General features: G+C 62.1%; 38 protein-coding genes and 2 pseudogenes (1 of these 40 only partly in view). 18 read left to right on the top strand and 22 right to left on the bottom strand.

The genetic code is table 11. The features are described 5' to 3' along the window. Positions 1 to 119: 119 nt before the first annotated feature. The 7 genes from LJ738_RS15005 (at position 120) to LJ738_RS14975 (ending at position 7,596) form a co-directional block, all read left to right on the top strand. Positions 120 to 374, top strand: a complete 255-nt coding sequence (locus LJ738_RS15005) for a hypothetical protein (RefSeq protein ID WP_227787207.1) — start codon at positions 120 to 122, stop codon at positions 372 to 374. A gap of 1,149 nt (positions 375 to 1,523) precedes the next feature. Next, the gene (locus LJ738_RS15000; protein WP_227787210.1) at positions 1,524 to 2,558 is read left to right on the top strand and encodes a quinone-dependent dihydroorotate dehydrogenase; all 1,035 of its coding nucleotides are present in this window, start codon (positions 1,524 to 1,526) and stop codon (positions 2,556 to 2,558) included. A gap of 556 nt (positions 2,559 to 3,114) precedes the next feature. Next, positions 3,115 to 3,321, top strand: coding sequence for a hypothetical protein (locus LJ738_RS14995; RefSeq protein ID WP_227787206.1), 207 nt, complete (start codon positions 3,115 to 3,117; stop codon positions 3,319 to 3,321). Positions 3,322 to 3,376: 55 nt separating this feature from the next. Further along, positions 3,377 to 4,357 carry an aspartate carbamoyltransferase catalytic subunit gene (locus LJ738_RS14990; protein ID WP_227787205.1) on the top strand — a complete coding sequence of 327 codons (981 nt, stop codon included), beginning with the start codon at positions 3,377 to 3,379 and terminating at the stop codon, positions 4,355 to 4,357. Positions 4,358 to 4,452: 95 nt separating this feature from the next. After that, positions 4,453 to 5,730 (top strand): dihydroorotase, encoded by a 1,278-nt coding sequence (locus tag LJ738_RS14985; protein WP_227787204.1) that lies wholly within the window; start codon positions 4,453 to 4,455, stop codon positions 5,728 to 5,730. Between the two features lie 85 nt (positions 5,731 to 5,815). After that, on the top strand, positions 5,816 to 6,349 hold the full coding sequence (gene purE / locus LJ738_RS14980; protein ID WP_227787203.1) for a 5-(carboxyamino)imidazole ribonucleotide mutase: 534 nt from the start codon (positions 5,816 to 5,818) through the stop codon (positions 6,347 to 6,349). Between the two features lie 23 nt (positions 6,350 to 6,372). Further along, positions 6,373 to 7,596: a 5-(carboxyamino)imidazole ribonucleotide synthase gene (locus LJ738_RS14975; RefSeq protein WP_227787202.1), complete on the top strand. Its 1,224-nt coding sequence runs from the start codon at positions 6,373 to 6,375 to the stop codon at positions 7,594 to 7,596. Between the two features lie 160 nt (positions 7,597 to 7,756). On the opposite strand, the gene LJ738_RS14970 is transcribed toward LJ738_RS14975, so the two are convergent. The 3 genes and pseudogenes from LJ738_RS14970 to LJ738_RS14960 all read right to left on the bottom strand — a co-directional run bounded on the left by LJ738_RS14970 (position 7,757) and on the right by LJ738_RS14960 (position 9,499). Continuing rightward, positions 7,757 to 8,257 (bottom strand): Fic family protein, encoded by a 501-nt coding sequence (locus LJ738_RS14970; RefSeq protein WP_227787201.1) that lies wholly within the window; start codon positions 8,255 to 8,257, stop codon positions 7,757 to 7,759. After that, a complete protein-coding gene (locus tag LJ738_RS14965; protein ID WP_227787200.1) occupies positions 8,254 to 8,865 on the bottom strand; it encodes a Fic family protein in 612 nt (203 codons plus the stop codon). The genes LJ738_RS14970 and LJ738_RS14965 overlap by 4 nt, the downstream gene beginning before the upstream one ends. Before the next feature lie 157 nt (positions 8,866 to 9,022). Then, positions 9,023 to 9,499, bottom strand: a pseudogene (locus LJ738_RS14960) (recombinase family protein). Positions 9,500 to 9,703: 204 nt separating this feature from the next. Here LJ738_RS14960 and LJ738_RS21625 point away from each other — a divergent pair. The 3 genes and pseudogenes from LJ738_RS21625 to LJ738_RS14945 form a co-directional block, all read left to right on the top strand. Further along, positions 9,704 to 9,976 (top strand): annotated as a pseudogene (locus LJ738_RS21625) (transposase); the annotation flags it as partial. A gap of 110 nt (positions 9,977 to 10,086) precedes the next feature. Further along, positions 10,087 to 11,163 carry a transposase gene (locus tag LJ738_RS21315; RefSeq protein ID WP_227787209.1) on the top strand — a complete coding sequence of 359 codons (1,077 nt, stop codon included), beginning with the start codon at positions 10,087 to 10,089 and terminating at the stop codon, positions 11,161 to 11,163. A gap of 719 nt (positions 11,164 to 11,882) precedes the next feature. Beyond that, positions 11,883 to 12,503, top strand: a complete 621-nt coding sequence (locus LJ738_RS14945) for a TMEM175 family protein (protein WP_227787199.1) — start codon at positions 11,883 to 11,885, stop codon at positions 12,501 to 12,503. 378 nt (positions 12,504 to 12,881) lie between these two features. On the opposite strand, the gene LJ738_RS14940 is transcribed toward LJ738_RS14945, so the two are convergent. From LJ738_RS14940 to LJ738_RS14930, 3 genes are read right to left on the bottom strand one after another with little or no spacing between them, the layout of a single operon-like run. Continuing rightward, complete coding sequence (locus tag LJ738_RS14940; protein WP_227787198.1) at positions 12,882 to 13,580, bottom strand: ABC transporter ATP-binding protein; 699 nt, start codon at positions 13,578 to 13,580, stop codon at positions 12,882 to 12,884. Position 13,581: 1 nt separating this feature from the next. Continuing rightward, positions 13,582 to 14,838 (bottom strand): ABC transporter permease, encoded by a 1,257-nt coding sequence (locus LJ738_RS14935; protein ID WP_227787197.1) that lies wholly within the window; start codon positions 14,836 to 14,838, stop codon positions 13,582 to 13,584. Next, positions 14,835 to 15,935, bottom strand: coding sequence for an efflux RND transporter periplasmic adaptor subunit (locus LJ738_RS14930; protein WP_227787196.1), 1,101 nt, complete (start codon positions 15,933 to 15,935; stop codon positions 14,835 to 14,837). The genes LJ738_RS14935 and LJ738_RS14930 overlap by 4 nt, the downstream gene beginning before the upstream one ends. A gap of 446 nt (positions 15,936 to 16,381) precedes the next feature. Here LJ738_RS14930 and LJ738_RS14925 point away from each other — a divergent pair, with 446 nt between their 5' ends. Both LJ738_RS14925 and LJ738_RS14920 read left to right on the top strand, forming a co-directional pair. Continuing rightward, on the top strand, positions 16,382 to 17,152 hold the full coding sequence (locus LJ738_RS14925) for an MlaE family ABC transporter permease (RefSeq protein ID WP_227787195.1): 771 nt from the start codon (positions 16,382 to 16,384) through the stop codon (positions 17,150 to 17,152). A gap of 41 nt (positions 17,153 to 17,193) precedes the next feature. Beyond that, the gene (locus LJ738_RS14920; protein WP_227787194.1) at positions 17,194 to 17,913 is read left to right on the top strand and encodes a phosphatase PAP2 family protein; all 720 of its coding nucleotides are present in this window, start codon (positions 17,194 to 17,196) and stop codon (positions 17,911 to 17,913) included. Positions 17,914 to 17,992: 79 nt separating this feature from the next. On the opposite strand, the gene LJ738_RS14915 is transcribed toward LJ738_RS14920, so the two are convergent. The 9 genes from LJ738_RS14915 to LJ738_RS14875 all read right to left on the bottom strand — a co-directional run bounded on the left by LJ738_RS14915 (position 17,993) and on the right by LJ738_RS14875 (position 34,438). Continuing rightward, entirely contained in the window at positions 17,993 to 20,617 is a 2,625-nt protein-coding gene (locus LJ738_RS14915) for an outer membrane beta-barrel protein (protein WP_227787193.1), read from the bottom strand. Positions 20,618 to 21,003: 386 nt separating this feature from the next. After that, a complete protein-coding gene (gene bglX / locus LJ738_RS14910) occupies positions 21,004 to 23,313 on the bottom strand; it encodes a beta-glucosidase BglX (protein ID WP_227787192.1) in 2,310 nt (769 codons plus the stop codon). A gap of 164 nt (positions 23,314 to 23,477) precedes the next feature. After that, positions 23,478 to 25,241, bottom strand: coding sequence for a family 43 glycosylhydrolase (locus LJ738_RS14905; protein WP_227787191.1), 1,764 nt, complete (start codon positions 25,239 to 25,241; stop codon positions 23,478 to 23,480). Between the two features lie 166 nt (positions 25,242 to 25,407). Further along, positions 25,408 to 26,769, bottom strand: coding sequence for a glucoamylase family protein (locus LJ738_RS14900; RefSeq protein WP_227787190.1), 1,362 nt, complete (start codon positions 26,767 to 26,769; stop codon positions 25,408 to 25,410). A gap of 219 nt (positions 26,770 to 26,988) precedes the next feature. After that, positions 26,989 to 28,542 (bottom strand): RagB/SusD family nutrient uptake outer membrane protein, encoded by a 1,554-nt coding sequence (locus LJ738_RS14895; RefSeq protein WP_227787189.1) that lies wholly within the window; start codon positions 28,540 to 28,542, stop codon positions 26,989 to 26,991. A gap of 9 nt (positions 28,543 to 28,551) precedes the next feature. Then, positions 28,552 to 31,860 carry a TonB-dependent receptor gene (locus tag LJ738_RS14890; protein ID WP_227787188.1) on the bottom strand — a complete coding sequence of 1,103 codons (3,309 nt, stop codon included), beginning with the start codon at positions 31,858 to 31,860 and terminating at the stop codon, positions 28,552 to 28,554. A gap of 153 nt (positions 31,861 to 32,013) precedes the next feature. Continuing rightward, entirely contained in the window at positions 32,014 to 33,060 is a 1,047-nt protein-coding gene (locus LJ738_RS14885) for a FecR family protein (protein ID WP_227787187.1), read from the bottom strand. A gap of 136 nt (positions 33,061 to 33,196) precedes the next feature. Further along, positions 33,197 to 33,811 carry an RNA polymerase sigma factor gene (locus LJ738_RS14880; protein WP_227787186.1) on the bottom strand — a complete coding sequence of 205 codons (615 nt, stop codon included), beginning with the start codon at positions 33,809 to 33,811 and terminating at the stop codon, positions 33,197 to 33,199. A gap of 150 nt (positions 33,812 to 33,961) precedes the next feature. Continuing rightward, a complete protein-coding gene (locus LJ738_RS14875; protein ID WP_227787185.1) occupies positions 33,962 to 34,438 on the bottom strand; it encodes a carboxypeptidase-like regulatory domain-containing protein in 477 nt (158 codons plus the stop codon). A 238-nt stretch (positions 34,439 to 34,676) separates the two neighbouring features. Here LJ738_RS14875 and LJ738_RS14870 point away from each other — a divergent pair, with 238 nt between their 5' ends. Together LJ738_RS14870 and LJ738_RS14865 are read left to right on the top strand one after the other, a co-directional pair. Further along, positions 34,677 to 36,194, top strand: coding sequence for a pectate lyase family protein (locus tag LJ738_RS14870; protein WP_227787184.1), 1,518 nt, complete (start codon positions 34,677 to 34,679; stop codon positions 36,192 to 36,194). 354 nt (positions 36,195 to 36,548) lie between these two features. After that, complete coding sequence (locus LJ738_RS14865; RefSeq protein ID WP_227787183.1) at positions 36,549 to 38,045, top strand: amidase; 1,497 nt, start codon at positions 36,549 to 36,551, stop codon at positions 38,043 to 38,045. 121 nt (positions 38,046 to 38,166) lie between these two features. On the opposite strand, the gene LJ738_RS14860 is transcribed toward LJ738_RS14865, so the two are convergent. From LJ738_RS14860 to LJ738_RS14840, 5 genes are all read right to left on the bottom strand, one after another. After that, positions 38,167 to 41,001 carry a M36 family metallopeptidase gene (locus LJ738_RS14860; RefSeq protein ID WP_227787182.1) on the bottom strand — a complete coding sequence of 945 codons (2,835 nt, stop codon included), beginning with the start codon at positions 40,999 to 41,001 and terminating at the stop codon, positions 38,167 to 38,169. A 317-nt stretch (positions 41,002 to 41,318) separates the two neighbouring features. Next, positions 41,319 to 44,066 carry a T9SS type A sorting domain-containing protein gene (locus LJ738_RS14855; protein ID WP_227787181.1) on the bottom strand — a complete coding sequence of 916 codons (2,748 nt, stop codon included), beginning with the start codon at positions 44,064 to 44,066 and terminating at the stop codon, positions 41,319 to 41,321. Between the two features lie 552 nt (positions 44,067 to 44,618). Beyond that, on the bottom strand, positions 44,619 to 45,125 hold the full coding sequence (locus LJ738_RS14850) for a DUF421 domain-containing protein (protein ID WP_227787180.1): 507 nt from the start codon (positions 45,123 to 45,125) through the stop codon (positions 44,619 to 44,621). 9 nt (positions 45,126 to 45,134) lie between these two features. After that, complete coding sequence (locus LJ738_RS14845) at positions 45,135 to 45,662, bottom strand: inorganic diphosphatase (RefSeq protein WP_227787179.1); 528 nt, start codon at positions 45,660 to 45,662, stop codon at positions 45,135 to 45,137. Between the two features lie 180 nt (positions 45,663 to 45,842). Then, a complete protein-coding gene (locus LJ738_RS14840; protein WP_227787178.1) occupies positions 45,843 to 46,634 on the bottom strand; it encodes a S1/P1 nuclease in 792 nt (263 codons plus the stop codon). A 218-nt stretch (positions 46,635 to 46,852) separates the two neighbouring features. On the opposite strand from LJ738_RS14840, the gene LJ738_RS14835 reads away from it, so the two are divergent. The 3 genes from LJ738_RS14835 (at position 46,853) to LJ738_RS14825 (ending at position 50,566) form a co-directional block, all read left to right on the top strand. Continuing rightward, entirely contained in the window at positions 46,853 to 47,266 is a 414-nt protein-coding gene (locus tag LJ738_RS14835; RefSeq protein WP_227787177.1) for a hypothetical protein, read from the top strand. Positions 47,267 to 47,312: 46 nt separating this feature from the next. After that, the gene (locus LJ738_RS14830; protein WP_227787176.1) at positions 47,313 to 48,290 is read left to right on the top strand and encodes a glycoside hydrolase family 43 protein; all 978 of its coding nucleotides are present in this window, start codon (positions 47,313 to 47,315) and stop codon (positions 48,288 to 48,290) included. A 164-nt stretch (positions 48,291 to 48,454) separates the two neighbouring features. Then, positions 48,455 to 50,566, top strand: coding sequence for a T9SS type A sorting domain-containing protein (locus LJ738_RS14825; RefSeq protein ID WP_227787175.1), 2,112 nt, complete (start codon positions 48,455 to 48,457; stop codon positions 50,564 to 50,566). A 31-nt stretch (positions 50,567 to 50,597) separates the two neighbouring features. Here the strand turns inward: LJ738_RS14825 and LJ738_RS14820 are convergent, their stop codons facing one another. Next, positions 50,598 to 51,125 (bottom strand): GNAT family N-acetyltransferase, encoded by a 528-nt coding sequence (locus LJ738_RS14820; RefSeq protein WP_227787174.1) that lies wholly within the window; start codon positions 51,123 to 51,125, stop codon positions 50,598 to 50,600. 163 nt (positions 51,126 to 51,288) lie between these two features. Beyond that, positions 51,289 to 51,519: a hypothetical protein gene (locus tag LJ738_RS14815; RefSeq protein ID WP_227787173.1), complete on the bottom strand. Its 231-nt coding sequence runs from the start codon at positions 51,517 to 51,519 to the stop codon at positions 51,289 to 51,291. A gap of 220 nt (positions 51,520 to 51,739) precedes the next feature. On the opposite strand from LJ738_RS14815, the gene LJ738_RS14810 reads away from it, so the two are divergent. Then, positions 51,740 to 52,116, top strand: partial view of a glycosyltransferase family 2 protein gene (locus tag LJ738_RS14810; RefSeq protein ID WP_227787172.1) — the 5' portion only. Its footprint extends 388 nt past the window's final position; the window shows 377 of its 765 coding nt (coding positions 1-377); it begins with the start codon at positions 51,740 to 51,742; its stop codon lies beyond the right edge, outside the window.

Below are 52,116 nucleotides of genomic sequence, written 5' to 3'. Positions count from 1 at the left end.
CTACTGCTCACCCAACCACTTCGAAACCCATCTTCAAACAACGTCCCAATTGTGTCCGGCTTAGCTAGACCACCTCATAACCATAAAAGAGCCCTAAAGAACTACCGTATTCTTGAACCATGGAAATGCTTTATACCAGTAGGCTTTTTGCCGCTGAACTGCTCGTGGAGGTAGAACGCGGACTTGCGCAACTTGACGCGGCTTTTGACCCGGCTCGGCTTGGTCATTGGGCTACGAGTAAGTACCTGGCTCACGTGGGAAAGATGGAGGAAGGGTTGGCGGATAGGATGCAGACTATTCAACTGCTCGAGGATGGGCCGGAGTTTGAAATGAGCATCGACCAAGTTAGCGCATTTGCCAAGGCCATGCTGTAAGCGATTCCGCTCCTTTTGGCAGAATCACCGTTTACTTGAACAGTAGAGGGGTTTACCCACAATCGGGAAAAGGCGGTAGCTTTCCCGCCCGTTATGCTTCTGCAACACGCCCCCACTTACCCCCCGATAAAATGCACCGCTGGCTTCGGGTGACCGGCCTGCTGGGCTTGCTGGGTGCACCGTTCCCCGGCCGGGCGCAAGCCCCAACGCCCTTGCACGCCTTCTTGCAGCAGCATTACGACAGCACCGTCGTCTACCACCGCGGGTCCTCGTGGAATAACTCGCCGAACTACATCATTGGGGCCAAGCACCGGGGCGGCGGGGACGCCTTCACCTACGCCAGCCCCTACCGCGACGGGCTCGGCCACTACCACCCGGCCAGCTCACCGGCTACTTTAGCCAAGAACACGCCCGTTTTCTCTCGACGCGGCCCGATACGAACCGCTACCTGGTGCCCCGCGCCGGGGTCCCGGCGGCGCTGCGGCGCATCTGGCAGCAGCTGCACCCCGCGCGGTTTTGGGCCGTGGTCGGCGACGGCAACCGGCCCGATGGGCCGGAGGGCTGCACCCTCGACGACGGGGACGAGCACGTCTTTTACCTCATTGACCAACAGGCCATCCGGGTCGTACGTTTTTACGCCCCAGCGGCGCAAGAAGCCTGTGGGGCATCACGTGAACCGGGCGAAGGCCCTAGCCGCGAGCCAAGTGTTGTGGGCGTTGATTCGGGGTGCACGATAAAAGCTCCTTTAACTGAACGCCTGGCAACTGGCCGGTACCAGGTGCCAGCAGGCCGCTGTAGCACGGGGCGAGTTCAAGAAACCCGTGTACGATTCTTCGTTCACGAAACGTGCCGAGGGGATGAGTTTCGTAAACTCGAAACCAAGCGCTTCATAGCGGAGCAATCTGACACGACTATGCCATATTTGCTCCCGGTTGGCGGATTGATCATCGCCGGCATGCTGGCATCCTGCGTTTGCCGGCTTCATCGCCCGCCATGCCTGTTTGGCTTCCTGCTCCAATGATGTCATTCCTGGTTCCCGCAGTGCTCGGGCAAGACTTTGGCAAATGTCACCAGCCATTATTTCGGACCTACGACTGGTTTTAGAGGACTTATTCACCGAACTTAACCGCCAATTTGGACCTGCTGCCCGTGTATAAACCCCTCGTCAAACCCCTGCTCTTCACCCTCGACGCAGAGCGCGCCCACCACCTGGTTTTCGACAACCTGCGCCGGGCGGCGCGGGTGCCGGGCGCTAAGGCCCTGCTTCGGGCTCTGTACAACTACCAGCACCCCAGCCTGGGGCGGGAGGTATTTGGGCTGAAATTCCCGAATCCCGTGGGCTTGGCGGCGGGGTTTGACAAGAATGCCGCGCTGACCGATGAACTGGCCACGTTGGGCTTTGGCTTTGTGGAGATTGGGACGGTGACGCCGCGTCCGCAGCCCGGCAACCCACTGCCCCGCCTGTTCCGGCTGCCGCAGGACGAAGCGCTGGTGAACCGCATGGGCTTCAACAACGACGGGGCGGCCGTGGTGGCCGCGCGGCTGGCGCGGCGCCAGAACCGGCAGCTCATTATCGGCGGCAACATCGGCAAGAACAAGGACACGCCCAACGAGCAAGCGGCCGCCGACTACGTGGCCTGCTTTGAGGCGCTGGCCGAGGTAGTCGATTACTTTGTGGTCAACGTGTCGTCGCCCAACACGCCCCACCTGCGCCAGCTCCAGGAGAAAAAGCCGCTCATTGAGCTGCTGCAGCAGGTGCAGGCCCGCAACCTGGCTCGGCCCACGCCCCGCCCGCTGCTGCTAAAAATCGCCCCCGACCTGACGGATTCGCAGCTCGACGACATTCTGGAAATAGCCCGTGAAACGCGGCTAAGTGGCCTTGTCGCCACCAATACCACCATCAGCCGCGATAATCTGGGCACCGAGCCGGGCTACGTGGCCTCGCTGGGCGCGGGCGGTCTGAGCGGCCGGCCGCTACGGGCCCGGGCCACCGAAGTCATCCGCTACCTGCACCAGAAATCCGACGGCGGGCTGCCGATTATTGGCGCGGGCGGCATTCATTCGGCGGCCGATGCGCAGGAGAAGCTGGCCGCCGGCGCGTCGCTGATTCAGCTTTATACCGGCTTTATCTACGAAGGGCCGGCGCTGGTGAGCCGAATAAACCGGAGCCTGGTGCGGGGCTAAGGCGCGGTGCCCGCCCGCGCTGGTGCCAATAGCGGGTAAGCGCCATGCTTAGAACCGTAGGCCACCCCCAGCGCCGGTACGCTGCCCCGGCATTGCGCGCAGCCGGGGCCACAAAAAAGCCCGTGAAGCCGGCCACGATGTGCGGGCAGCGGTTGAGGGCCAAGAAGGTATCCGTGGCGACGGACGCTGCTAGGGTGGAACCGTAAGCGAAAGAGGACCGCCCGCCCGGGTTCGACCAATCCAGGACACCTCGATACTCATTGTGCCGGCCGAAAATGAAGCAGCCCCTGAACTACTCGGTAGTTCAGGGGCTGCTTGCCGCCGGAGAATGGCGGCCCACCAGCGGAGGCGGCGGAATAAAGAGCTAAAGTTAAGGGGGATGGTGCTTGCCAAGCAATCGGTTACGCGGGCCATAATTTTTTTTGACGGCGAAAAAAGAATAAAAAGCGCGTCGTTTAGCCCGTTGGGTCGAAAATAAAATTTGAGAAGAGCGGCGTGAAATAAAGTTAACATGGCCGATGAATTGCCGGGGCTAACAAAGCCGTAATTTTGCATCATGCTTCAACCAAAACACTTGTTGATGAAGCGCGGGACCCTGCTCGGCTGGGACCCGCGAATGGACCGGAAGGTCTTCGCCACCATCGGTTCTCCCGATTTTGCCTTTGGCATTTCCGTTCTTTTTTCTGCGTGTTGCCCCGCCACCGTTTCGGATTCCGAAACGGTTTTTTTATGTCCAATGAGTTGGGCGTTGTTAAACAAATAAGGTAAAACCTCTGACTCGCAAGTACTGACCACGTACATGTTTTTCCAACTCCGGTATGGCACGTAAAGACCTGCTCGACATCGCATCCCTTCACCGCGAGGAAATCGAGTTTTTGCTCGACCAATCCACGTCCTTTAAAAAACTGTTCACCCGCTCGGTGAAAAAAATCCCCGCCCTCGAAGGGAAGTCCGTGCTCATGCTGTTCTACGAGGCCAGCACCCGGACGCACTCCTCCTTTGAGGTTGCCGCCAAACGCCTCTCGGCGGAGGTGACGAACTTCGACGTCGCCCACTCCTCCATCACCAAGGGCGAGTCGGTGCGCGAGACGATTGAGACGCTGCAGGCCATGCGCACCGACTACATCGTCGTCCGCCATGGTCACCCCGGCCTGCCCGCCATGATAGCCCGCCAAACCACGGCGTCGGTCATCAATGCCGGCGACGGGGCGCACGAGCACCCCACCCAGGCCCTGCTGGACGCCTTCACCATCAAGGAGAAATTCCCCGACCCCCGGGGTAAAAAAGTCCTCATCATCGGCGATATTCTCCACTCCCGCGTCGCGCGCTCTACCAGCACCCTGCTGCAAAAGCTGGGCGTCGAGGTCGCTTACCTGGGCCCGGGGTCGCTGGTGCCCAAGTACGGCCCGGCCACCATCCCCCGCTTCACCGACTATGAAGCGGCCATGGCTTGGGCGCCCGATGTGGTGTACCTGCTCCGCGTGCAGCTGGAGCGCCAGGACGTGCAGTTTTTCCCCAGCGTGCGCGAATACCACCGGGTCTATGGCATCACCACCGCCCGGCTGGCGGAAATCCGCGACCGCGGCCTCTACATCATGCACCCCGGCCCCGTAAACCGGGGGGTTGAGCTGTGCGACGCCGTCATGGACTACGAGCGCAGTCTTATCACCAACCAGGTCGAAAACGGCATCTCCGTTCGCATGGCCGTGCTCGACTGGCTCACGCCGGGCGGAGACTTCCCGAAGCAGGAAGCGTATGCCGCACAGCCGCGCGCCGGCTCGACGGTCATTCTGCCCTAAATGCCGGACGCGGCGGCTTGTCCCGCCCGTGTATTTTCTCCTTAAACAGCCCGAATACCCCCAATCACTTGCCGGTTTACAGCACGCCTCCATCCATGCTCTTCCTTCAAAACGCCCGCATCGCCACCGAAAATTCACCCGTGCTTGTCGAGGGCGATGTCCTGATTGTCGAAGGAGTAATCCAGCAAATCGGCAAAAGCCTCGCCGTTCCCGAGGGCGCCCGGGTCATCGACGCGCGGGGCCGGGTTCTGATGCCGGGCATGTTTGATGCCCACGTCCATTTCCGCGCCCCCGGGTCTGAGAACAAGGAAACCATCACCACGGGGAGTGAAGCGGCCATTAACGGCGGCGTTACCGGCGTGGTCATGATGCCCAACACCCGCCCGGCCCTCGACTCGGCGACCGCGGTGGCCACCGTGCTGGAAAATGCCAAGGAACGGGCCCGCATTCCGGTGTACACCTCCGGCTGCGTCACCAAGAACCGCGAGGGCAAGGAGCTGGCGGAAATCGAGGGCATGCGTGAGCTTGGGGTGAAAATGCTCACCGACGACGGGGACACCACCCACGACCCGGCGGTGCTGCTGCGGGCGATGCAGTACGCCACCGAGTTTGGGATGTTTTTCGCCAGCCACTGCGAGGTGCCGGAGCTGGCCGGGCCGCGCGCCCTGAACGAAGGGGTGATGAGCTACCGGCTCGGCATCAAGGGCTCGCCGGCGTGCGCGGAGGAAATCATCATCGACCGCGACATCCGCCTGGCCCACGCGGCGGGTGCGCACGTCCACATCCAGCACGTGTCCAGCAAGCTCGGCATGGAGACCATCCGCTGGTGGAAATCCCGCGGCGATGTGAAAGTGACGGCGGAAGTAACCCCGCATCATCTGATGTTCACCGACGAGCACATCGGCGACTACGACACGAACTATAAAATGAACCCGCCGCTGCGAACGCAGGCGGATTGCGATGCGCTGCTCGAAGGGCTCAAAGAAGGCGTATTCGACCTGATTGCCACGGACCATGCGCCGCACACGCCGTTCGAAAAAGCCCAGGATTTCATCAGCGCGCCCAATGGCATCACCGGCCTGGATACGGCCCTGGTGTCGCTCTATCACCACTTCGTCGAGCCCGGAAAATTCGGGTGGGACGTGGTCGTGAAGCGCTATTCGGCGGAGCCCCGTCGCCTGATGGGCCTGCCGGTCGCCGCCCTTGAAGTCGGCAAACCAGCCAACTGCGTTTTGTTTGATACCGAAGCGGAAACCACCTTCACGCGGGAATTCATGAAATCCAAATCCCAGAACACGCCCTTTCTCGACCAGACGCTGAAAGGCCGGGTAGACCTGGTGATTTTAGGTCCGGAAGTCCTGCTGGAGCGCTGATTTAGTTGAGCTCGGGCCTGCAAGTTTCAGGATTTACCTCGAATTTCGGGCTGCCGCATTTACAATAGAACTTGATTTGTTTCCCATGAGTACCCTTCTCCCATCCGAGACCCCCAGCCTCAGCACCGTCCCGGGCAAGCCGCTGGTCGGCGTGGTCATGGGCTCCAGCAGCGACTGGGAAACCATGCAGCATGCCGTGCAGATGCTCGCGCACTTTGGCGTGGCCCACGAAGCGCGGGTGGTGTCGGCCCACCGCATGCCCGACGACTTGTTTGCCTACGCCGAACAAGCCAGCCCGCGCGGCTTGCAGGCCATCATCGCCGGCGCGGGCGGGGCCGCCCACCTGCCGGGCATGATGGCCGCCAAAACCACGGTGCCCGTGCTGGGGGTGCCAGTGGCCAGTCGCCATTTACAGGGCGTCGACTCGCTGCACAGCATCGTGCAAATGCCCAAGGGCGTGCCCGTGGCCACGTTTGCGATTGGCACTGCCGGGGCGGCCAATGCCGCGCTGTTCGCAGTCAGCATGCTGGCCCTGCATGACACCGGCCTGGCAACCAAGCTGCAGGCGTTTCGCGCCGAACAAACCGAAGCCGCTCGCGCCATGACGCTACCGGTATGAGCGCCGATATTCACGTTGCAGCCATGACCCCTGTTTTCCCTGGCAGTGTAGACGCCGCTGGCCAGCTCGCGACCCTGGGCATCATGGGGGGTGGCCAGCTGGGCCGGATGTTTGTGCATGCCGCCCAGCGCCTGGGGTACTTCACCGCCGTGCTGGAGCCCGACGCGCAAAGCCCGGCCGGGCAGGTGAGTCACTACCACATCCAGACCGACTACAACGACCCGGCCGGGCTGGCGCAATTAGCCCAGCTGTGCCAGGCCATCACCACCGAATTTGAAAACGTGCCAGCCCAGGCCCTGCAAACGCTGGCGCTGACCCGGCCCGTGGCGCCGGGCGCGGCCGTGGTGGGCATCGCCCAAAACCGCATCGAGGAAAAAGCCCATTTCACGGCCTGCGCCGACGTGTCGGGGGTGAGCTGCGCTCCCTATGCGGTGATTGAAACGCTGGCCCACCTGCAGGCCGTCCAGGACGAGAGGGCGGATTTGCTGCCCGGCATCCTGAAAACTGCGCGCATGGGCTACGACGGCAAGGGCCAGGTCCGCGTCAAGACCGCCGTTGAGCTGGCCGCCGCCTGGGCGGAGTTGGGCAGCGTCGCCTGCGTGTTGGAAAAGATGCTGCCGCTAACGGCTGAGTGTTCGGTGCTGGTGGCGCGCGGCTGGGACGGACGAGTTGTTAGCTTCGCCCCGCAGCGCAACGTGCATGTCGATGGCATTTTGGCCGTGACCCACGCGTACGAAGGAAATATGCTGTCAGCCCTGGCAAATAGCGCCCGCGACGCGGCCGTTTCCATCGCGCATCATCTCGGCTATGTCGGGGTGCTGTGCGTCGAGTTTTTTGTGGTGGACGACGGCAGCGAGCACGGCGGCCTGGTGGTCAATGAGATGGCGCCACGCCCGCACAACAGCGGCCACTACACCCTGGACGCCTGTGACGTGTCGCAGTTTGACCTGCAGGTGCATGCCATGGCGGGCTTGCCCTTGCCGCCGCCGCGCCAGCATTCCCCGGCCATCATGCTCAACCTGCTGGGTGAGGTCTGGTTTGACGCCGACGGTCAACTGCAGGAACCGGACTGGTACTCCGTGTTGAGCCTGCCGGAAACCCACCTGCATCTGTACGGCAAGCTGCGCGCGCGCCCAGGCCGTAAGATGGGCCACCTGACCATCACCGGCCCGGATATCGCCAGTGTCAAAACCGTGGCGCGGCGCGCCGCTGGTTTGCTCGGCTTGCCGGGGCTGGAGGCCATCTAGATGCTGTTGTTCTGCTCCTGAACAAGCGCGTTTAGATTCGGACCGTGGCTGGTGCAGAAGCCTTGGGTAGGTCCCCAAAAACCATCTGCGTCGGTGCGCCGCCCTGAAAAATACTCCTTTTGCCAGACATGCACCTGATAAGGCAACCACAGGTGGCTGGTTATTCTGGAGCGAGCCGGTAGCTGATACTGCGCCCGCCGGTGCCTTCGTGCACCAACACCCCTTTTGCCACCAAGGCAGCGCTGTCGCGCCCGGCCGTGTCCTGCGAGCAGTGGGCCAGGCGCGCCCGCTTGGACGTGGTGAACTTGCCCGCGAAGCCGTCCAGCCGCCGCGTGAGCTGCTGCTGCTGTTGCCGCTCGGTAAACGGCGTCTGGCGGTGGCGCTCCCAAAAGCGCGCCTTCGCCAGCACCTGCGCCAGGGTCTGTTCGGCCGCCTGCAGGGCCCGTCCGAGGCAATGCAGGAACCAATCCAGCCACGGCGTGACGTCCAACGTGCCACGTTGGCTGGCCTCGAGCGTGTCGTAGTACGGCTTGCGCTCGGCTTGGATCTGGGCCGACATGCTGTAGCAGCGCTTGCCGCTGCCGTCGGCCCGGGCCAACTGCAAATCGGCGATGGCTCGGGCGATGCGCCCGTTGCCATCGCCGAAGGGGTGAATCGTCACAAACCAGAAATGGGCCAGCCCGGCCTTGAGCTCGGGTCCAGGCCCTGGTCGGCGTTCAACCAGGCCAGGAATTGCTGCATCTGCGCGTCCAGTCCCTCGGCCGGCGGGGCCTCGTAGTGCACCCGTTCGCGGCCCAATGGCCCCGAGAGGACTTGCATGGGTCCCGTACGCCAGGTGCCGACTTGTAGGGGGTACAAGCCGCTGTAGCCGGTGGGAAACAACGCCCGGTGCCAGCCAAACAGGCGCTCCGCGGTCAGCGGCTCCTCTGCCTGCTGGGTGGCGTCGAGCAGCATGGCCACGACGCCTTCCACCCGGAGGTTGGCCGCGGGCAGCGCAGCCCGGTCCAGGCCCAGTCGCCAGGTAATGGAGGAGCGCACCGAGGCCGGGGGCAGCAGCTCGCCTTCGATTTCACTGGATTTGAGCACGTCCAGCGTGAGCGTGCTCAGGGTCGCCTCGGCCCGCAGGTCCACGCCGAGCGCCTCGAGTTGCCCCAGCCGGCGCCCCTGCCGGTGGCGCACGGCGCCCAGCAGGGCTTCCAACGCCGCGTGGTCCCACGCAAAGGCCGGCCAGTCCGGGCGTTGATGGATGTAAGCTCCTATTCTCCGCATGAAGTGGCCCCGGCTGGTTTCAGGTAGCCGGTGCGGCAAGGGGACTGGGCAAAGGCTGGGCGTACAAGGCCACGCCGCGGTGGTGCAGGTACTTGTAGAAGGTGGCCTTGCAGATACGCAGGCTGCGGGCCATATCGTCGACGCTTAACTGACGGGCCTAGTAGAGCAGTTCGGCGGCCCGGGCCGTGCGCTGGGCTTCTGCGGACAAGCCCGGCTTGCGCCCGCCGATGCGGCCCCGGGCGCGGGTGGCGGACAGACCGGCCAGGGTACGTTCGCGGATAAGTTCGCGCTCGAACACCGCGAGCGAGGCAAACAAATTCAGCACGAGCCGCCCTTGTGCGGAGGCGGTGTTAATGGCGTCGGTCAGCGAGATCAGGTGCACGCCCCAGCGCTGCAGGTCGGCCACTAGGTCGAGCAGGTGCTTGAGGGAACGTCCCAGCCGGTCGAGCTTGTAGATGTAGACCGTGTCGCCCGGACGCAGCTGCAGGAGCAGCTTGTCGAGCTCGACCCGGGCGGCCAGGGCGCCGCAGGCTTTTTCCTAGTAAATCAGCTCGCACCCGGCCCGGGCAAGGGCGTCGAATTGCAGCTCGAGGTTCTGGTCGCGGGTCGAGACGCGGGCGTAGCCAATCTTCATGAGGCGGAGTTTAAGAAACTCATCTCCTAACGAGGTTTCGTAAACTTTGATTAGTAGACGGGTTTCTTAAACTCGGCAAAAACAGTGACTGCCTGTTCGGGTCGCTTGTGGAGCCTGCAAGCTGCCTAGATTAGAAGTTCAGGCAAAGGAGCGTGGCTGTTGCAGAATTGGTGACCGGTTAGGCTACCGGTTTGTAGAGCAAGGATGCAAGGCAAGAAGCAATACCTCGATAAAGAGGTGGTCCGCTTTCGGCTCTCCGAGCGGGTTCCGCCCCATAATCTGTACCGGCGGCTGGCCGAGCTGGTGGACTGGACCTTTCTCCACGACGAGACCCGGGGCCTGTACAGCCACACCGGGCAGCCCTCGCTCGACCCGGTGGTCTTTTTCAAGCTCGTGCTGGTGGGCCGGCTGGAAAACCTGGTCAGCGACCGCCGGCTCGTCGAGCACTGCGCCCTGCGCCTGGACATCCTCTACTTTCTCGGCTACGAGGTGGACGAGGAATTGCCCTGGCACTCGACCATCAGCCGCACCCGCCAGCTCTTCCCGGCCGCCGTGTTCGAGCGCCTGTTTGACCACGTCTTCGCCCAGTGCGTGGCCCGGGGCCTGGTGGCCGGCGATACCCAAGCCGTGGACTCGGCGCCCGTCAAAGCCAACGCCTCGCTCGACCGCTTGGGCGAAAAGCAGGCGCAGGAGGCCCGGGCGCCGCACCTTTCCGACGAAGACCCACCGCGCCGGGCGACGTCCGCGCCGCCGCTTATCACGGCGCCCGCGCATCACCTGCGCCGCGAAGCCGCCCGGCAGGCCAAGCGACGTGCCGAGCCCGGGCCCGTGGGCGCGCAGCACGAAAAAGCACGTTTGCTCAGCAACAAGACGCTTTACAGCCCCACCGACCCGGACGCGCGCATTTCCATCAAGCCCGGCAAGGCCCGCGCGCTCAACCACCTCTGCAGCCTGGCCGTGGACACGGCCCGCGGTGTCATCAGCCACGTGCAGGCCGACTTCGCCGACTCGCGCGACAGCTTGCATTTCCCCGCCTGCTCACCGGCCTGCAGCAACGCTTGCGCGTCCACGAGCTGCGCTTACGCGACCTCTTGGCCGACGCGGGCTACGCCAACGGCTCGAACTACGCCCTGCTCGAAGCGCAAGAGGTCACGGCCTGGATACCGGTCTTTGGCCAGTACAAAGCCGAAATCGAGGGCTTTACCTACGACGCTCCGCAGGATGTCTACCACTGCCGGGCGGGCAAAGTGCTACCGTTTCGCAAGTACGACACCACGACCGACGGCCACTGGAGCAAAATCTACTGGGCCACCTGCCAGGACTGCCAGCAGTGCCCCTTGAAGCCCACGTGCGTGCCCGGTGCCAAGCGCAAGCAGCTAACCCGCACCATTTACGACGCCCTGTACCGCCGGGCGTGGCTGCGCCAGCACACCCGGCGCGGCCAGCGCATGCGACGGCTCTGCCAGGGCACGGCCGAGCCCGTGTTTGGGAACCTGATTCACCTCTACGGCCTGCGCCGGATGAACGTGCGCGGCCACGCCGGGGCCCACAAAACCATGCTGCTTACGGCCATCGCTTACAACCTCAAAAAGCTGCTCAAGTACCGCCCCCAAGCGCCAGGCAAGCCTGGCTATGGCCCTGCCAAGGCCTGTTTTAGCCGCTAGCACGCCCTGTCGGCGGCGTAATTGCCGGACTGTTGGGCAAGCGTGTGCCCGTGTGCCGCGCCGCTTCGCCAGGGCAACTACCTGGGCCAACTTCTGCAACAGCCACGCTCGTTTTTCTGAACAACACTGCCGCTAAGCCAAAGCCCCGCTGGCGTAAACCAGAAGGGCTTTTTGATTTACCCAAACGAATGTTCAGCTTACCGGACAAGACAAGTCCGTGTAGCCCCGAGCGAGGCGATAGCCGGGCGGCAGGCAGTGCGGCCTCTTCCGCGCGGTTCGCCGGCCGCGGTAGCCCAGCGCGTAGGCGACGACCTCACGGGTGCGTCAACGGGCCTTGGCGGGGCCAGCGTCTGGCTCCGTGGCGGCTCTTACCGGGCTTTTTTACCCACGCCGCGCCCGTCCGGTGCTTGGGCGCACGAAGATGCGCGTCAGCCCACGCGGGAGGGCGACGACCAGAGGCGCCAGATTTCTGCTTCCGCAGGGCATGCTTGTCGAGCGAGGCACGAGGGGAAACCTATGCCGCAACGATTACGGGTTTGTCCCGGCGAATATCCGTATTAAACCGCTGGCCCATGATGGAAAGGGGGCGTAAAACTGACAGTTGAGAATAGGGTTGCCGAAAGCGTCAACCCCAACGTGGGCGCCGGCTGCACCACGTTGGGGTTGACGCTTTATGGGCGGCTTCTAGGTTTCAGGGCATTTAATGTTGAACAGCTCGTATGCACAACCATCGACCAACGGATCGGCTCGAATATTTCAGCGACGCTGTGTTGGCCATCGCGGCAACCTTGCTGGCTACCGAACTCCCTAAGCCCGAAACGGAAACGGGCTTGCTACAGGAGATGGTGAAACTCTGGCCTCATTATGCGGCCTTCGCGGCGTCTTTCCTGTTCATCTGCATTGCCTGGTCCAACCACCACAACATGTTTAGTTACATCAAGCAGACGGATCAGTACCTGCTTCTCCTGAATATTTTGTTTTTGATGTTTGTTACCCTGCAATCCTTTACCACCGGGCTATTAGCCCGTCAGGTCGGCAAACCAGACGAACGTACGGCAGCCCTGATCTACCACGGGACGTTGGTGTTGATGACCTTGTTCTATAATTGTACCTGGTGGTACGCCATTAGCAGGGATGAACTGTTGGAAGACGGGACAGATAAGCGGCTCATTCGTCTGCTGACAAAAGAATATGTCATGGCCCCTGCGCTGCACCTGGCGGCCTTAATCATTTGTTGGTGGAGCGTACCTTTTAGCATCATCCCCGTTGTGCTGTTATATGTCTATTTTGCCTTTCCCCGGCTGAGTGAACTAAAGGTAAACGAGCGGAATCATGCCTGATGCCTGCCAGCGCCGGCGCTTCAGCTGGGACGTTCGGGGCGCGGGCATACTAGTGACCGGATTTCTAAGAGAGTGGCAGAATCTGGCAGAGAAAAGAAATCACTTGAGCCCAGGAGGGAGCGCTAAAACTGAAAAATCCCCATGTAAACCAAGTGTTTACATGGGGCTTTTTCTTGGTGCTTACCCGAGCAGTATGAAGCCGGCGCTCAGCAGCTCGGTGGCGGCTAGCAGTAGCGCATCGCCATTGTTCGGCTCTCCCTCAACGAGCCCATCGGCACCCTGGACGTTTTTCAAAAAAGCTGTACGCTACGCCTGGGGTCACCCCCACAGACTCTCCAGGATTGAGGACGCAGCCCGCTGATACGTGCTGGAGCAGGGCTACGTATCCTGTTTTACCGGCTTATTGATGATGCGGCCGTCCTCCATTTCGATGATGCGGTGGGTGTTGGCGGCAAACTCGGTGTCGTGCGTCACGATGAGCAAGGCTTGATGGTAGGTTTCGGCCAGCTCCTTGAAAATGTCGAACACGATTTCGCCGTTTTTCTTGTCGAGGTTGCCGGTGGGCTCGTCGCCCATGATGATGAGTGGGTCGTTAATCAGGGCCCGGGCGATGGCCACGCGCTGCTTCTGGCCGCCCGAAAGCTGGTTGGGGCTCTTGAGTGCCTCGCTTTCGATGCCCAGAATCTTAAGCTTTTCGTAGGCCCGGTGCTCAATTTCCTGACTCGATAATTTGCCCAGCTTTTCGGCAGGAAGCATTACGTTGCGCAGCACCGAAAACTCGTTGAGCAGGTAGTGAAATTGGAACACGAAGCCGATGTGCTCGTTGCGCACCTGGGCCAGATCGGCTTCGTTTTTGTCCCGCATGGGCACACCGTCAATCAGCAGCTCGCCCCCGTAGGCTGTGTCCATCGTGGAGAGGATGTAGAGCAGGGTTGATTTGCCGCAGCCCGACTTGCCCACCACGGCCGCAAACTCGCCCCGGGCCAGGGCAAACGTGAGGCCGTGCAGCACCTGCACCCGCACGGGGTCGTCGAAGTACTTGGTAATCTGGCGGGCTTCGAGCGCGGGCGTGTTCATTTTACTTGCCTCGGATAATGACGACTGGGTCAATATGGCTGGCCTTGCGGGCCGGGAAAAACCCCGCCAGGTACGTGGTAACAAGCGAGAACACTGCCCCGATGCCGTAGAATAAAGGGTTGAAGTTGACGGGGTAGGTGTGCACCGTGGGCAGCGAGGCCGGGTGAAACGGCACCCGCGCAATAAGGGCGGAGAGCCCGAACCCGCACAGCAGCCCCACCCCGCTGCCCGACAGCCCAATAGCCAGTGCCACCACCACAAACAGCCTCCGCACATCGGCCCCGGCAAACCCGATGGCTTTGAGGATGGCAATGGTGTCCATCTTCTCATAAATCATCATGTTCAGAATGTTGAAAATGCCGAAGCCTGCCACCGTCAGCAGTGTGATGCCCACGGCGTACGAGATGAGCGTGCGGATGAAAGTGCCGGTGGCAAACTCCGAATTGGCCGTCTGAATGTCAATGGTCTGCACCTCGTACAGTTTCGCGTATTCTTTCGCCAGCCGAGGCGCGAGCGTGAAATCGTGCAGTTTCACCTGAATGTCGGTGATGTAGTTGTTGGCTTCGCCGAGCAGTTTTTGGGCCGTGGCCAGGGAGGTGTAGCTCTGCACTTTATCGATGTCTAACAGTCCCGACTGGAACAGGCCGACGACCTTGAGCTGGACATGGTTGCCCTTCACGGTGGTGATTTGGACCACGTCGCCCACGCCCACCAGCATCAGGTCGGCGGCGGCTTTGCCGAGGATGATGCTGTTGGCCACGGTTTTGAGGCTGAGCGGCTTGCCCGCCACCACGTAGTCGCCGAAGGCAAAGAGCCGGTCTTCCTGCTCCACCTCTATGCCGCTGATGGTGCCGGTGAGGTTGACGGTGCCCACGTTGTAGAACACCTGCACCTGCGTTTTGGGGGCCACGCCGCGCACGCGCGGGTCGCGGCGCAGCGCGGCGATGATGGCAGGGGCGTTGCGAATGCGCGGCAACTCGTCGCTGGGCTTGATGGAGCGGATAAAATTGTGCTGCCGGCTTCCGGTGTAGCGGTCGATGGGCTGCTGCGGGGCCGGCTTCACCTCGTTGTAGAGGCGCACGTGGGGCGTGCGGTTGAGCACCAGCCCATCAAGCAGCTGGTTGAGGCCCGACATGAAGCTGAGCAGCGCAATGAACATGGTAATGCTGAACGTGACGCCGATGGCCGCCACCAGCGTTTGGCGCCAGCGGGCCAGCAGCAGCGACAGGGCCACGTCGTAGAGCAGGGGCAGTTTCATTTCGCGGGGGCTGTGAGTTCGTCGGCGGGCGAGAGGCCGGCCAGGATTTCCACCATCTGGTAGTCGCGCAGGCCGGTTTTTACGCGTGCGAGCTGGCCGGTGGCCTTCCGCACCGTGGAGTCGTCGACCAGCAGTCGGCGCGGAATGAGCAGAGCTTTGGGCTTGGTTTGCAGCACGATGTTAGCCTCGAAGCTGACAAAGGGATACAGCACCGGCGGCTGGCGCACGAAGGCCGCTTCCACCTCAAACGTGCGGCTACCGGTGTTCATCATCGGCGAAATAGTGGTGACGCGGGCCGTGAACACCTGGCCTTTGTACGCGTCCAGGGTCACCAGCACGAGCTGGCCGGGGCGGATTTTCACGATGTCGGCCTCGTCCACCTGCATTTCGAGTACAAAGTGGCGGGCGTCGCCCAGCAGGGCCAGCGGCGTTTGGGGCGTCACGGCCTCGCCCTTTTCGCGGTAAAGCTGGTAGACGATGCCGTTGATTTTGCTGCGCAGCACAAAGTCGCTGGCCTGCTTCTGGGCAATCTGAAGGTTTTTGCGGGCCTGGGCGGCGGCAAAATCGAGCTGCTGCTTCAGGTGCTGGTAGTTGAGCACGGCCGATTCGTAAGCCGTTTTGGAGCTGGCGTAGGCCAGTTCTTTTTGCTCCAGCGTCAGCTTTGTGCCGATGGACTGCTGCCAGAGCTGCCGCTGGCGGGTGAGCTGCAGCAGGTCGTTCTGCATGGTGCGGCGCTGCAGGGCGATGTGCTCGCGCGCTTCCTGCAGCTGGCTTTGGCTGGCGACTCCGGCGGCGTAGCGGGCGGCCAGGGCGGCATTTTCCTGGTTGAGCCGCTGCACGTCGCTGGCTATGGTGAGCAGTGGCGTGCCCACCCGCACCGTGTCGCCCTCGTGCACAAACACCGTCTGGATAATGCCGCCGACGCTGGCAAAGGCCTGATACTGCTGCCCGCTTTTGATGGTCCCGGCCGCGTACACCGACTCCGAAATGGCCGACCAAATGGGCTTCACCCGTTCCGTCCTGTCCCGGCAGCTGGCCAGCCCCAGCACGGCGAGCAGGAGCCAGCGCCCGGGCAGCGCGGCGAGCGGGCAAGGCATCGGAACCCAGCTGACGTTCATGTACAAACACACCGCTACCGGCCCCATTGGGGATTGGAGTTGGGCAGCAAGTTCTACCGGCGCCGCGCCCGAGAACATGAGCATAATCAACAGCGTATTCGATTATTGTCATGGGTCCCGCGCAAACCAGGGATGAAATCAGCCACGGGCCTGATTTTCCTCATAGCCTGTGCCCACGGTTTCCTTTTATTTTTGAAAAGCGGCCGTTGGGCCGCTTTGCCGCGGTGGTTTGGCGGGTGCCGGCCCCCGCTTACTGCCCTTCCTCCAATTTCAATAAAAATACCCTTGCCTGCCATGACCCGCAACACCCCGCGAACGCTGAAACTGACGGCTTATGCCGTGGTGGGGGTGGCCGCTGGCGGCGGAAGTAAGTGACCCTGCGCTTCATACCACGCCCCGCACCTGTGGGTTAACCGGCACGTTGCGTGCTGTCTGCTGTGAACGAGAACTCGCTATTGCCCCAGACCGGCCTGCTGACCCGCTTTGCCGGGCGGTTCTTCCGCGAAGCTTTTCAGCTGCCCTTCGAGTGGGGCGAACTCGTGCGCCAGTGCTTTGGGGTGGGTTACCAATCGTTGCTATTGGTGGGCATCACGGCCTTCATCATGGGGTTGGTGGTCACGATGCGGCTGCAGCCCATTATGGTGCAGTTCGGCGCCGAGTCGTGGATTCCCTCCATGGTGGGCATTACCATCATCCGCGAGATGGGGCCCCTCATTACGGGCCTGATGGTGGCCGGCAAAGTCAGCTCCAACATCGGGGCCGAGCTGGGCGCCATGCGCGTAACCGAGCAGATTGACGCCATGGAGGTCTCGGGCGCCAACCCGTTTAAGTACCTGGTGGTGACGCGGGTGGCCGCTGCCACCCTCATGGTGCCGGTGCTCTCGGTGCTGGCCGATGCGTTTAGCTTAATTGGCGCGTACCTGGGCGTCAGCCTGCACGGCGATACCTCGGTGGCGCTGTTTGTGAATGATATTCTGAACCGGCTCAACTTGAGCTACATCCTGGAAGCTCTGGTCAAAACCGTCTTTTTCGGTTTCGCCATCGGCCTGGTGGGCTGCTACAAAGGCTACAACGCCATGGAGGGCACCGAGGGCGTGGGCCGGGCCGCCAACTCCGCCGTGGTCGTGTCGTCGCTGGTCGTATTCCTGCTCGATTTGCTCACCGTACAAATCAGCACCATTCTTGGGATTAACTGATGAAGCTCATTATAAATCAAACCTGACCATAGGTCAAGACAATGAGAGCCATAGCAGACCTGTTTCGAATCGAGCGGGAGTCGGCCCGCTGGCTGCGAAAGCGTGGGCCCACAGTGGCCTTGTTTGGCCTGGGCTGGGCGCTGCCGTGGCTGGCCTGCATCGATTTGGCCGGCGATATCTGGGAGCAGGAAGGCTTTGCCCCCGACCAAAAGCTGCTGGCCTGGCTGCAGGCCCACCGCCGCCCGGCCCTCGACGAGGCGGCCGTGCTGCTGTCGCGCCTGGGCGGAACGGCGGGTATGGGTTCCTTTAGCCTCGGGCTGATTGGTGGGCTGCTGCTGGCCCGCCGCCGCTGGCAGGCCGGGCTGGTGGGCGCGGGCCTGGGCGGGGCGTGGCTGCTGCAGCTGGCCGGCAAGGCGCTGCTGCACCGCCGCCGGCCCGAGGAATGGCGCCCGCTGGTAGCAGAGCCCGCGATACCGGCCACGGTGTACTCCTTCCCGAGCGGGCACGCCATGGCAGCCGCCGCGCTGGCCGCTACCGGGGTGCTGCTGCTGTGGCCCTCGCGCTGGCGCTGGCCGGCGCTGGGGCTGGGCACGGGCTGGGCCGGCACGGTGGGCGTGGCGCGGGTGTACCTCGGGGCCCACTACCCGAGCGATGTGCTGGCGGGCTGGCTGGGCTCGGTGGGCTGGGTGGTGGGGCTGTACCTGCTGTATTTTCATCCCCGGCGGAAAGTAGCGCGACCCGCTCGGTTCGCGCTACGCTGACCGGCTGCTTTGGCTCAACTAAAAACGGCCCCGCTTCTAGCCAGAAGCGGGGCCGTTTGCTTTGCAGAAAAGGGTGAGATTACGCTCCGCCGCCGGCGCGGCGCTTCTCGTCTTCGGCGCCACCGCTGCGGCGGCGCGAGGGGGCCAGCTTGTCGTTGCCGAACCGGTAGGAGAAAGACAGGGTGGCCACGCGCGAATCGCCGCGCTGGTAGAAGCGCTCGATGTAGTTGGTGTAGGTGGACGTGGCGTGCAGTGGGCTGGTGTAGAAAATATCCGTCATGTTCAGCTTGAGGGTAGCTTTGCGGTCCCAGAGGCTTTTCTGAATGCCGGCCGTGACCTGGCCGTTGGGATTGGAGTTGAAGAACGAGGAAAGCTCGCGCGACTGGTAGCTGCCGTTGAGCTCGGCGCTCCAGCCTTTGCCGAAGGTGAAGGTGCTGTTGCTGCTGAGCGAGAAAGCGGGGCGGGCGTTTTTGGCGCCCAGGGTGGTGCCGGCCAGGGTGCCCACGTAGCGGCTGTAGTACACCACCACGTTGTTGTACACGCTCCACCATTTCACGGGCTCTAGGGGCGCGGTGAGCGTGAGGGCGAAGTAGTGCTGCGCGCTCAGGTTCTGCGACGTGGAAACCACAATGCGGCTGGTGGCATTTTCGGGCTGCACGGTGCTCACAATGGGGTTGGTGGTGCGGCTGTAGCTCAGGCCGGCGCTGTATTTCTGGCGGTAGGTGTGCGTTAGCTCAATATTATAGCTGGTTTGGGGCAGCAGGTTGGGGTTGCCGGCGCCGTAGGTGGTGGCGTCGATGTAGGAGCGGAAGGGGTTGAGCTGGCCGTAACCGGGCCGGTCGATGCGGCGGCTCAACGTCAGGTCCATTTCGTGCTTGTCGGTGAGGGTGTGCTTGATGGCCGCGCTCGGAAACAGCTGGTAGTAGTTGCGGCTGAAGCCCGACGCCACGCCCACTTGCTCCACATCCTGCTTGCCCTCGGCATTGGTTTGCTCGGCACGCAGGCCGGCTTGCAGCGTCCACTTGGGCAGGGTGTGGTTGAAGTTGACGTAGGCCGCGTTGATGTTCTCGTCGTAGCGGAAGCGGTTCGAGCGGTTCGGGTCGCGCACCAGGGTGTTGAGGTCGCGCTGTTGGGTGGTGGGGTCCAGGAAGGGGATGCTGAACACCACGTCGTTGTCGGAATGAACCCAGCTCACCTTGCCGCCCAGCTCCATTTTGGTTTGCTTGCTAAGTGGGTGGGTGTAATCGGCCTTGACCGACTGAATGGTGAGGCTGCCCTGCTGGTCGCCGTTGAGCCGGTCGAACCGCTCGGCGCGCACCCGGTCAAAGTAGGTGTTGAGGTACTGCAGGCGCCGAGTGTCGTAGTGGGCGTAGTCGGCGTCGGCGGTCAGCTCGCGCTTGCCCAGGCTATCGACGAAGGTGTGCTTGAGGTTGAGGTTGCCGGCATAGTTGGGGAAGCTGGCGTCGCGGTCATTGGTGGAGTTGTAGCTCCGGATGAGCTGGCCTTGGGCATCGCGCGGGTCGGTGAAGTTGGTGCCCGCCTGCACGGCCTTCACCTGCAAGCCGTTTGCCACCGCCCCCAGCACGGTGCGCTCGGAGAGGTTGTAGTCGATGCCCGCTTTCCAGCTGTGCGACTCGCTGTGGCCTTTGCTGAAGTTGTCCTGGTCGGTGCTGCCGATGAAGGCTTTGCCGGTTTCAGTTGGGCTAAAAAAGTCCCGGTGAATGGTGAGCGCGCCGAAGTTTTCGCGGTTGGCGTAGGTGTAGGAGCCGAAGGTGTTGGTCTTGAGGGCGCGGTGGTTCAAGGAGACGCCGGTGGTGAATTTGCCGTAGCGGCCCTGGCCGTAGCTGGCGTTGGCGGTGCCGTTGGTGCCCACGCGCTGGTCCTTTTTCAGGTTGATGGCGATGATGCCGGCGCCGCCCTGGGCGTCGTACTTGGCCGGCGGGTTCGTTATCAGCTCAATGCTTTTGAGCTGGTCGGCGGGCAGGGCGCGCAGGTAGTCGGCCAGTTCCGAGCCGGTCATGGGCTGGCGCTTGCCGTCGATGAGCACCAGCACGCCCTGGCGGCCGCGCAAGCCAATGTTGTCGTTGCCATCCACGGTCACGCCCGGAGAGCGGGCCAGCACGTCCAGCGAGGTATTGCCGGCGGCCAGGGTGCTGCCTTCCACGTTCACCACCGTACGGTCGGCCTGGCGCTCGAATAGCGGCTTCTTGCCCACTACCGTCACCTCCTTGAGGGCCGTGGCCGCGCTTTCCTTCATGGTCAGCGTTGGTATCGTAATGTCTTCGGTGCCCGACACCGTTATCAGCGTCCAGGTGCGCACAAAGCCCACCTGCGCCGCCGAAACCAGGTAGCTGCCAGCCGGAGCCTGCTCAAAATGAAAAACGCCTTTGTTGTCGCTGAACTCCGATTTTACCACGGTCGAGTCGGCGGCGCGGTGCAGCGTGACGGTGGCAAACTCAATGGCCGCCCCCGCGGCGGTGGCGACCTTGCCCGTCAGGCCGCTGCTCTGCTGGGCGTGGCCCGGGCCGGCCTGAGCCATTGCCACCGCCAGCACCAAGCCCGCACGAAGCCAGCCCACTAGCTTCCGGTGCGCAGCGCCCGCGCGGGGCACGGAAACCGAAGCGGTGGTTGAAGGGATGGATGCTTGGCTTGCCGGCTCTGGCATCGGGCCACTTGGGGCTGCTGGGTAAAGGGTGTTGTCCATTTTTGTGCAGAAAAAGAGTCGTTTACAATACCTAATGCCAAGCGGCATGCCGATTTTGTTAGATATTGTAAAACAGGAGGTTAGGGTGTGTAATGGCAGTAATAAGGGCTGGATTTTCGTCCGAAATCGGACAACTGTTCGAAATCGTACTGACCGTCGAGCTCGTCCGAAAGCAGCCAGGAGAAAGTCGCACGATGCCGGCGAGTGGTTGCGGGGAAGATGAATTTTGCCGACAGCGGGGCCCGTATGCTGGACTGTAGCAGTACTGCCAGCTCAACTCAAATCGGCTGGAAACGCCGAAAGCCCCGGCCGGAATCGAGTTGATTCCGGCCGGGGCTTTCTATTGTTTTAGCTCAAGCGCTTAGCTCAGGCTGCGCAGTATCTGGTTATTTCGCGGCCAGTTTAAAGGAGACTTCCTGTACGTCGCGCGAGTTGCCGCCGACGAATACTTTGAAGTCGCCGGGCTCAGCCACAAACTTCAGGTCGTTGTTGTAAAACTTGAGGTCGTTGGGTGCCAGGCGGAAGGTGAGGGTTTTGCTCTCGCCTTTTTTCAGCATCACTTTTTGGAAGCCTTTCAGCTCCTTCACGGGCCGGCTGATGGAGCCCACCACGTCGCGGAGGTAAAGTTGAGCCACTTCCTCGCCGTCGTAGTTGCCGGTGTTCTGCACCGTTACCTTCACTTCCAGCGTTTCGGTAGGGGAGAGGGTGGTTTTGCTGAGCGTGGGCTTGCCGTAGCTGAAGGTGGTGTAGCTCAGGCCGTAGCCGAAGGGATAGAGCGGCTCGTTGCTCACGTCCAGGTAGCGCGACTTGTACTTGTCGAGCTTCTCGCCGCCAAAGGGCCGGCCGGTGTTCTTGTGGTTGTAGTAGAGCGGCACCTGGCCCACCACCTGCGGGAACGTAGCCGTGATTTTGCCGCTGGGGTTGTAGGCGCCAAACAGCACATCGGCAATGGCGTGGCCGGCCTGGGTACCGGCAAACCACGTTTCGAGGATGGCGTCGGCGTTCTGGTTTTCCCAGGGCAGGGTCATCGGGCGGCCGTTCATGAGCACCAGTACCATGGGCTTGCCGGTTGCTTTCAGGGCCTTGAGCAGGGCCAGCTGCTGGCCGGGCAGGCCGATGTCGGAGCGGCTGGCGGCTTCGCCGGTCATGCCCTGCGACTCGCCCACCACGGCTACCACTACGTCGGCGGCCTGCGCTACTTGCACCGCTTCCCGAATCATCTCTTCCGAGGAGCGTTTATCAAGCTCCAAATCTCCACCATGGGCGTTAAGGCGCTCCAGCATCTGGGCATCGTCAGCGATGTTGGCGCCCTTGGCGTAGGTGATTTTCAGGCTGGGTGCGGCGGCGCGCAGGCCTTGTTCTACCGATACGGCCTGTTTCCAGTCGCCGGCGCCGCTCCAGTTGCCGATGACGTCGCGCTGGCGGTTGGCCAGCGGGCCGATGAGGGCGATGCTGCCGGTCTTTTTCAGGGGCAGGGTGCTGCGCTCATTTTTCAGGAGCACCATGCTTTTGCGGGCAATGTCGCGGGCAGCGGCGATGAATTCGGGCTTCACCAGGGTGCTGGTGGCGCGCTGCGCGCTCACGTTGCGGTAAGGGTCCTGAAACAGGCCCAGCTTGTACTTCGCTTCCAAAATGCGGCGGCAGGCGGCATCCAACTGAGCCTTGCTCACGGCGCCGGATTTGATGTTATCGGCCACGTTTTTCAGGTAAATCTCGCCAACCATGTCCTGGTCGATGCCCGCGTTCAAGGCCAGCGCCGACACCTGGGCGGCGTTGCCCATGCCGTGCTCCATCATTTCATTGATGGCCGTGTAGTCCGTCACCACAAAGCCCTTGAAGCCCCACTGCTTGCGCAGCAAATCGGTCATGAGCCACTTGTTGCCGGTGGCGGGCGTGCCGTTCACGTCGTTGAAGGACGACATCACCGAGCCCACGCCGGCGTCGACGGCAGCTTTGTAGGGCGGCAGGTACTCGTTGTACATGCGCTGCAGGCTCATGTCGGTGGTGTTGTAGTCGCGGCCGGCCTCGGCGGCGCCGTAGAGCGCAAAATGCTTCAGGCAGGCCATCACGGTGTTGTCCTTGGTCAGGTCGTTGCCGGGGCCCTGGTAGCCGCGCACCATGGCGCGGGCTATGCGGGAGCCGAGGTAGGGGTCTTCGCCGGCGCCTTCGGCAATGCGGCCCCAGCGGGCGTCGCGGGCAATGTCGACCATGGGCGAAAACACCCAGTCGAGGCCGTCGGCGGTAGATTCTTCGGCTGCGATGCGGGCGCTTTGCTCCACGGCAGCCATATCCCAGCTAGCAGCTAGCCCCAGCGGAATCGGGAAAATGGTGCGGTGCCCGTGAATGACGTCGTAGCCAAACATGAGCGGAATGTGGAGCCGCGACTCCTTCAGCGCCATCTCCTGCAGCTTGCGGATGGCCACCGGCGTGAAGGTGTTGAACACCCCGCCCACCAATCCCTTGCGGATGTTGGCGTCCACGTCCTTGCTCACTACCGGCCCGGTCACATCAAAGCCCACGGACACGAGGTTGAGCTGTCCGATTTTCTCGTCCTGCGTCATTTTGCCCATAAGCCCGTCGATGAATTGCTTCATCTTTTGGTCTGCGGTTGGTGCGGCAGCGGGCTTCTTCTGGGCCTGGGCGGCGGGGCTGGCTAGTAGCGCCAGGGCAAGGGCAGCAAGGGGAATTCGTTTCATGCGGTGTGAAAGAAAGTGTTGATTTGAACGGTGTAGAGACGCGACACTTCGCGTCTCCTCGTTGCTGATGTTGTTATAGGTTGTGCAGTTATTGTCGTTCAACGCCGAGACGCGAACCGCAGGTCGGCGTAGCCAAGTGTCGCGTCTCTACATTGTTCGGCCTGCTACTTCGCCAGGGTCACCGGCGTTCGGGTCGAAACCCCGTTTTCGTTGATGGCTTCAATGGAGAAATAATACGGCCGGTCTTTGTCCATGCCTTTGAAGTAGTAGTCATTGGCGCCGTGCACCATGATGCAGCTGTAGAGCTTGTCGGGGGCCAGGCCGGTGTAGATGTTGTAGGCGTAGGCCTTGTCGTTGGGAGCCCACCGTAGCCAGGCGCTGCGCTTGTCTTTCTCGGTTCGCAGCACCACAAAGCCTTTCACGGGCGCGGGCTTGGCGCCGCTACCCAGGCCAAATACCCGCAGGCCGCTGATGGCGAATTTGCCTGTGGGCATGTGCACGTTTTCGAGCTTGAGGAAGCGGGTTTTTACCGGTGCAGGTAGCTCAATATAGTCGTGCGGCACGTCGGTTTTATTCCGGCTTTTGTCGACCAATACCTTCCACATTTTGCCGTCCAGCGAGCTGTAGAGCTTGTATTGGTGGTAGACACCTGTTGATTTGCCCAGGAAGGTGGCGTCCTGGTCGGCGTAGTTTATCTGGACGGCGCGAACGGTGCTCACGCTGCCCAGGTCGGTCTGGATGTACTCGCCGGGGTTGGCCGTGGCGGCGCTCCAGTAGGTTTTGATGCTTTCGTCGACGGCGTAGTTGGGCAGGTAGCCGCCCAGCGTGCTCGACACCTGTACCGGGCGCAGGTAGTTGAGCAGCATCCAGCCCGTAAACTGGGGCTGCAGGTGGTCGGCCGGGCCGTTGGGCAGGTATTGCGGGTAGTCGCCGAAGGTGGTATTGGCGTAGAGCGTGCCGTCGGCGTCGAAGCCGGCGGGCCACAGGCCCAGGCGCCGCTCAAAGTTGTTTTTCACGTTGATGACCGTCGTGGAGACGTGCCACCAGTTGTCCCAGGCATCCTGAAAGGTGTTGCCGTGGCCGGCGCCCCGCACAAAGCCGCCGGGCTTGTAGGCAAACGGGTTGTGGGGCTGCGGCGTGAACGGCCCCAGCGGGTGGTCGGCCACCTGCACGCCATCGGCGTAGCCGCTGAATTCGGTGCCGGGCGCGCCGTATTGGAGATAGTATTTGCCGTTGTGCTTGGTCATCCAGGCGCCTTCCATAAACGGGTCGAGGAAGGTGTTGTCGAGGTATTCGCCGAAGCGCTGCCAGCCAAACTGCTTGTCATTGAGCCCAAACATGACCTTGGGCTCCCCGATGGGCTGGAAGGTTTTGCGGCTGATTTGCTGGCCGTAGAGTGGGAATTCGTTGCTGCTGCCCCAGTAGAGGTAGAGCTTGCCATCGGTGTCGAGGAAAAAGTCGGGGTCCCAGGCCCCAACCTGGAAGTTGTGCACTGCTTCCTTCCAGTCGTCGACTTTGGGATTGGTGCTCATCCAGATGGGGAAATTCTTCTCGTGCGTCGAGCCGTACACCAAAAGTGTATCGCCGAGCACGAACACGGCCGGGGCGCATAAGTCGTCATACACCTTGTGCTCCGGGCGCAGGAAGTGGCGGGGAGTGAACTTCCAATGGTTCAAATCGTGGCTCCACCAGTAGCCCCACTGGTTGGTCGAGAACAGGTAATAGTCGCCCTTGTAGCGGGTGATAACCGGGTCGGCAGTAGCGCGGTGCCGGCCGGCGGTGGCAAACTCTGGGATGGGCGTGTAACCGTAATCCAGGTTGAGCGGGTTGCAGTAGGTGCGGCGGGTGGGCGTGGGGGTGTTGGGCTGCGCCTGAGTGGCGAAGCTGAGAAGCGTGCAGAGACTGAAGAAGCTGAGGATTCGGAGCATGTAAGGAAATTCGTCTATCATCCTCATCTGTCATCCTGAGCTTAGCGAAGGAACTTATCACACCCGCGCCGGCTGAATTACTGCAAGCCGTTCATCGGCGATAAGTTCCTTCGCTGCGCTCAGGATGACAGACGTTATTTGGTGTTTATTCTGGCGTTATCGGGGTTTACTTCTTAATCATCGGGCTCTCAAACCCCAGCTTGGTCAGCCCGCGCTGCACGTCGGGCGAGCTCATGAAGAGCTTCCAGAGCAGGCCCGAGCGGTAGTTCTCAATCATGCCCACGATGGGGCCCTGGTCGATGGCCAGGTAGGACTTGGCGTACCAGTTGTGCTGCTGACTGAAGCCGTCCACGAAGCCGTACTCGCCCCAGATGTTGTCGCCCAGGTCATTGTAAAAGTGCTTCAGCGCGCGCATGGAATGCTCGGGCGTGTAGGGAAAGGCCGAAAGCGCGGCGGTGGGCGAAATCACACCCAGGTCCTCCTTGGGATTGTGGGCGGCGTAGCCCTGGTAGCTGTCGGAAGCGGTGAGGCCCCAGGTGTTGGGGCCGTAGCCCTTGTATTTCTTGGGATTGTCGACGCAGTAGGCGTAGTTGATGAGCGTGTGGTTCTGGTTTTGCTGCCAGTAGTCGGCGTATTGGTCCTTCAGGCCGTGGGGATTCAGGCCGAGGAAGGAGTAGTGCGTGAAGAACAACGGCCCGCCCATGTCCGGGCCCAACGGCAGCTTGATGCCGTAGTATTCCTTGCCATTCTTAAACTCCGGCCCGGTGGCCCAACCCTGGTCGTAAACGGGCTTGTCGATGGCGTATTTGGGCGAGGACGCGGCCAGCACGTAGGTAATCAGGCACTCGTTCCAGCCGTGGATCTGGTGGTTCATGCTCCAGCCGTTGTTGGGGCTCCAGTGCCAGTAGAGCACGTTTTGGCCGCCCTGGGTGTGCCAGTTCCACTCCACATTTTCCCACATCCAGAGAATGTGGTTGCGCAAGTCGCGCTCCACCGGTGTTTCGGCGGTGAAGTACTGGCGGGCGCAAATCAGGCCTTCCATCAGAAACGAGGTTTCCACGATGTCGCCGCCGTCGTCCTTGGCCCCGAACTTGATAACCTTGCCGGTGGCGCCGTTCATCCAGTGCGGAAATACCCCATGAAAGGCGTCGGCTTTTTCCAGGAAGCGCACCATTTTGTAGATGCGCGTGGCGGCTTGTTCGCGCGTTATCCACTTGCGGTCGGCCGCTACCACGATGGCCATGATGCCAAAGCCGGTGCCGCCGGTGGTCACCACCTCGTTGCCGTAGTCGTAGGCCACGTTGCTGCGCTCGCGCGCCATGCCCGATACCGGGTGCCCGAAATCCCAGAAATACCGGAACGTCTGCTTCTGCACCAGGTCCAGCAGCTGGTCGTCGGTGAGGTTGCGCGGGCGCTGGCGCGGGTCAAACTTGGCCGTGGGCGCGGCTTTTTTCGGTGCGGGCTTCGGCTGGGCTTGCAGGAAGCCGGGCAGCAGAAGCAGCAGGTACAGGAGGAGTTTTGTGTTCATAGGTCAATATTCAAATGCAATGAAATTGAACGTCATGCTGAGCTTGCCGAAGTATCCGCCGCGCCACCTGTCATGCTGAGGCACGAAGCATCTTACCACGTTCGAACCAGTCGTTCCTTGGTGATAAGATGCTTCGTGCCTCAGCATGACAAGCGTGAGGTAGAGATGCTTCGGCAAGCTCAGCATGACGTTCTTCTCATCTTAGCAAAGCTGCAAACGCTAGTACCCCGGGTTCTGCGTGAGCTGGCCGCCGCTCAGGTCAATCTGGGGCTGGGGAATGGGGAACAGCTCATTCTTGCCTTTCACAAACGTCTTGCCTTGGGCAGCGAAAATTGGCACAATGCGGCCCGGCTGCACGCTTTCCTGGCGCACGAGGTCGAAGAACCGGTCGTGCTCCAGGGCCAGCTCAACCCGGCGTTCCTGCCAGATGTTGGCCAGGGTGGCGGCTTTGGGGCCGAGGCCGGCCCGGGCGCGCACGGCGGTGAGGTCGGTGGTGGCCGCGGCGGTGTTGCCTATCTGCACAGCGGCTTCGGCGTTGATGAGCAGGATTTCGGCGTAGCGCAGCACCCGGATGTTCTTGGGCAGGAAGTCGTTGTTGCCGCAGTTGGGCTCCTTGGTGCGGCTGTGGTAGGCCTTGTAGCTGTAGCGGAAGTTCTCCACCGAGTCCTTGCTCGGGATGCGGAAGCCGTCCCAGAGCACCGTGCCGGTAGAGCGCTGGCCGGCCGGGGCGGTGGGCTGAATGAAGATGATGCTGCCGGCTCGGCGCACGTCGCCAGGCTCGTAGGCATCGGCCAGCTGCTGGGTGGGGTTGTTGAAGCCGAAGCCCAAGTCAGCCCAACCGCCTTTGCCGCCGGAGCGCGGGCCCTGGCTCACGCTGTACAGCTCCACCGCCGAGTTGTTGCAGGCCGAGTTGATGCCGGCTTGCACTTCAAAGATGGATTCGGAGCTGTTGGCGCCCACCGTACGCCAGATGTCGGCGTAGGTGGGGTAGAGGGCATAGGCGCCCGACTTGCCCGTGATAATTTCGTTGGTCAGGTCGTAGGCTTTCTGGTAGTTTTTCTGGTAGAGGTACACCTTGGCCAGCATGCCCTGGGCCGCGGCCTTGGTGGCCCGGCCGGTTTCGGTAGCACCCTTGAGGGGCAGGTTGGCCGCCGCAAACTCCAGGTCGCTGATGATAAGGGCGTAGATGTCGGCCGCCGTGGCCCGCTTCTGCAGGTCCGGGTTGTTGATTTCGGACGTGGCCGGCACTTTATCCAGCTTGGGCACGCCGCCAAACAGGCGCACCAGGTTGAAGTAGAAGTAGCCGCGCAGGAAGCGTACCTCTCCGAGTAGCCGGTTTTTCACCACATCGGCGGCGGGGCTGAGCGGGATTTTGTCGAGGGCTTGGTTGGCGCGCGAAATGCCCTGGTAGTAGCCGTTCCAAGCGTTGTTGATGGTGCCGTTGGACGACGTCAGCGTGAAGTTGTCAATCGTTAGGGCGTCGTTGTAATCGCTCGGCGTGCTGCCTTTGTCGGCATCATCAGAAGCAATGTCGGTGAGGATGACGAACTGCAGGCCGTGAATGTCGGGGCCGAAGCCGCCGAGGTACATGGCGTTGTACACGCCGTCTACCAGCTTTTGGGCGGCGCCGGGGTCCGTGCGGATGGCGTCTTCGCTGAGCTGGCCCTGCGGGGCCACGTCGAGAAAGTCTTTGCAACCGCTGACGAGGGCCAGCGACAAGGCCAGTGCGGCCGTGCCGGCACGGCGGGTAAAGGCGTAAGAAAAGGTTTTCATCAGCTTACGTTATTTAAAGTTGACATTCAGCCCCAGCGTAACGGTGCGGCTCGTGGGATAGGTGTTGGCTTCGATGCCCGAATCCAGGGGGCCGCCGGCCAGCTCCGGCGTAAAGCCCGTGTACTTGGTGGCCGTAAACACGTTTTGGGCCGCGGCAAACACCCGAACCGAGGCCAGGTGGGCGCGCTCCAGCGTAGCGGCGGGTACCGTGAAGCCCAGCACCAGGTTGGTAAGGCGTAGGTAGGAGCCCGACTCCAGGAAGTACGTGGAGTTGGGCATGCCGCTGTTCAGGGCGCTGGGGTTGGTGGTGGAGTGGTTAGCAGCCGTCCACCGGTCGTTAGCGAAGCTGGCTTCGATGTTGTCGGTGCTGGTGGTGCGCAGCTGCTTTTTGGCGTTGTACACCTTGTTGTTCAGGTTGCCCGAAAACACGAAGGAGAAGTCCACGTTCCGGAAATTCAGCCCACCGTTGATGCCGTAGTACACCGGCGGCTGGTAGGAGCCGAAGTAGCGGCGGTCCTTGTTGTCAACGATGCCGTCGCCGTTGGTGTCGGCATACTTCAGGTCGCCCACTTTGGGGTTGAAGGTCGATTTGGGTCCGTTGGTAATTTCGTCGGCACTCTGGTACACGCCAATGGCGTCGAGCAGGAAGAAGCTGCCGGCGGCCACGCCGTTGTCGGACTTGGTTACCAGGTTGGTGCCACCAAACAGGGCCTGGCCACCGTTGAGGTTCGCAATGCGGTTTTTGTTGAAGGTCACGTTGGCGCCGAGGTTATAGGTCCAGTCGGTGCTGGTGCCGATGGCGGCGCGCCAGTTCAGGGCCGCTTCCACGCCGCGGTTGGTGATGTCGGCTGCGTTGGTGATGTACTGGTTTTCGGGGTCGCCGAAGATGGCCGGAATGTTCACCGGAATCAGGGCGTTGGTGGTGCGCTTGTCGTAGTACGTCAGCTCACCGGTCAGGCGGTTCTCCAGGAAGCCAAACTCCACGGCGGCGTCGTACTCCGTAGTGGTTTCCCAGCGCACGTTGCGGTCTTTAATCTGCTTGATGGCGGCGCCGAGCACCGGCTGGCCGTTGAACACATACGGGATGTTGGAGTCGGCCGTCAGGATGTAAGTGTCGGCCGGAATCTGGTCGTTGCCGAGCTGGCCATAGCTGGCGCGCAGCTTCAGGTAGCTCAACGTCTTGTTGTCGCGCAGGAAGTCTTCTTCCGACACAATCCAGCCCAAGCCCAATGAAGGGAAGAAGCCGTAGCGGCGGTCGCTGTTGAACTTCGACGTGCCGTCGTAGCGCAGGTTGGTAGTGAGCAGGTAGCGGTTGTTGTAGGCGTAGTTGATGCGGCCCAACAGCGAGAGGCGGCGGTCTTTGGCCGTGGTAGCGTCGTTCACCGCCGTGTTGGGGTCGCCGGTGTTCAGGTACCACTGGCTGGGGTCGGCGGGCACGTTTTTGCGGGCGCCCGAAAACTGGGCGCGCAGGCCTTCTTCGGCCACGGTGCCGGCCAGCAGCGTCAGGTTGTGCTTCTCGTTGAAGGTACGCTGGTAAGTGGCCGTGTTTTCCCACAGGTAGCGGTAGTTATTCACCTGCGTCACAGCCAGGTTGCTGCGGTCGTTGCGCTGGTTGCCGCCGCTGGTGATAAAGGTCTTGGCATCGTTGGCGTACTGGTAGTCGTACACGCGGCGGTTGTCGGCGTTCAAATCCACGTTGATGGCCGAGCGCAAGGTCAGGCCCTCAATGGGCCGCACATCGAGGCCGATGTTGCCCTGCAAGCGGTTTTCGAGCGACTTGTTGTCGTTTTTCTCAATGTCCAGCACGGGGTTGCCCACGTTGCCAAAAGCGGCCGTATTGCCGTACAGGCCATTTACTTTGGCCGGAATGATGGGCGCCGCGCGGTAGGCGTTGTTGTAGGCCGTGCCGATGTTCACGTCGCGGGTGTCGGCGTGGCTGAAGGAGGCCTGCGAGCTAATCGTGACCTTGTCCGACAGCATAAACGAGGTGTTCGAGCGCACCGTCAGGCGCGAGAACTTGTTGTTGATGACCGTGCCATCGTCCTGCAGGAGGTTGCCCGAGAAGTAGTACTTCACGTTTTCGGTGGCGCCCGATACGGCCAGGTTGTGGTTTTGGTAGGTGCCCCGGCGCAGGATTTCGTCGTACCAGTTGGTGCTGCCCGAATAGGCCGGAATCACGGTGGCGGGGGAGGTGTCTTTCAAGTAGTTCACGTACTGGCCCGCGTCAGCCATCTCTACCAGGTGGGCTGCTGTCTTGAAACCAGCCGTGCCGCTGTAGCTGAGTACCGGCTTGCCCAACGCACCCTTTTTAGTGGTCACGATAATCACGCCGTTGGCACCCCGCACGCCGTAGATGGCGGCGGCCGAAGCGTCCTTCAGCACGTCAATCGAGGCAATGTCGGCGTTGCTCAGGTTGCGGATGTCGGTGGTTTGCACCCCGTCCACCACGTAGAGCGGCTCGGCGCCGCCCAGCAGCGTGCCCGTACCCCGGATACGCACCTTGGGCTGCGAGTTCGGCGTGCCGTCGCTGATGATTTGCACGCCGGCAATCTTACCCTGCAGGGCCTGGGTCGGCGTTTGCACGGGCTGGTTCACAATTTCGGTACCGTCTACGCGAGCCACGGCCCCCGTCAGGTCCTGGCGGCGCTGCGAGCCGTAGCCCACTACCACCACTTCGCTCAGCGCCTTGGCGTCGGGCACCAGCGCGATGTTGATGGTGGTTTGGGTGCCTACCACCACTTCCTGTGAGGTATAGCCCACGAAGGAGAAAACCAGCGTGCTGTTTTCGGGCACGGAGAGCGTGAACTTGCCGTCCATATCCGTCTGGGTGCCGTTGGAGCCGCCTTTGATGACGACGTTGACGCCGGGCAGGCCCGCGCCTTTTTCGTCAACCACCCGGCCGGTCACGGTAGCATCGGCGGGCGCGGCGGGAGCCGTAAGGGGCGCCGCCGGCCGCAGGATAATGCCGTCGTTGACGAGCTTGTAGTTGATTTGGAGTGGTTCAAGCAGTTGGCTGAGCACCTGGGCCAGGGGCTGGCTCACGGCATTAACCGATACGCGGCGGCTGGCGCCGATGAGCTGCCGGCTGTACTGAAAGCGCACGTTGGCCTGCGTTTCCAGCTTGCTGAGCACGGTGGCCATGCGTTCATCGTTGGCCTGCAGCGTAACGAGGTGCTCCAGTACGGGCTGGGCCGCGGAGGCAAAGGCCGGCGAGATGCTCGAAAGCAGGCCCAATAGCAGGCCCAATAGCAGGCCCGAGAGCAGTGCCAGGCGCTTGAGGCCGGGCAAGAGGGGTGGGAATTGTAGTCGAGTGGTCATAAGAAAAATGGTGAGTTGGTTCGGGAATCATTTGCTGCCCGCGGCCTTCAAAAAGGGGAGTGCACAACTGGTGGGGCAGTTGTGCGGCCTGGGCAGGCTCCGGAATCGATTGTGGGGATTTAAGGCATAGGCAAAAGGGCTAAGATGCGCGGGCTATTCGGCCCGGCAGGGTTGGCTATGAAAGAGAATGCGGCCGTCGGCCTTGTCGTAGGAGGCGCCCAGCGTCTCACTGATGATGTCGAGCTTTTCAAACAGCGGCTCGTCGTTCAGGCTGAGGTTGATGGTGCAGTTGCGCAGGGCCGCGGCATCGTACACAATGGCCACCCCATAGGCCTTCTGCAGCGCATCCAGTACCTCGGCCACCGGCCGATCGTTGAAAACAAAAGGCTGCGGGGCCAGCAACACCGGCTGCGCCACGAGCTCGCGCCGCAGCTGCTGGCGCACGGCCGAATACACAGCCTGCTGGTTGGGCAACACCACCACGCTGGCAGCGGGCGCCCCAGTAGCGGTGGCCCGGGGGCTCACGCGCACCCGGCCCGTCCGCACCTGCACCTGCACTTCGGGCTGCCCAGGGTAGGCCTGCACCCGAAAGCTGGTGCCGAGCACCGTCGTCACCACTTGGTCGGTATACACCGAAAAGGGGTGCCCGGCGTCATGAAAAACATCGAAAAAAGCCGCCCCGGTGAGGTAAACCGTGCGGCGCGGGCCTGTGAACGAGCGGGGGTATTTCAGGGAGCTGGCCGCCGCCAGGGTGATGAGGCTGCCATCGGGCAGGGCTACGCGGGCTTCGCTCTTAGAAGTGTTTGCATAGACCAGCCAGGCCGTCTTGGTGGTAGTAGGCTTGGTCTTGGGCTGCCATATGGTGAGCAGTTTGGTGGGGCCGGGCACGCTGAGCATGCCCACTACGCCGGCTCCCAGGGCCAGTAGCACTACCGCTGCCCAGCGCACGCCCAGCGAAGGCCATAGCGGGCGAGTGACTTTAGCCTTGGGGAAAGAAACCGAAGGGGAGGCGGCGGTTGTCAGAGTCGCAATGCGTTGCCAAACGGTGGCCACCAGCTCAGCACGTTCCTCGGGCGTGAGGTCGAGCTCCTGTTTGGAGCCGAGGCGCTGGTACCATTCCTCCACGCGCTGTTTTTCCACGGGTGTGCACTCGTTACGTTGGTAACGATGCAGCAGCGCGCGAAAATCCGATTGAGCCATGGCAGTACCACTCTATAGAGTTGCTGATATGATAGTCAATCAACCCGCGCCAATCCCTAATCCCGAGTGAAAAAATATTAGCTCAACAGATATAATTATTGAGCTGATTGCGTGGTTGTCACTTAGCTTCAGTCAATTATTGAGCTATTAAGAAAATAGCCAGCACCAGAAATTCCTTGAGGGAAACACGCAGAAGTTTTAGCGCCCGCGTTAGGTGGTACTCCACGGTCTTGGGCGTGAGTTGCAGCCGCAGCGCAATCTCCGGCACCGTTTGGTACTCAATCCGGCTGAGCTGGAAAACCTCGCGGGTGTGGCCGGATAAGTGCGCCAACCCCATTTTCAACGCCCCCGACAAGTCCAGGGCTGCCAAATTTTGCTCGGTGCTGTAGTCGGCCTCACTGGCTGCTGCGCGGCTGTAGGCGAGGTAGCCGGCGTGGGTCAGTTTGGTCTTCATCAGGTTGATGACCCGGTACTTCACGGCCGACCCCAGATACTCCTTTAGTTTCTGCACGTCGGTGGTGGCGCGCTTGTGCCAGAGTGTGGCAAACAAGTCCTGCACAATTTCTTCGGCGGCTTCGCGCGAATTCACTTTGCGGTACGCCTGCTGAATCATCTCAAAGCCATAGCGGCTATAAATCTCGGCAAAGGCCTGCTCGTCTCCGTGCTGCAGCGCTTTTAGCAGGGCAGCATCGTCCCAGGAGGCATATAGCCGAAGGTGCTTTGTGCCGGAGTGGTCGGAGAAGTGCTGCATAACAACCTATAATCACCTTGCTACGGCGATTACACGATTCTGTTACCCGGCAGGACGAATAAGTGCTTGGTGGCGGCAAATGCGGCTGCCTGAGGAGCTGTAGTCCCTAGTGCCGCCGCACACAGCCCAGGTCCGGGCAGCCTAGCTTGTCTACTTCAGGTTGGTGTTTCGATTGTGCAGGCGGGTAACCTGCCCGGCGCGCTTACCGCTGCGCTTGATGCGGGCACTGGGGGCCCGCTCCAGCACCAGCCGTGGCACGGCGCAGTCGGCCAGCGGCACATTAAGGGTTTTGTAGCCCGCGGCTTCTATGGCCAGCACCTGCCCTTCGTACACGGGCTCGGTAAAGCGGAATTTGCCCTCCGAATCGGTGACGTACACGTCCTGGGTGCCTTTGATGAGCAGGGTGGCGCCTACCAACGGCTGGCCGTTGGGGTCAAACACCTTGCCGCTGATGGGGGCACAGGCCAGCCGCAGGGGCCGCTCGGCTACTGCGTTGGGCCGGGTAGCCAAGGCAATCCGGTCCCGGGAATTACCGGATTTGGAAGTAGAAGCGGTAGAACCACGTTGCGCGGCTGCGGGCAGGGCGCCACACACGGCAAAGGCAGCAGCGAGGAAAAGTAAACGCATAAGCGAAGAGCGAGGGTAAAAAAAGGAAGGACAGAAACGCCACGAGCCAACCAACCCGAGGCCGCTACGGATGACCTTACCTAACACGGACGATGCCCAACAGAGGTTGCCCTTTACGCAAGGAAGCGCGATAAGAAGGCCCAAATGCTCGTCAAATTGGTATTTGAGCAGGCCCAACGGTTGGCTTTCACCGCATGTTCACCACGGCGGCGGTAAGTTGCTTCTTCAATTCAACTATATGCGCGCTATCCTACCTCGGTTGTCGTTTCACCACCGCTCACTGCGAATTATTTGGGTACTTGGGCTGAGCCTGCTGCTGGCCCCGGCCCGCGGATGGGCCCAGGGCCTGGTCGCGTTTCCGGGAGCCGAAGGCGCAGGGCGCTTTACCACCGGCGGGCGTGGCTCGGCGGCGGTGCCCACCACGGTGTTTGAGGTAACTAGCCTCAACGATGACGGCAAGGCCGGCAGCCTGCGCTACGCGTTGAGCCAGCCAGCGGCGGCCCGCACGGTGGTGTTCCGGGTTTCGGGCACCATTCACCTTGGCTCGCCGCTCGAAATCAAAAAAGCGAATACCACCATTGCCGGCCAGACCGCGCCGGGCGATGGCATTTGCCTGGCCGACTACCCCGTGATGGTGCGGGCCAACAACGTCATCGTGCGCTTCATGCGGTTCCGGATGGGCGACAAAAACCAGAACCAGGGCTTTGTAGATGGCGCAGGCGGCGACGACGCCTTTGGCGGCCAGCGCAACAACCACCTCATTGTGGACCACTGCTCGATGAGTTGGAGCACCGACGAGGTATTGTCGGTGTACGAGGGCGACAGCACCACCCTGCAATGGAACCTCATTGCCGAGCCCCTGAACTACTCCTACCACTACGAGAAAGGCGACAAGGACTTCGAGCGCCACGGCTTTGGCGGCATCTGGGGCGGGCAGCATTCCTCGTTTCACCACAACCTGTTTGCGCACTGCAAAAACCGTACACCCCGCTTCAACGGCAGCCGCTACACCCACCCGGCGGGCTTCGAGAACTGCGATTTCAGCAACAACGTCATCTACAACTGGGGCGAAAACAACGTGTACGCCGGCGAGGGCGGCAACTACAACGTGGTGAACAACTACTACAAGCCCGGCCCCAACACCGACCCGAAAGTGCGCGCCCAGGTGCTCAATCCGTACAAAATTGACAAAGAAACCGGCCGCCTGCCCTACGGAAAGTTCTACCTGACCGGCAACTACGTGGCCGGCGCCCCAGCCATTACGGCCCACAACTGGCGCGGCGTAGTTATGAACGGCGGCACCGCGGCCGATACCGCCCAGTCCAAAGTAGACCAGCCCTTTGTGCTGGGCCCGCTGGCCTTGCAAACTGCCCCAGCGGCCTACGAAGCCGTGTTGCTCGGGGCCGGGGCCATCCGCCCGCGGCGCGACACCCTCGACCAGCGCATTGTGCGCGAAGTGCGCGCCGGCACCGGCACCATCATCGACGTGCAGGGCCACTACCCGCACGGCACGCCCTACAGCGTATCGCAGCGGGCCTGGCCGGTGCTAAAATCAACCCCAGCCCCCGCCGATGCCGACCACGACGGCATGCCTGACGCTTGGGAAAAGGCCCACGGTCTGAATCCCGCCAGCCCCGCCGACCGGGCCCTGCGCGCCCCCAACGGCTACACCAATCTAGAAAGCTACTTGAATAGCCTGGTGCCCAGCGCTGCTGCAGGCGCCCCAGTTCCAGCCGTACCCAAGCGCAGCAAATAAGCAGTTTCGCTTTTTGAGCTGTTTATGAGTTCGTGTTAGGCGGTCATGTAGAGCGGAGCATCTCGCGTGGAGTAGCAACCCAATCGCCTGTCATGCTGACGAAGGAAGCATCTTATCAGGTTAGAACGACTCGTGCAGCGGTGATAAGATGCTTCGCTACGCTCTGCATGACAGACGGCGCGAGCGAGATGCTTCGCTGCGCTCTGCATGACGAGCTGTAAACGGCTTCTTTAGCATAAGCAGGCTAAGCAAGGCCCAGGTTGCCCAAATGGGCAATGCAGGAATTATTGGGCTGTTTTCGAAGAGGCAATGCTGCGGCCAAAGGCCAGCGCTGCCCGGTGCTACATTTAGCCCATGATTTCTTTCTCCGAATACGACCAGCTTGATGCCCTGGCCATGGCTGATTTGGTGCGCACTGGCCAGCTCACGGCCCTGGAGTTGTGCGAGGCCGCCATTGCGCGGGCCGGGGCTGTCAATTCGCAAATCAATGCGGTGGTGCACCCACTGTACGAGCCGGCCCGGCTGCGGGCAGGAGCGGGGCTGCCCGCCGGGCCCTTCGGCGGCGTACCGTTTCTGCTGAAGGACTTTGGAGCGCAATACGCCGGCGTACCGCAGACCTCGGGCAGCCGAGCGCTGCGCAATTTTGTGCCCACCGAGGATGCCGAGCTGGTGCGGCGCTGGCAGGCCGCGGGCGTGAATATTCTGGGCAAATCCAATACCCCGGAGTTTGCTCTCATGGGCGTGACCGAACCGGCTTTGTTCGGGCCTACGCGCAACCCCTGGAACCTGGGCCATACGCCCGGGGGCTCCAGCGGCGGAGCAGCCGCGGCGGTGGCAGCGGGTATTGTGCCGCTGGCCGGGGCCGGCGATGGGGGCGGCTCTATCCGGATTCCGGCGGCTTGCTGCGGCCTGTTTGGGCTAAAACCCAGCCGCGGCCGTGTACCCACCGGCCCCGAGCAGGGCGAAAAGTGGCAGGGCGCAGCCGTGGAGCACGTGCTCAGCCGCTCGGTGCGCGACAGCGCGGCCATGCTCGACGCCACGCAGGGCCCCGATGCGGGCGCGCCGTACTTTCTGCCCGGCCCGGCGCGGCTGTACCTGGAGGAAGTCGGCCGCCCGCCCGGCCGCTTGCGCATTGCCTTTAGCCTGGGGCACCCATTGGGCAGCGCCCTGCACCCCGAGTGCCTGGCCGCCGTGCGCCACGCCGCCCAACTGCTTGAAAGCCTGGGGCACGACGTGACCGAGGTGCCGCTGCCCTTCGATGGCCGGGCCGTGGCGTCGGCTTTTCTCATGCTGTATTTTGGCGAGACTGGCGCCAGCATCGCGGCATTGGCTAAGGTACTGGGCCGCCCCGCCCGGCCCCGCGACGTGGAGCCCACCACCTGGCTGCTCGGCCTGTTGGGCCGCACGTATTCCGCGGCCGACTTTGCCGCCGCCCGCCACACCTGGAACGACAGCGCGCGCCGCATGGGCCGCTTCCACCAAACCTACGACTTGCTGCTCACGCCCACGCTGGCCACGCCGCCCGTGCGCGTTGGCGAGCTTCAGCCCAAGCCCACAGAGCAGCGGCTCCTGAAACTGGTGAACACCTTCGGTCTCGGCGGCCTCATCCGCCGCTCCGGCATTGTGGAGAAGCTGGCCGAGCAAAGCCTCGAAAAGACGCCCTACACGCAGGTGGCCAACCTCACGGGCCAGCCGGCCATGTCGGTGCCCCTTCACTGGACCGCCGACGGCCTGCCCTGCGGCGTGCAGTTCATTGCCCCACTAGGCGCCGAAGACGTGCTGTTTCGGCTGGCGGGGCAGCTGGAGCAGGCCCAGCCGTGGTTTGCCAGGCGGCCGGCCCTAGCGGGCTAAGGCCACCAGCTAACTCTCAGAATTCAATAAATTGAGCTGATTCGGCGAAATAACCGGCCGGCCCAAGCACAAAAAAGCCCGGCTTTGGCCGGGCTTTTTGCAAATAAGATGAGCGGGCAGCTTAGTGCTGGATGCTGACCTTGGTGCTGTAAGTGCCTTCGCTGGTCGTCACGCGTACCATGTAGATACCAGAGGCGAGGCGGCTGGTGTTTAGCTCCACGCCGGTTTGCTGCATGCGGGCGGCTGATACTGCTACGGTCCGCAACACGGTTTTGCCCAGCAGGTCGAGCACGGTCACTTGCATGGGGGCGGCGCTGCTCAGCTGCGTGCGCACGGTGAGCAGGTCCTGAGCTGGGTTGGGGTAAGCTTCCAGAGCCCCGCCCACGATGGCACCGTTCTTATTGGCCAGGGCAATAACCTTGGTGTTGGGAGGAAGGTCGAAGCCGTTGGCAATGCCCGTCACGCGGGGTTGGCCGTTCACACGGTCGCCCTGCACGGCGCTGTAGCCCATGCCACGGCGCGCAAACACGTTCCAAATCAGGTCGGCGTTGGCGGCGCGGTTCGTTACGGAGTCGGCGCGCAGCAGGGCGTCGCGGCCGTCCAGGAAGCCGGGGTTACACACCTGCAGCTTGCAGCCGTCGAGCACCAGCTTGAGCATCTTGTTGTTGCCGCCGGTGGCGCTGAAGAAATCAGCGTTGTAGCCATACTTGTAGATAAACTGCCAGTTCAGGTCCCAGAGCACCGTAGCCCATACTTCGCCCACGTCGTGGGTTTCCTGGAATTGGCCGGTGCTGCTGCCCAACTGGGAGTAGGTGTAGTTGTTTTTTGCGAAATCGATGCTGTAGGGCTTGCGGCGGAAGCCGGGGCCTACGTTGTAGGGGTTACCGTTGTCGTAGGTGGCCATGTAGCGATTGGTTTTGCCGTCGTCGCCGGGGCGGGTTGTCATCCACAGCGCAAAGAAGTCGCTCCAGCCTTCGCCCATGGTCTGGTTGCCGGTGGCCGAGTTGAGGCAGCTCGCGTTGGCCGGGCCGCCGGTGAGGCGGTTGGTGATGCCGTGGCCAAACTCGTGCGACACCACGCCGTTATCAAACGAGCCGTCGAAGTCCGGGCCTAGGAGGGCGGATGCATTCAGCGTGCCACCGGCCAGAATAGCTGCTCGCAGCTTGAAACCATCGGCGCCGCTAATGAATATGGCCGGGATGCGAAGGCCGACGGTATCTGTTCCTGTAGGGCTTGCCAAGGTGTTCGTAGCCACGGAGTCGAACAAAATAACGCCGGTCGCGCCGTTGGCTTGAGCTCGTTGGACCTTAGTAGCCAAGGCATTGGTAGAGCGTGGATTAAGGCTGGTGAGTTGGGGGCAGCCGCCGCGCTGAATGAAGGCAATGTTGCCGGCTACGTCGGCCGCGTTCAAGAAAGGCGTGGCGCAGGCGTGGTCCCCGCCGTCGGCAGATACCCCGTCGTTGACGAGTACCAACTTGCCCGCCAGCGGCTTTTTGGTGAGCCTGGGGCCAAACGCTACCCCGGCAAACTTGTAGGTGCCGGCCGCGGTGCTGGCGCCCGTTATGGTCAGGGCGTTGGCGGCGGTGTTGTCGAACAGGTACATCTGCATGCGGCCCGAGCTGCCATCGACCGGGGTCGAGAAGTTGGCGTTGTTGCGGCCGCTGCCGTCCTGCGATTCGGCGCGCACAAAGTCGTTGCCGAGGCCCTGGCCGGTGAGGTTCTTGTACTGGAAGTTGCCCGATACCTCATCAAACCCTTTGCTCATCATCACGTCGTGAAGCATGTTGTTCCAGTAGAACAGGTTGGTGATGCCCGCGGCCAGGTTGTCGGCAGTGCGGGGACCCTGTGGCTGGTTGAAGGGAAAGTCGAAGTCGCGCGTGGCCCCGCCATCAGGCGAGTTGGTGCTCGAAGCCACGTTGCCGCTGCCGGAAGTCACGGTCACGTTGTCGTCGTAGGCGGCTACGTTGTTGCCGCGCGTGAGCTGCTTGCCCGTCGAGAGCAACGAGTAGGTGTCGGCAAAGAAGCCGCTGGGAGCCTTGGCGTCGCCCACCTGCCAGCCATAGGGCGAGTACAGCGGATTGGCGGAGCTGAACGGCACGACCACCCGCGGCGAAAGGTCAATGTTTTCGAAAGGCACTGGGATAACCGTCAGGCTATTGGGCGCGCCGAGCGTACCCTTGGCACCTAGCGCGCCTTTGGCGCTGAGCACGGCCTTGGGAGCAGCAGCTTGGGCAGTGAGCTGGGCGGTGGGCCGCAGCTGCCGGGCCTGCGCATCTTGCACGTGCTGGCGGAAGGTAGCCAGTTCGTTGACTACGTAGTCGTTGCGGTCCAGCATGCGGCCGGTTTGGGCATCGATGCGGGCGTTCCAGTGGTGCTGCTGGTCGAGCTGGGCAATGGTCACGTTCCAAACCAGCACCAACTTGTCGCCGACACGCATGTACATCAGGCGCACCGGAATATTCGCTTCCGAAATGCCGCCATTGTTGAAGAGGAGGCCATCGGCCGCGCGGGCCTCTACCAGGCGGCGCAGGGCCACGGGCTGCGGCAGGCTCAGGCTTTTGGCGGCGGCCCCTACGGCTTGCTCCGGCGTAATGGCCGGCGTGGCGGTAGGAGCTGCGGCCGCGGCGCCCGGCAGAAAGTCTTGGTTGAAAAACACCACTTTGCCGTTTTGGTCGGTGTGCACGGCCCCGGTGGCGTTGAATACCGTCAGGCCGTTCACCCGCTGCTGCAGGTAGGTATGCGTGAGGCCCGTGCTTTTGTCAAAGTAGGAGCTGGTTACGGTGGGGCTGGCCACGTCGGCCGCGCTCAGGCGGCCCTGTGCCTGCACCTTGGCCGAGAAGGAGGCCAGGGCTTGGGCTACTGGTGCCCCTTGTTGCGCCACCGCCAGGCCCGGCATGGCCAGGGCAATTGCCAAGGCCAGCTTACGAGAGCCCGAAGGAGTAGGAATTAATGCCATATAAAGAGAAGAGTGGGAAAATAAAGAGCTTGAGAAACAGTCTTTTCGACCGTTGTTGGGGAAGACGGCAGGTGCACCGAAAAGATTCCGGCTGCGCTGCTGCCGCGAGCAGTATTTGAAATGGGAAAGTTTGGTGCCGAAGCGCGGGCTTTATCTAGCGTAGAGGCCCAGCAAAAAGCAACTAGCGTCGGGCTTGCCAATTAGTAGCTCAACTTAGGAGCCCTGCTTACAGGGCGCGCCGCTGACCACAATTTGAACGCATTCGGCACCAAACGTTTAACACCACAACTTGAGTTGAATTCTGACAGCCACCGGGCTTATTTCACGATGCTTACCCGGCTGGTCATTTGCTCATTGCCATGGCGCACCTGTAGGTAATAGATGCCGGGAGCAAGGCTGCTCAAGTTGAGCTTGTTGGAGTAGTTGTCGCGGGCCGAGCCGGTATATACCCGCTGGCCGAGGGCGTTGGTCACGAGCACGGCAAGGCTGCCTTTGGCGTTCGCCCCGTGGATTTCGAGGTCGAACTGGCCCGTGGTGGAGGGGTTGGGGAACACGCTGATGGCGCGCAGCAAGGCCTCGGAATTGGCCGTGACGGCGGTAGCCGTGATGGAAAGGTCGTCGATGTAGAGGTTGCCTTGGTTGGCCGCGCTCTTGATGTGGAAGCCCACGTACTGGGTGCTGGCACCGGCCGGCAACAGGGCCACCACCGGCGTGGAGGCGCCATCGGCCAGCAGGTAAGACGTGTTGGTAATGGCAGCGTTGGTGTACAGCAGGTTGGTTTGGGCGGCGGCCGTGGCGGCCGAGCCCGACTTTACTTCCAGGCTTTCGGTGTAGCTGGAAGGGCTGTTAACAATGCCTTCGCCCCGATAGCGGAACGCCAGCTGGTAGCGCGAAGTAGCGGCCAAGGTCAGGGGCGGGGTAAAAAACCAGTCGTCGGCCGCCACATTGTTCAGGGTCAGGCCGGTGTAGCGGATGGCGTTGGCGCCCGAGTTGGGGTTGGTTTTGGTGATGGCCCAGGTCGTGTTGTCGTTGTTGGCGTTCAGCGTAGTGAAGCCGCAGGGCAGCACCTGGCCCGCCAGGATGGTGTCGAAGTTCTGGTTGTAGGGGAAAGCCGCTACGGACGGGTTTGGGTTGCACAACGTGGTAAAGCTGATGGGCGTAGCGTAGATGCTGGTGCCGCCGGCCGTGCAGTTGCTGCGCACATATACCTGGTAGGTGGTGGCCGGGCTCAGGCCGGTGAGCGTCACGGGCGAGGTGCTCGTCGTAACCAGCGTACCCCCCGACACGGTGTTGAAACCGGTGGGGCCATACAGGATTTCGTAGTTGGCCGCGCCGCTGGCCGGGGCCGTGAAGGCGATGGTAGCGTCGGTAGCGGTGACGTTGCTGGCTGCCAGGGCCGTGGGTGGGGTACAAGTCGGCACCACCGTGCCGAATTCGATGGCGACCCGGGCTTTGGGCGTTACGTTGATAAAGTCATTCCAGACCGACCCATCGGTCGTGTAATAGAAGGTGCCGGGGCGGATGGGATTCTCGGTTTGGTAGGAAATGGCAATGTTCGCGGTGCTGGTTTCCTTCACCCCGATGAAGAAAGCCGCGGGTACGGCTACGCTGGGCACGGTTACGGTTACGGCCCCGCCCGCCGATGTCCGGTTCTGTGTGGCGGAGGTGTACAATACTTGCCCGGGCAGGCCGCCCGTTCCAGAAGCATCGTAGATAACGACCTGATAAGGTGCGCTATTGCCACTGGTACCGGCTGCGGCGAAAGTCAGCACAACGTCGCTGATTACCGAAGCGGCCGGCAGCGTGTATTTAGTAGCCAAAACGGCATTGCCCGTGCCGATGCCCACTCCTCCGGTAGCCGGCACTGCGGGGTCCGTGTAAGAAGTGCGGTCTGCCGTGACCAGCTGGCCATAAGCGACGATGTTGTTGGCGTTGTTGGCGTCGGCCGGAACCGTAACCGTTACGGTGTTGGTGCCAGCCGTGAGGGCAGCGGGGTAATCGGCAAACGTAACCGTGGTGGACGCGCCCGCCGCCAGCGAGGCCACGGTCTTGGTGTCGGTGAAGGTGTTGGCGCCGGTTACATTCAGCGTCACGGCCAGGTTGGTTTGAGTAGTCGTGCCCGCGTTGGTCACCACTGCCTTCACGGCGTGTGGCAGGGCCGTTGGGCTGGCTATTTTGCCCAGGGTGTACACAATAGTCACCGCGGCGTCGTTGGCCGGAGCCGTGGCGAAGCGGAACGTGCGGCCCAGGTCGGGGGGCGCCAGGCGGCGGTAGTTGAGGGTGCTGCTAGCATACACCCCTGTGATGAAAACGGCCGTTGACCAGGCCGCCGTCGACGACGTTTTATTGACCAGAATGTCCTGCCCTGAGTTGCTGCCCGAGCCTTTGATGCCCACCGTGGGGAAGCGGTTGATGCTGGCCCCGGCCGTGGCCGACACGGTGTTGCCGTACCCGAACTCGATGAGGTTGGTGGTTTCGTAGAGCCTTACCTGAAACTCAAAGTTGTCGAACTGCGTGGCATTGGTCGTGCCCGCTTTGTCCCGCACGTTTTTCCACTGAATGGTGCACACGCGGTTTGGCGCCGTGCCCGTGGTGGCCACCCGGTATTCGGCCGTGCCGGCGCTGCCGTCTTCCAGGTCGAAGTTGAATGGGGCAAGCAGGTTGACATCGGCGGCGCTTGGGCTGGTGATGGGGTCAACGCCCGCTGCCTGGCCGGCTTCGTACGCCGCGAACAGGTTGGCTACCGAAGGAGCCGCGCTACCCAAGCGCATGATGCCGTTGGTGTTAAGCACAAACTGCGTGAAGGTGCCGCCATTGTAGCTAAAGCTGAACCCGATGTTTTGGGCCGCCGAGTTGGCATTATCCGTGTTGGCCGTGGCGATTACGGCGCTGCTGGCTACCGTGGCCAGGTCCGTATAAGTGCCGGTTACGTTGGTAGCCGTCGCGGTAGAATAATTCAAAAGCTGTGCCTGCGCCGCTACGGTGGTTCCGCCAGCCAGCAGCGCTGCCAAGCCGAACCTTTGTAAACGACGAGTCCAGATTTCCAGAGAGTAAGGATTTATCATGAAAAACGAAAAGGGAGAAAAAAACGAGATTTTAAAACATTATAAACGGGCTATATATCCTCTTAATTAAAATTTGATGAAGATTTGGACCTACAATATCTTGATTTTTTTGTGGAGTATTAATCAGATGTAGGCGATTTTGTGTTTTTGCCAAGAAATAGCATATTTTCAGTTTCAGCCAAGCTTGGAATTGGCGCATGAGGCGCTCGCAAAGACGAGCTTATTTATAAAGGTTGCTTGAGCCCATAACCGGCCCCAGCCTCTCCTAAAGTCATGCCCAGATGTCGTGTACCAGCAGCCCAAGGCGTCACAACAGCTACGTGCCCAAGTACCCCGTTTCTGATTTATTGACCGCCCATGCGCAGCCCAACGGCCCGAGTACAGCGCCGCACCAGAAGCCCAGAAGGTGTTGTTTGGATTGCTCGGTCAGGAGCCACAGCCATGGGTTTTCAGCCCAACAGTATCAGCGCGCCGGAGTAGCAAACAGATAGACTGGTGGCAAAGGACGACCCACAGCGCCAGCGGCAGGAGCCAGCTCAATTGGGCTGTTTTTTACTCCGGCTTCTTTTTTACCACCGAAATGCTGCCGTCGCGCTCCAGACGCACAATTTCATCTTCATCAAGCGCATCGAGGTGGCCGCTTTCGCGCACGCCTTCCATGAGGTCTTTCCGCGAGAGGTTGTTGCGGGAGAGGTTTGCCTGATTGATTTGGCCGTTTTCTACCAGCACGTACTCATCGCCCTTCACCAGCCGGCCCACCAAATGGCTGTGAAACGAGCCCCAGGCCAGCAGCCGCCGCAGCCCAACCAGCACCAGGCAGGCCAGCAGCGTGCCGCAAAACGGGGACGCTGCCACCACCGTCCGGCTCAGCACGGCGCCCAGCATAATCTTCACCACGATATCAAAGGTGGCATTGCCGCCAAACGTGCGCTTGCCCGATACCCGCAGCAGCAACAGGGCCGCAAAAAACACTAGCAAGGCCCGCGTCATCATCTGCAGGGCGGTGATGGTGGCGGAGGTGGCATGTAGCCCAAACAGCGTATCCCAAAGTTCTTTCATGGCACGGGGCTAGTGCTGCGCGTGCTCCAATAAAGCGTGCGCCCGCTCGGGGCCCACGCGGCGCAGCACCTTGAGGGTTTGCCCTTTTACCTGGTTATAAGAGACAAAAAAATGCTCGATTTCGTGCAGCATCTCGCCGGAGAGGTCGGCGATGGTGTGGATGCTTTTGTGCTCGCGCGAGTTGGCGGCCACGGCCAGCAGCCGGTCGTTGCGCACGGTCTGGCCGTCTTTTTCCTCCTGCTCAATTTCGAGGGCCCCAATCAGGCGGGCTTCTACCACGCAGCCCGGAAACGTGGGCGCATCGAGCAGGAGCAGCACGTCGAGCGGGTCGCCGTCTTCGGCCCGGGTAGAGGGCACAAAGCCAAAGTCATAGGGGAAGCTGTGGCCTTCGGGCAGCACGCCTTTCAGCTTGAAGGCTTGCAGCTCCGGGTCGAAGGCTACCTTGTTGCGGCCGCCCTTCGGCGTTTCGACCACTACGTGCACGCGCTGGTGGGAGTGCGGCACCCGGGCGGGCAGCTGGTGCAGGGGCTTTGTCATGGTGCAAAGAGGCCAATGGCCGCTTGTTTGGCTATAATGACGGTCAATGTTACGCGTATGTTACTAGTGTTCAGCTTCCCGGTTTGGTATGTGCCTGAAAGCCAAAGAAGCCCCGGCTGCACGAGCTGCCGGGGCTTCTTTGGCTTTCGGTAATGGGCGCCTTGCTGCGCCGGGGTTGGTTTAGCCGAATACCTCGTTGAGCACGCCCGCCAGCCGGATGCCGGCCTTGAGAATCTGCTGCTCCACGGAAGGGCCGAAGGCGGGGTAAAAGCGGTAGTCGAACTTGGGGCTGGTGGTGGCGGCGGCATAAACCGGCGTGCACAGCTGGTAGGACTCAAACAGCCACGTGGCCATGTCGTCCTTCTGCCACTGCTTTACTTGGGCCGAAGTGGCGTGGTCGTAGGCCTTGGCCATTTCGGAGTAGGTGAAACCGGGGTACTCCACCAAGTCGCCGTCCCAGATGCTGTGCAGGTTGGTGTCGTGCCCGCGCCAGCTCACCAGGATGCTGTTGCCGCCGCGGTCTTCGCCGTGGCCCACGTGCAGGGGCTGGTGCACATCGCCCACCAGATGCACCAGAAATTTCAAGGCAAACAGCTTCTCGGCGGCCGTTTTGCTGGGGTCTTTCAGGTCCTTGCGCACCTGCAGCAGCGCCGTGTAGGCATTGGTGGGCGGGATAATCGGCGTCGCGTTTAGCTGGGCCGTGAAAGCCGGGAAGTCGAGGCCGGAAGCCACGTTGAGGTAGTGCCAGGGGCCCGTGCTGCTGTACTGCGGGTCCGAGCGGATTTCATCGGGCCAGGTGCTCACCAGCGGCAGTGTTTCGGTGCCCAGCATGCGGGCTATTTCGCGCTTGGCGGTGCCGGAAAGGTGGTTTTCGGCAATCTTGGCCACGGCCCGGTGGCCCATCACGCCCCAGGCCAGCAGGCTAAACGGCGCACACAGCAAAACCAGCAGGGCAATACACTTTCTAAACATGGGGCGAGAAGGGGGAGGAAATGGGGTTTCGGAAAATCCGGCCTGCGGCCAATGGGCAGGACCACAAAGCTAGTGCGGGAAGCGCCCGGGCGATACCCTTGCCAACAAAGTGCTTGGTCATTGAATTTCACCGGCCCAAGGTGTTCGTGTCTACTGTTTAGCTTACTAAATTTGGCTGCTTAGATGTCTTCCTACCCGAGGCTTATCCCGAGCACCGCATGCAGCTGCACGTTATCACCGATTCTCCCGAGCTATTTATTGGCTACGACGCGGATAATCAATGGCTTTATGTTGACTGGAAAGGGGAGCACGACCAGGAGTCGTCGCAGGCCGCCTGCCTGCTGATGCTCGAGAGCCTGCGGGCCTGGCCCTGCCACAAAATCCTCAACGATAATTCCGGAATTACCCGCACTACCATGCAGCTCACGCTGTGGGGCGCATGGTGGCTGGACGAAATGCGCACCGCCGGCTTGCAATACATTGCCTGGGTGCTGCCGCGCAGCTTGCTGGCCCGGCAGGCCGTAGAAACCGTGGTGCATGCCATCGACACGCCCCGCGTGGGCACCTTCGACGATGTGGCTTCGGCCTACGTATGGCTGCAGCAGCAGCAGCCGGAACCGCAATTAAGCTGAATTTAGACCCGCGGGCGGTGTGCCAGCCCCAATTCCTGCCGCGCCCATGTACAGCAACCCCGTCCTCGACGAAAACTTCCCGGACCCCACCATCATCCGCGCTGCCGATGGCTGGTACTACGCCTACGGCACCCAAACCAAGCGCCACGGCGTCATCCTCAACCTGCAGGTGGCCCGCTCCCGGAACCTGATTAACTGGGAACACCTGGGCGAAGGCCTGCCCCACAAGCCGCGATGGGCCACTGCCAGCCAGAAAATCTGGGCCCCGCACGTGAGCGAGCACGGCGGCCGCTATTACCTGTATTACTCCAGCCGGCCCGACGGCACCGATTATTTCAGCCTGGCCCTGGCCGTGGCCGATGCGCCCTCCGGCCCGTTCGTGGACATTGGCCACCCGCTGCTCCCCGGGCCCGGCTTCACCTGCATCGACCCCATGGCCTTTGACGACCCCGCCACGGGCCAGCGGCTGCTGTATTGGGGGTCGGGGTTTGGCCCCATCTGGGTGCGCGAGCTGGCCGACGACCGCCTCGGCTTCCGGCCGGGCAGTGAGGCGCGGGCCGTGATTTACCCCACCCTGTCGGACGACCCCAACGACTACCACCGCCTCGTGGAAGCGGCCTGGGTGCACTACCGCGACGGCTGGTACTACCTGTTTTTTTCGGGCGATAACTGTTGCGGCGCCAAAGCCCACTACGCCGTGCTGGTGGCCCGTGCCCGCCATGCTACCGGGCCCTTCGAAACCTACGCCACCGCCACCGCCGACCCGCATGCTGCCCTGCTCGCGGCCAATGCGCACTGGCGCGCCCCCGGCCACAACTGCGTGGTGACCGATGCCGCCGGGCAGGACTGGCTGGCCTACCACGCCATCGACCCGCGCCAGCCCACCTTCGACGCCATCGACGATGCAGAAGGCTATTCCCGCCGCATCCTGCTCCTGGATAGGCTCATCTACGCCGACGGTTGGCCCATGGTAGCCACCAGCTCGCCATCCTGGCAGCCCCAGCCCGCACCTGTGGGGCAATAGCCGGCCATCTTATCAGTTACCAGATGGCAGCCTCACGGCTCTCGGGGGAAGCGTTGGTGCGCGGTGGCGGGCCAACTATATTAATAATGCGATATCCTTTGAGCGGCGCTCCAACCGACCTGTTTTTCCGTATCTTGGGCAGTATCCGCAGTAGTTTCTTGTCTATGCCGTTTGCAGTACCGTTTCTCCGCTTTATTGGTCGTCGCTCATGGGTGGTGGCACTTGGGCTCGCGTTTGCCCAGCCTGTGTTGGGCCAGGCCTTGGTGCCCGAAACCCAGTGCCTGATGTTGCCCATGGAGCCTGCCGTACGGGCCCAGCAGGCGGCGCTGGTGGTCGAAGCAGAAGTGCTCGATGCCCAAAGCTTTTGGGATACCGACCACCGTCGCCTGTTTACCCGGCACCGCCTGCGGGTGTTTTCGCTGCTAAAGGGCCAGGTGGCCGATACCACCGGCCTCGTGCTCATCACCGAAGGCGGTCGCTTGGGCCTTGACCAGCAAGTCCTCACCAACACCTTGAGCCTAACCGCTGGGCAGCAGGGCGTTTTCTTCCTGACCCGCGCGCCTTGGACTGGCCTGCCCACCACCGTTGGCCGGGCCTGGACCCCCTACGGCAGTGAGCAAGGCTTCATTGCGTACAACCTGGCCGGGCGCACCGCCACCGAGCCATTTCGGACGTATCCGGCCCTCGATGCTACCTTCTACAAAGGCATTACCCAGCTCACCGGGCAGGGGCGCCGGGTATTACAGCCCAACCCGGCCTTGGTAGCCCCGCTACCGGCCCTGCAGCGCGGCACGCTGGCCCCCGTCGTTGCCAACTTCGGTCCCCAAATCATCCCCGCTGGCGCCGGGGCCTTGCTTACCATCAATGGAACAGGATTTGGCAGCACACGAGGCAGTGGCTTTGTGGAGTTCCGCAACGCCGACGACGGCGGGACCACCCGCGTGAAGGCCCGCGACAAAGACTATGTTTCTTGGACGGATACCCGCATTGAGGTGCGCGTGCCCTCATCGGCCATCGGCGGCAGCCCGGCCGGCTCCGGCACCGTGCGCGTAACCACCAGCGACCAGCAAACCGTGGACAGCGGGGGCACCCTCACCATCGTGTACGCCCTTACCAATGTGGAAAGTACCACCGGCCTCATTGCCCGGCCCAACCACATTGCCCAAAATGCATCCGGTGGAGTCACCTTTCACTTTGGGCCCAATTTCGCCTCCAACGCCGCTGCGGCGGCGGCCTGGCAGCGGGCCCTGGCCACCTGGCGCTGCCAAACGGGCATCAACTGGGAAGTAGGCACCCCGGCCACCGCCAATACCATTGCCGACGATAACCAGAACGTGGTGGCTTTCGATGCGGGCGCCGAGCTGCCCGCCCTCGTGTTGGGCCGCACCACCAGCTATTACTCCGGCTGCCAGGCCCCGGGTGGCGAGGTGGTGTTTTGGGTCGATGAGGTGGACATGCAGTTCGACGACGGCGCCAACTTCCAGTTTGGCCCCACCTTCGCCATTGGCGCGCTCAACCAGATTGACTTTGAGACGGTAGCGGTGCACGAGCTGGGCCATGCGCACCAGTTGGGCCACCTCATCCTGCCCGGCGCGGTGATGCACTATTCCATTGCCCGGGGCCAGAACACGCGCACCCTCAGCACCAGCAGCGACATTGCTGGCGGCCGCCAGGTGCTCCGCGTGCGCAGCTTCAAGAGTCTGGGCTGCAGCAACCAGCCCATGCTGCCGGCTCCCCTCACCAGCTTTAGCGCCAAATACGAAAAGGCCACCGGCGTCACCCTCACCTGGACCACGCGCGACGAGTGCTTCCTCAACAACTTCGTGGTAGAGCGCAGCGTGGGCAGCGACACCACTACCTGGAAGCGGCTGGGCGTGGTAGCTACCCGGCCGGGCGGCCAGTACCAGTTTTTTGATGCGCAGGTGCCCGGCGGCTTGCTCTACTACCGCCTGCGCCTGACCCGGCCCGATGGCTCGCTCGACAACGTGGCCCCCGCCTTGCTCTCCACCGAAGGCACCAGCGCGGCGGTGGTTGTTTTCCCAAACCCTGCCACCGAAGACCAACTGCAAGTGCAGTACCCGGCCACCCTGGAAGGCACCGTGGTGTTTCGATTCTATGACAGCGTCGGGCGCCGAATACGCACCACCAGCATCGCCACGGTAGCCGGCCTGAACATCCTGCCCCTGAACATTGCCGGCCTGAGGCCCGGCTTTTACGTTCTGCGCTGGCGAGATGCCCAGGGCAATACCGGCAGCCGCAAGTTTGTGCGGCAGTAAGCCACGGGGCCTTGCCGGTGCTTAGCGATGGCTACAGGCTGCGCCCCGTGGGCGTGGCCGCCGCGGCCGCAGCTGGCGCCACGGTGTAGCCGGCCAGTTGAGCTGCGTCGAGGTTGCCGTTGAACCATTCGTCTTCGATGGTGGCACCCAGCTTTTTGTAGAAGGCAATGGCGGGCTCGTTCCAGTCCAGCACCTGCCACTTCAGGCGAACGGCGCCCGTGGCGCGGGCTTCGGCCACCACGGCATCAAACAGCAGCCGGCCAAAGCCGCCCCGCCGCGCCGGCTCGGTTACTACCAAGTCTTCCAGGTACAGCATCCGGCCTTTCCAGGTCGAATAGGCGGTGTAGAACAAGGCGATGCCGATGATTTCGGCCGCGCTGTTTTCGAGCACGAAAAAGCTGAAAATGGGGGCGGGCCCAAACCCGTCGCGCTGCATGGCGGCCAGGGTGTTGGTGACGGCCTCCGGGGCGCGCTCGTACTCGGCCAGCTCCTTGATAAGGGCGAGTACCTGGGGCAGGTCGGCCTCCACGCCGCGGCGCAGCACAATGTTGTTTTCCATAAAAAATGCGCCGGGTCGGCCGCGCTAAAAAGAAATTGGGCCGCCACCACCTTAGCAGCAACGGCCCAACAAATCAGGTATCAGGAACAGGTAATCAACCCTGCCGAAAGGATGCTGCTTTCCGCCGAAGCTAGAAGCAGCCCAATTTCGGCAAGTGGTTGATTTACATCTGCTGCTGCATTTTTTTGATGTCTTCGGTAGCATTCACCGAGTTCAACTCCCGGTATTGCTCGGGCTGCTTGGCGCCTTTGGTCGTGTCGGGGGCAGCGGGCAGGGGCGGCAGCGGAGTAGTGGCAATGTCATCGGCGCTTTCGGGCTCCGAAGGGCCGCACGATGGCAAGGTGAAGGAAAGCAAAGCTGCGGCCAGCAGGCCGGGGAGAAGCGTTTTTTTCATGTGTGGGGAAACGAATTTGGGCGCAAGTTACGCACGGAGTGTGGCTTGCGACATGAAGAGTTGGGCTCCTTCGTACGGCGAATTTTGCACTGCCGTTGAGCCCCTGAGCAAATGGACGGTTGAGGTGGCGGAATGGGCCCCTTGCGGCCGCAGTGTGGAGCTACGGTTCGCCGCGCTCTTACCTTTGCTTGCACTTGGCCGTCTAGTTGGCCTTTTCTGCGTGGTTTCCCTTTCCGTCGTCATTATCACCTTCAACGAAGCGGCCAATATTGCCCGCTGCCTTCAGGCGGTGGGCGACGTGGCCGACGAAGTGCTGGTAGTCGACTCGTTTTCGACCGACAATACCGTGGAAATTTGCCGGCAGCACGGTGCCCGCGTTATCCAGCACGCCTTCGCCGGCTACGTGGAGCAGAAAAACTACGCCACCGCCCAGGCCCAATTCGACCACGTGCTGCAGCTCGACGCCGATGAAGTGCTGACCGAGGAGCTGCGCCAGTCCATCCGGGCGGCCAAGCAGCACTGGCAGCACGCCGCCTACGCCCTGGCCCGCCTCACCAACTACTGCGGCCACTGGGTGCGCCACGGCGGCTGGTACCC

The organism is Hymenobacter plasmatis, assembly GCF_020711255.1.
Lineage (GTDB): Bacteria > Bacteroidota > Bacteroidia > Cytophagales > Hymenobacteraceae > Hymenobacter.
This window is presented reverse-complemented; position numbering and strand designations above follow the sequence as displayed.

Bases quoted from the DNA above. Each gene is read 5' to 3' on its own strand.
- LJ738_RS15005 (WP_227787207.1), top strand. From the start codon at position 120: ATGGAAATGCTTTATACCAGTAGGCTTTTTGCCGCTGAACTGCTCGTG.
- LJ738_RS14995 (WP_227787206.1), top strand. From the start codon at position 3,115: ATGCTTCAACCAAAACACTTGTTGATGAAGCGCGGGACCCTGCTCGGC.
- LJ738_RS14990 (WP_227787205.1), top strand. From the start codon at position 3,377: ATGGCACGTAAAGACCTGCTCGACATCGCATCCCTTCACCGCGAGGAA.
- LJ738_RS14985 (WP_227787204.1), top strand. From the start codon at position 4,453: ATGCTCTTCCTTCAAAACGCCCGCATCGCCACCGAAAATTCACCCGTG.
- purE (WP_227787203.1), top strand. From the start codon at position 5,816: ATGAGTACCCTTCTCCCATCCGAGACCCCCAGCCTCAGCACCGTCCCG.
- LJ738_RS14975 (WP_227787202.1), top strand. From the start codon at position 6,373: ATGACCCCTGTTTTCCCTGGCAGTGTAGACGCCGCTGGCCAGCTCGCG.
- LJ738_RS14965 (WP_227787200.1), bottom strand. From the start codon at position 8,865: ATGCGGAGAATAGGAGCTTACATCCATCAACGCCCGGACTGGCCGGCC.
- LJ738_RS14945 (WP_227787199.1), top strand. From the start codon at position 11,883: ATGCACAACCATCGACCAACGGATCGGCTCGAATATTTCAGCGACGCT.
- LJ738_RS14940 (WP_227787198.1), bottom strand. From the start codon at position 13,580: ATGAACACGCCCGCGCTCGAAGCCCGCCAGATTACCAAGTACTTCGAC.
- LJ738_RS14935 (WP_227787197.1), bottom strand. From the start codon at position 14,838: ATGAAACTGCCCCTGCTCTACGACGTGGCCCTGTCGCTGCTGCTGGCC.
- LJ738_RS14930 (WP_227787196.1), bottom strand. From the start codon at position 15,935: ATGCCTTGCCCGCTCGCCGCGCTGCCCGGGCGCTGGCTCCTGCTCGCC.
- LJ738_RS14920 (WP_227787194.1), top strand. From the start codon at position 17,194: ATGAGAGCCATAGCAGACCTGTTTCGAATCGAGCGGGAGTCGGCCCGC.
- LJ738_RS14915 (WP_227787193.1), bottom strand. From the start codon at position 20,617: ATGGACAACACCCTTTACCCAGCAGCCCCAAGTGGCCCGATGCCAGAG.
- bglX (WP_227787192.1), bottom strand. From the start codon at position 23,313: ATGAAACGAATTCCCCTTGCTGCCCTTGCCCTGGCGCTACTAGCCAGC.
- LJ738_RS14905 (WP_227787191.1), bottom strand. From the start codon at position 25,241: ATGCTCCGAATCCTCAGCTTCTTCAGTCTCTGCACGCTTCTCAGCTTC.
- LJ738_RS14900 (WP_227787190.1), bottom strand. From the start codon at position 26,769: ATGAACACAAAACTCCTCCTGTACCTGCTGCTTCTGCTGCCCGGCTTC.
- LJ738_RS14895 (WP_227787189.1), bottom strand. From the start codon at position 28,542: ATGAAAACCTTTTCTTACGCCTTTACCCGCCGTGCCGGCACGGCCGCA.
- LJ738_RS14890 (WP_227787188.1), bottom strand. From the start codon at position 31,860: ATGACCACTCGACTACAATTCCCACCCCTCTTGCCCGGCCTCAAGCGC.
- LJ738_RS14885 (WP_227787187.1), bottom strand. From the start codon at position 33,060: ATGGCTCAATCGGATTTTCGCGCGCTGCTGCATCGTTACCAACGTAAC.
- LJ738_RS14880 (WP_227787186.1), bottom strand. From the start codon at position 33,811: ATGCAGCACTTCTCCGACCACTCCGGCACAAAGCACCTTCGGCTATAT.
- LJ738_RS14875 (WP_227787185.1), bottom strand. From the start codon at position 34,438: ATGCGTTTACTTTTCCTCGCTGCTGCCTTTGCCGTGTGTGGCGCCCTG.
- LJ738_RS14870 (WP_227787184.1), top strand. From the start codon at position 34,677: ATGCGCGCTATCCTACCTCGGTTGTCGTTTCACCACCGCTCACTGCGA.
- LJ738_RS14865 (WP_227787183.1), top strand. From the start codon at position 36,549: ATGATTTCTTTCTCCGAATACGACCAGCTTGATGCCCTGGCCATGGCT.
- LJ738_RS14860 (WP_227787182.1), bottom strand. From the start codon at position 41,001: ATGGCATTAATTCCTACTCCTTCGGGCTCTCGTAAGCTGGCCTTGGCA.
- LJ738_RS14855 (WP_227787181.1), bottom strand. From the start codon at position 44,066: ATGATAAATCCTTACTCTCTGGAAATCTGGACTCGTCGTTTACAAAGG.
- LJ738_RS14850 (WP_227787180.1), bottom strand. From the start codon at position 45,125: ATGAAAGAACTTTGGGATACGCTGTTTGGGCTACATGCCACCTCCGCC.
- LJ738_RS14845 (WP_227787179.1), bottom strand. From the start codon at position 45,662: ATGACAAAGCCCCTGCACCAGCTGCCCGCCCGGGTGCCGCACTCCCAC.
- LJ738_RS14840 (WP_227787178.1), bottom strand. From the start codon at position 46,634: ATGTTTAGAAAGTGTATTGCCCTGCTGGTTTTGCTGTGTGCGCCGTTT.
- LJ738_RS14835 (WP_227787177.1), top strand. From the start codon at position 46,853: ATGCAGCTGCACGTTATCACCGATTCTCCCGAGCTATTTATTGGCTAC.
- LJ738_RS14830 (WP_227787176.1), top strand. From the start codon at position 47,313: ATGTACAGCAACCCCGTCCTCGACGAAAACTTCCCGGACCCCACCATC.
- LJ738_RS14825 (WP_227787175.1), top strand. From the start codon at position 48,455: ATGCCGTTTGCAGTACCGTTTCTCCGCTTTATTGGTCGTCGCTCATGG.
- LJ738_RS14820 (WP_227787174.1), bottom strand. From the start codon at position 51,125: ATGGAAAACAACATTGTGCTGCGCCGCGGCGTGGAGGCCGACCTGCCC.
- LJ738_RS14815 (WP_227787173.1), bottom strand. From the start codon at position 51,519: ATGAAAAAAACGCTTCTCCCCGGCCTGCTGGCCGCAGCTTTGCTTTCC.